Raw genomic sequence first — 57,671 nt, forward strand, 5'->3', positions numbered from 1 at the left:
TGTAACTCTACATTTGCCTTTAAAATAGCTGCGATAGGGTCTGGTAAGTACGGTGAGTTATCATTTGTGCTTAAACCTAACCATTTATTTAAGAGGCTAATGGTACAAAACATAAAAACACCGGACCAGCTTGCCGTAATTGCTTTTTGTTTAATTTTTGTTTCACGTTCATCATCTGTAATCCAAGGATTAGCAGTTTTATCACTACTAAAGAAGCCGTTTATATATCCCCATACAATCATTCCAATAAAGACAATTATCCATTTCATATATGTAATTCTCCTTCCGGTGTAAAAAGTATTTTACATGTAATATTGTAATATTTTACAAACCTTTTTTACATATCGGTTTTTATACAGCAGGAATAAAGAATGCAATAGGGAAGAAATATGTGTGAGGATTTTATAGTAAGAGGAGACTGAATATGAAAATCGTTTTTGTTCGGCATGGTGAAGGTAAACATACAACGGATTTACCAGAAAGTTTACAAGTGTTTGACACACCATTGACGAGAGTAGGAAAGGCTCAAGCTAAATTACTTCAACGTGATGTATCATTACAAGAAGCGGATATATTAATTGTTAGTCCTACACTTAGAACTTTACAAACGGCGACAATATGGAGTGCGAAAGTAGCTTGTCAAAAAATAGTCCATCCATATGTATCTCCACGTATTTTTCCTTATCGAGAAGGAGCGAAAACATTACCGTGCGATTATATAGTAGATCAGGGAATGATAACAAAGTTATTTCCGCATTTTTCGATAGAGAAAAGCTCAAATAATCAGTTATGGAAGGAAGGTATAAACACTATTTCAGAGAATAGTTTTCAGCAAATAGTAGATGAATTTCTTCTTTGGTGTTATGAACTGAGTGTTGAAAGAATTTGCATTGTATCTCACGATGGAACAATTACAGCATATAGGCAATATTTACAGAAAGTCGTTTTAAATAGATCAGACTTTTTGAAAGAAACGGGCATATATGAAATGGATATATCCCATAAAAGTCTGATTAATAAGGGCTGATTATAGGATGGGGTTGTATGTTGAATATTGCATTAGTAGTTGGTTTTAATTCGGATTTAGAGGCGCAATCAATCCGAGCATCTCTTGAGTATTTTGGTGCAAGAGTTGTGATATATTGGATTGGTAGACCGAAAGATTTTGTGGAAGTTCTTTCTGGAAAGAACTTATTTAACGATATTAATTATATTATTTTTTGCTTTCATGGTGAAGAAGGAAAGTTTGTCATGGAAGAATTAGACGAAGAAGTATATGAACAAGATGAACCGAGAGGATATTTTGGTACAGCAGAAATTTATAAATATGCAAAATTGCATAATACACATATTGTAAATAGCGGGTGCACGTTAGGGGAGAAAAATATTGCAAAATCTTTTTACATAGTGGTGCAAAATCATATATTGGATCGATTGATTATGTAGATGGAAATGCAGCACTTATGTTTACTATACGCTTATTTTATGGGGTTATTAACCATGGGAAAACGTTAGAAGAAGCGTTTCAAGAAGCGAGTTTAATTGATGAGGAGACACATACATTTCGATTCTATAATTAGTGTGAAACACGTTTATTCTATATTCGAATAAACGTGTTTCACATTTAACTCACAATTATTTTACATTTTTTTCAATGAAAATGATTATCACCTGTGGTATGATATGTTCAAGTTTTTACAGGTAATAAAAGTTACTATATAAACGTTAGTTTTTAATGTTTCATACACATTTCATGAATTATTCATAATTAACATTTGAAAAATAAGTAACTAATGTTATTATATTAACTGTAACTAACTTAATTACAACTTTAGGAGGAAGATATGGTTATTCAATTTTTAAGAGAAAACAAAGCAGTTTCTTTTGTATTAGCAGTAATTCGAGTATATCTTGGTTACACATGGTTAATGGCTGGAATCGGTAAACTACAAGGAAAAGGATTCGATGCAACAGGTTATTTGCAAGGCGCAATTGAAAAATCTAAAGGTGCACAACCGGCTGTTCAATCTTGGTGGGCATCATTCTTACAAGAATTTGCAATTCCAAATGTAGATTTGTTTAATACGCTTGTAACATGGGGAGAAATTTTAGTCGGAATTGGTTTAATTGTAGGCTGTTTAACAAAAACAGCAGTCTTTTTTGGTCTTGTAATGAACTTTTCCTATATGTTTAGTGGGTCAATTGGTGTGAACCCTGAGATGGTTATCTTATCTATGTTTGTTCTTGTTGCCGGTATGAACGCTGGGAAATTTGGAATGGATGGCTTTGTTATCCCGAAAGTATTAGGATCAAAAACTCAAAAACGCCAAAAGCAAGCTGCTTAATATATGAAAACGGGTATCTCAAAATGAGATACCCGTTTATGTTATTTTTCAACTTTGATCGGATTGTTCTTAAAGAAGTCTTGTACATACCCGACAAATTCTTGTGGTTCTTGGCGAAATGGTGCATGATAACCTTTTTCAATAATATGTAAAGTGCTATTTTTTAAGAATTGATGATACGTTTCTCCTTCTTTCCAAGAAACGCTACTATCATTTCTGCCCCATATAATTAAAGTAGGCTGTTTCATTTCATTCGCATTAATTTTAAGACGTCTAGGCCATAGTTTCATTTTGTTATAATGCTCTTCATCGTTACGTTTGAATTTCACTTTGCTCTCATCATAATCAGTAATAGAAGAAACGGCATTTAAATCAGTCGACAATTGTGGTTTTGGTGAGCCTTGTTTAGTAACGAATGTATGAGGACCACCTGTAGCATCAGTTAAAATAAGGTGAGTAACTGCTTCAGGATATAAATATGTTAAATTTAGAGAAATTTCTCCCCCCATGGAATGCCCCAGTATTGCGAATGAATCATACCCTAGTTTTTTCATTAATTTATAATACAAATTTGCATGAGTTGGAAAAGAATAATAAAAATCCATTGGCTTAGATGAGCGCCCGAATCCTAAAGCATCTACAGAAATAATTGTATGATCTTTTGCTAAATCGGAGTAAATCTTTTGAAAACCATCTGATGACCCTCCAAAGCCATGAATCATAAGTAAAGGTGGTTTTTCATTACCAATCTTTTTAAAGTAAATGGTTTGACCATCTATTTCTACCATTTTTTCCTCGGTAGCTAGTTTAGCTGTAATTGTATTTTTCACTTGCTTTACTTGTTCTACTGGCTTTTCTGCTGCACTACATCCTACTAATAGTGTAAGAGTAAGACAACCTACCATAAAATAGCTAAATCGCTTCAATTAGGTGTCTCCTTTCTAACATAACGCTGTATCTATCATAGCAAATAGCATATTACGATTTCCAGGAAGTTGGCTACCATTTTTTATCATAAGAGGTGAAAGGAGCGTTTCTTGGAAATTTTCTGTTTGAAGAAATTTACGAAATGTAAATTGTGAGTGTGGGACATCAATTCGTACTATACCATTCCAACATTCACATATCTTTTTTAATATTTGAATAGCATCTTCTTCTTGCTTGGCGATAAGTGGATTGATACATAATATATTGCCCTTTCGTATGCATAATGAAAAAGCTTCTATACGGTTATTTCTTTCAATTTTAAAAGCGTGTATGGCCCTTGGTAATAGCAAAGAGTAAAGTAGAGAACGATTCACACCAGTTGCAATTTGATCAAGAGAAGTAAGAGATATAAGGTCTTCTTCTCGTACTTGTTGTAAGTGAGAAGGATACGTCTTAGTAGTTTGCTTTTCAAAACGATGAATTGTTGTTGCTGTTTGAAATCCACATGATGTGTATAGAGGTTCGCCAGCTTTTGTCGCAATAAGTGCAATTGGTTGTTTTGGATGAATTTGTTCCAAGCAATGATTTAGCAACATGCGCCCTATTCCTCGTCCTTGAAAATTAGGGTGAACGATTAACATACCAATGGAAGTGAAGTTACTTGTAAAGGGAAATACTCCTCCAGTCGCAATGAGTTTGTTTTCATGAATATAACCTACAAGTGTGCCGATAGAAAGATACATTTCGAATTGCTTTTTCATAAAAATTTCATCGTGTAACCATCCAACAGATTTGCAAAGATTAAGTAATTCAAAAATAAAAGACTCATTTAGCTTTACTATTTTCATAAAGGCTCACCGCATTTCTATTTAATTTCATAAAAATAGAGTCAAAATGTAAAAAAAAGAGATTTACGTTAAATGAAATCCAACCTGTTTATATTTAAATTGTAAAGGGCAGGATGGCTGATACGAAGAGACAAAGTTATACAAATTATAACTGATATTTACATAAGTTAACAAAAAATTTACATACAGCTAATTTTCTCTTAATAGTCTTCCGTTAAATTTGATAGTGGGAAATGAATAACCTAATTAGGGGGACAAGACAGTGAAAAAGTTTGTGAAAAAAGCATGGCCATTTGCAGTTGTGGCATCATTAGCAGTTACTTCGGTAGCAACATGGAATTTTACTCGTTCTAGTGAGGTTAATGCAGATGAGAACGGAAGCAATGCAAAGATTAAAAATGTTATCGTATTAATTGGGGATGGTATGGGCCCTTCATATATGACGGCTCACCGTTATATGAAAGATAATCCAAAAACCTTTGAAATGGAATCTACAGAATTTGATAAGCATCTTGTAGGAACACAAAAAACATACCCAGAAGATGAGCATGAAAATATTACAGACTCTGCATCAGCAGCAACAGCTATGTCAGCAGGGATTAAAACATATAATGCTGCAATTGCAGTTGATAATGATAAAGCGGAAGTGAAAACGGTTCTTGAGCAAGCGAAAGAAAAAGGGAAATCAACGGGACTTGTTGCAACTTCTGAAATTACACATGCAACACCAGCTGCTTTCGGTGCGCATGACATTAGCCGTAAAAATATGGACGCAATTGCAAATGATTATTTTGATGAGAAAATTAAAGGGAAGCATAAAGTAGATGTTATGCTTGGCGGCGGTGTAAAGAACTTTGTTAGAAAAGATCGTAATCTTACAGAAGAGTTTAAGAAATCTGGTTATAGCTATGTAACGGATCGAGATCAATTGTTAAATGATAAAAATGATCAAATTCTTGGTTTATTTGCACCAGGTGGATTAGATAAAATGATTGATCGTAATGATAAAACACCTTCATTAGAAGAAATGACTAATGCAGCAATTGAGCGTTTGAACAAAAATAAAAATGGTTTCTTCTTAATGGTGGAAGGAAGTCAAATCGACTGGGCTGGACATGATAATGATATCGTTGGTGCAATGAGTGAAATGGAAGACTTCGAAAAAGCTTTCAAAGCAGCGATTGAGTTTGCGAAAAAAGATAAAAATACGTTAGTTGTTGCAACGGCAGACCACGCTACAGGTGGATTATCTTTAGGTGCCAATGGCGAGTATAACTTTAAAGTAGATCCAATTAAAGCTGCAAAACGCACACCAGACTTTATGGCAAATGAGATTGCAAAAGGTGCAAATGTAGAAGAAACATTGAAAAAGTATATTGATTTACAATTAACTCCAGAAGAAATTCAAGCTGTAAATGATATAGCTCCGTCAAAAGATGTAACAAAGATTGATAATGCAATTGAAGATATTTTCAATAAGCGCTCGGTTACAGGCTGGACAACTGGTGGGCATACAGGGGAAGATGTGAACGTGTATGCATTTGGTCCAGGTAAATACTTATTCTCAGGCGTTCAAGAGAATACAAATATAGCGAAACGTGTCTTTGATATCGTTGGCGGTGGCGATCCGAATAAAGGAAGACGTTAATTAAGAGCGAAAGTGAGGCGAAATGCCTCACTTTTCTTTTTAGGAGTTGGGAATATGGAAAAAATATTTAGGAAATTAAGATTCCTTCTAGTATTTGTAGTATTACTAGTTGGATGTCAACAAGAAGAGAATAACGTAGAACAAAAATCTACTACTAAAAAAACTGAGGAAAAGGTACAAATAACAAAAGAAGAAGAGAAATCTATTCAAGATGTTATTACTACATTTGTGCGAACGACGAATGAAAAAAATTTTGCAGAACATATGGAGTTATTTTCAAAGAAGATGCCTAGTGCTGAAGACTTAAAAACACAAAAAGAAGCCGCATTTCAAAAGGGAAATAAGAAGATTGAATTGGAACATATAGATATGAAAGCTAGTAAAGTAGGGTATGTTATTGTTGAAACGAAAGAAAAGGAAGTAGACGATAGTGTCACTCTTCAAAAGAAAGTACAGTACGCTCTTGGAAAAGAAGATGAGAAATGGAAGATTGAAGAGGTTCGCACGATAGAGAAAAAATAACGTGAAACTTTAATAAGTGTGGGAGTCGCACTTCTAAAAAATGGTACAAAAAAGGTTCTCATTGGCGAGAACCTTTTTTTATAGTGGTAGCATAATTTGATTTGAGCATGCCTCAATATCATCAATATCTTGACGAATTGTGGCCATTTTATTATCAAGATCTTCAGCTTTCATTGCTGCATCATGTAGTTCATCTTTTAAATACTCCGGTATTTTCCCTTCATATTTATAATAAAGTTTGTGTTCTAAACTTGCCCAAAAGTCCATTGCCAGTGTACGTAACTGAATTTCTGCAAATACATCTTTTGTACCAGAATTCAGTGATAAAGGATATTTAATAATCATGTGTAAACTTTTATAACCGTTTCCCTTTGGATTAGCGATATAATCTTTTACCTCTATGATTTCCATATCTTCACGCTTTTGAATGACTTCTTTTAAATGATAAATATCTTCTACGAAGCAACATGTAATACGAATACCAATAATATCTTGTAAATGCCTTTGGGCATTTTCAACTGTCGGTAATAAATTTTTACGTTCAAGCTTTTTAATAATACTTTCAGGTTGTTTTAGTCTTGTTTTTATATGTTCAAACGGGTTGTAATCCTCTAAAAATTGAGCTTCCCGGTTCATAATTTCAAATTTAGTTTTTAACTCTTCTAAAGCAAATGTATATGGTAATACAAAAGCTTTCCAGTAGTTAACTGTTGATTGATTATATTCCATTTTATATACACACCTTTTCCTATTTACAAGTGAGGTTGTTATTATACTAAATACCAAATCATATAAGCACAAGCGGCAAATGATGAGATCATAAAGCGATATTTAGTTTTCATACTTTCAACTCCTTTCGAGTAAGATTCTATATAAATAAACGTGATTGTTAATAAGTTCACTATGTACAATTTCTATAGTAATAGATTCGTGTGAATTTCGTATGAACTAATTGTTTCAGCTTTTTGTCTTTTTTGCTGTTAATCATAATTATTATTCGGATTTAAAGTGTTTTTATTTAATTTATCCATTTGTATAAATTAATGTATATTTAAATTTATAGTTATTAAGGAGGATATACGGTGAACTTTGAAGAATTAGCAATTGCTAGACGTTCTGCAATGAAATTTATACAAGGTATAGAAATCCCTGATGAGGATTTTAAAAAAATATTTGAGTTAACTAAGCTTTCTCCATCTTGCTATAATTTGCAGCACACACATTATGTTGTAATTCGTGATCAAGAGCGAAAAGAAAGATTAAAAGAATTAGCGTTCGGTCAATATAAAGTATCGAGTGCATCAGCGGTAGTGCTCGTTTGTGGTGATAAAAGAGCATACCAAAATGTTGAAAATATTTACTTCGGTATGAAAGTTTTAAAAATGATTGATGAATGCGAATATGAAGATACCATTAGGCAAACGAAAGGTTTATATGAAGGAAAAGGAGAGCGTTTCATGGAGGATGAAGCGATTAGAAATGCTTCGTTAAGTGCGATGACTTTTATGTACGCAGCTAAATATTATGGCTATGATACATGTCCAATGATTGGTTTCGATGAAAAAGCAGTACAAAGTGAATTAAATATGCCAGAGCATGTAATACCTGTTTTAATGATTACGATAGGGAAAAGTGATACGACTAAAGTTCGTCCAAGAGGATATCGAAAGCCAATTAGTGAGTTTGTTACATACGAATCGTTTTAATAAAATTTATTTAACTATAAAAACAAGGGGATTCTAAATAGAATCTTCTTGTTTTTGCAATTGACAAATAGAATGAAGTTTTATAATATATAAATCGTAATCATTACGTTTTAGTTTGCGATCTTTGAAAGAAAGGAGAATTACCTATGCGTGTAAATATTACATTAGCTTGTACGGAGTGCGGTGATCGTAATTATATTTCTAAAAAAAATAAACGAAACAATCCAGAACGCATCGAACTAAAAAAATATTGTCCACGATTAAAGCGAGTAACGTTACATCGTGAGACGAAGTAGAAGACTAGAGATATCTCTAGTCTTTTTTTGTTAATAAGTTTTGGTTTTCTTTGTTATAATTACCTTAAATTGTAACGAAGGAGAGGGTATGGTGAATCAAAAAGATAAAGAAAGAAAAGAGCACGTAGCTCATATTATTGAAATTCCAGATGAATATAGGCTTGTTGTAGATGATCAAGAAGGGGTTGATGACCCGTATCATCTATTATGGTGGGGACATAAAGATGATGAGGAGAAACAGATACAAATTACATTAAATAGACATACTGGTAATTTAATTGAATTTAGGATAGATGATGGAAATTCTTTTTCGAGTGATAAGGGAGCGATAGAGGAGAATAAAGCAAGAGAGGTTGCAAATACATTCTTAAAAAAATATACAAAAGAAGGATATGAATTCTATACATATGTAACGGTTAAGGACGACAGGCGCGGTTGGAAAGAAGTAAATTATATGCAAGAAGTGAATAGCTATCCATTGCCGAATACTGGGTGTGTTGTGCAAGTGCACCCTTCAGGTAATGTTGTGCATTTTCATTACAATGGACAAAAAGCCATAGAGAAAAAACCGTTATGGCCAAGTGAAATTGTTGGGGAGAATATCGTTTTAGAAAATTTGAAAGCTAGACAAGATATGAGACTTGTATTTGTAGATTTAACATACTCTTCATGTGAGTATGAAAACGGGGAAGAAGTAAAAGGGTACCATCTTGTATATGAACCAGAGCCTAGTCATGCGTTTATTGATGCAAGTACAGGTAAAGATTTATATGGGCCAGAACACTATAAATTACCTTCTACAGTACTTGTTGATAAACCGCTAAAGAGTAGTCAAAAAAAAGATGTGTTTGATTTATTTGATTGGGACAAGGGGAAGTTTGTCAAAATAGATGAAAAAGTAGATGAGGATGAAGTCCGGATAAAATTTGTATTAAAAGAAGAATTACAAAAAGAAATAGAAGAGAAGGATTCATATTCAATGGATGAGTTTTATAAAAAACATTTTCCAATGTTGAAACATGATGAATTCGTTGTAATTACTCTAGATAAAGAAACAAATCAATTGCTTTCTTTTTTTATGTGGAAGGATGAGAAAAAAAGGAAAACAATCTTATCAAGAGAGCAATGTTTAAGCAAGGCACTTCAATTTTTAGAGCATATTATCCCAGATGCGACAAAGTATGTTCAACTTTGGGATAATTATGAGGAGGAAGAGGGGATAGAGAGGTTTTCCTTTTCAATCTATGTAAATGACATTCATGTAGAGCGGAAATATATTATGATCAACATCAATGCAGAAAATGGTGCTGTGATGCACTACTCTGGAGAGTCTGGCAACTTTATAAAAGAATTACTTACATATGAAACAACACCAAAAGTAACAAAAGAAAAAGCGTTAGAAATATACAGAGAGGCTATCCGAGTTAAATTAGAATGGTTTGTAGATCATGATGCAGAGGAAACGAAATACAAACTACTGTACAAACAAACGACAGATGAAAAACATAAAGAACCTTTTGATTGTAGTCGGGAAATTCGTTATATTGATGCCCAAACTGGGAGAAAGATTTGGAGTAAGTAAAGTAAAAAGAGTTATTTTTCAAAGAAAATAACTCTTTTTATTTTTATAATTTGTCTGTTCGTTTTTCAAAATTAAATGTGATAGGAAGATTGGAAGAAGAATTATCACTTTTAAATGTTACTTTCCATTCTTTAGTATGGGCTTTAATTTCAAAATTAAGAAGATTCATCGCTCTACGTTTATCTATTTCTAAAAACATATTATGAATTTCTGGTTCTTGCTGTAAATTAAGAGCCTTTAGTGTGACTGTTAATGTGAAAAAATTTTGCCCTTCATATACTATTTTTGATATTTTTGTTTTTTGTGTATTTAACAGTATATAAAAACGGTCTGATGGAGTTAATTGTACAGAGTCATCAGTAATTTCATTCTCGCTATTATAAAGTTCAACTAAGAAAGATGTACTATGGGAAGAATGTTTTTTGCTTGTAATCTGTAATTCAGTAGGAATCATCGGTATTTCATAAAAATCATTCCTTATTATGTTATTGTAATCCTCTGAAAATTTACGGACTTCTTTTGGAAAAGAGTCTTCTTGTGTACTTAAAAAAGTTTTATGTTGCTTTGGAGTTTTTTTACTAAAATTTAATGTTTCTTTAAAGTAATAATTGGATCCAGTTAAAAATAAAAAACTACAAATTAATAAAAAAATTCGATACGGATTTTGAAAGTTAAAGAACAGTAGTATACATGTAATAAATCCAATTACATAGAAAATAAAGATAAGTAGTTCTAGTTTTGAGTGAAAGGAGAAACCATAATTATGAAAAAATTTCATTCCAATTATAATTTGAGCTCCAAAAAACAAAGAAATTCCAAATTGAAAAAATAATAAATCAGGCCCTCTCTTAATAACAAAAGTAATGAACGAAATGAAAAGTAAAAATACCCCTAAATAAATTGTTACATTTAATAATCGATCTAATGTAAGCATGAATAGTTTCCCCTTTAATAGCATATTCATATATAAATAACAATTTTATATAATTATAATATAACAATAAAATATTTTAAATGTTGGAAGTGTTGAGTTTTATAAATAAACTGTACAGACACAAACAACCTCAAGCCCACATACACATAATAAAGACCACTATTTTGGCGGAGGTGAAAGGTTTGAGTCTATTCGCCGCAATTGGATATATGGTTCGAGAAGTGTTTGTCTTTGTTTCTTATGTGAAAAATAATGCGTTTCCGCAGCCGTTATCATCAGATGATGAGAGAAAGTACTTAGAGTTAATGGAGCAAGGTGATGCTCAAGCGAGAAATCTTTTAATTGAACATAATTTACGGCTTGTAGCTCATATCGTTAAAAAATTTGAGAACACAGGAGAAGATGCAGAAGATTTAATTTCAATTGGTACGATCGGGCTCATTAAAGCGATCGAGAGCTATTCTGCAGGAAAGGGAACGAAGCTTGCGACGTATGCAGCACGCTGTATTGAAAATGAAATTTTGATGCATTTACGTGTACTAAAGAAAACGAAAAAAGATGTTTCACTTCATGATCCGATCGGGCAAGATAAAGAGGGCAATGAAATATCGCTTATTGATATATTAAAATCAGAGTCTGAAGATGTAATTGATATGATTCAGCTTAGTATGGAGTTAGAAAAAATTAAAGAGTATATCGATATTTTAGACGAAAGAGAAAAAGAAGTGATTGTGAAACGTTTTGGACTTGGGCTAGATAAGGAGAAAACACAGCGGGAAATAGCTAAGGCGCTTGGCATTTCTAGAAGTTACGTATCACGGATCGAAAAGCGTGCTTTAATGAAAATGTTCCACGAGTTTGTAAGGGCAGAGAAAGAGAAAAAAGCGAAAGAGTAAAGTGTATTAGAAGCAGCCATATTTTAAAATAGGCTGCTTTTCTTATTGTAAATAAGAAAAGAAAACGCGTTATGCTAAGAAGAAATACATGTTCACTGTTGAAAATGACGGATTCTATCTGTAATATTAGAAGGTGCTAAATAATTTAAGAATAATACCATACTTAGTTTTCTGTATGTATAATAAGGCTGCTTTATATGATATGTGGGAATAAGAACCAATTTTACGTATGATATAGAAAGAAAATAAGGGAAAACTAAAGTTATAGACTGATTAGGGGGTTTCGCAATTTGCGACGTACATTATATCGACTTATGATAGAACTTACAAATGGTCGCTTTACTTCTTATATATTACGTAAATTTGCACAATCTCGTTTGAGCTCTATCATTATTCCATCGTATGCGAAAGTTTTTCAAATTAATCAAGATGAGATGGAAAAGGGTTTGAAGGAATATAGAACATTGCATGAATTATTTACGCGTAAGCTAAAAGAAGGAAAGCGTAGTATTGATACAGATGCATCGAGTATCGTTAGTCCTGTTGATGGTGTTTTTGCAGATCATGGTCCTATTGAGGATACAAAAACATTTGATATTAAAGGAAAGCGCTATTCAATTGTGGATATGCTAGGTAATGAAGAACGTGCAACGCGATATGCAGGCGGTACATATATGGTAATTTATTTGAGTCCAAGTCACTATCATCGCATTCATAGTCCGCTTTCTGGTTCTGTGACTGAAAGATTTGTACTCGGTAGAAAATCGTATCCGGTAAATGCAGCTGGTATGGAATACGGGAAAGAACCGCTGTCAAAAAATTATCGTTCTGTTACAGAAGTAAGCAGTGATGGCGAACATATGGCTCTTGTAAAAGTAGGGGCCATGTTTGTTAATAGTATTGAGCTTTTGCATGAGAGAGACACTGTTCAAAAAGGTGAAGAAATGGCATACTTTACATTTGGTTCAACAGTTGTGTTATTGTTTGAAAAAGATATGATAGAAGTAGTGCAGGAATTAAAGAGTGGACAAGAGCTGCGTCTTGGTGAAAAAATAGCTACTCGATTAGCTCATAAATAAAGAAAAGCTTTTATAACCGTAAGTAAGAGTTATGGGCAAAGATACTTAATGATGAAATCCCCTAGATGGGAGTACTTGTTTATTCGAGAGCCATCGTAGGATGGCTCTTTTTACAGGGCATTCAATAATGTATCCTGTAACTGTTTGATTGGTACGGGCTGATTAAACTTTCACTTTATATGTAATCAAGAAGATTTGACAAGCTTGTCCTCTAATGAGCGTCTAATGATTTCTTGTTTTATAAGTAAAATGAAGTCGGGATTTAATTTTAGTTCTTTTGCTTTATAATAAGACTCAGTGAGTAACTCAGTGGATAACTGTTCCATATGTTTTGTTTTCAAGGTGAGTCACCTCCTAATAATATAAGGATTGATTCGTTGATGCATTTAATGTACCAAAAAAGTATGACAGTCACAAACGAGTGGTTATCCACATACCTAGGTGGATAAAGTGTGTATAGTTTGTTAGTAAATTCCAAATTAGCTGAAAGATTAATGTGGAAAATGTGTACAATTTTATCCACAGGTTATATATCGAAAAATGTTGTCGAAAAATTTTATGAAAAATCCTCAAAGAGGTGAAAGAAATTGAAGCTATTTTTACCAAATGAATACGTGAAAAATGTATATCATGTTCAACCAGAAGATTTAAAAAAACGTGGGATTAAAGGTGTTATTACTGATTTAGATAACACTTTAATTGAATGGGATCGTCCAAATGCAACCCCGCAACTTGAAGAATGGTTCTTAAAAATGAAAGAGCAAGGCATCCAAGTAACGGTTGTTTCAAATAATAATGAGCAACGTGTAAAAGATTTTGCTGACCCATTAGGTATTCCATTTATTCATAGTGCACGTAAACCATTTGTTCGAGCGTTTAAGCGTGCGATACAAGAGATGCATCTGCAGGCAGAGGAAGTTGTAGTAATTGGAGATCAGTTACTGACTGATGTGCTTGGTGGAAACCGAGTAGGGCTTCATACAATTTTAGTTGTACCGGTAGCACAAACGGACGGATTAGTGACGCGCTTTAATCGAAAAATTGAACGAAGAATCATGAAAAATATGAAGAAAAAAGGTTTAATTAACTGGGAGGAATAAAGTTTGACTGAAACAATTAAATGTATTGGTTGCGGTGTAGAAATTCAAACAGAAAATAAAAACGAAGTGGGGTATGCTCCTACCTCATCTTTAGAGAAAGAACAAGTCATTTGTCAACGTTGTTTTCGCTTGAAGCATTACAATGAAATTCAAGATGTATCGTTAACAGATGATGACTTCCTACGCATTTTAAATGGAATTGGAAAATCAGATGCATTAGTAGTCAAAATTGTAGATATTTTTGATTTTAATGGTAGCTGGTTACCTGGCTTACATCGTTTCGTAGGAAATAATAAAGTATTACTTGTTGGAAATAAAGCTGATTTAATTCCAAAGTCAGTAAAACATGATAAAGTAAAGCATTGGATGCGCTATAGTGCAAAGCAGCTAGGATTAAAACCAGAAGATGTCTTTTTAATTAGTGCAGCGAAGGGACAAGGAATTGCTGAACTAGCAGATGCTATTGAGTATTATCGCGGCGGCAAAGATGTTTACGTTGTTGGATGTACGAATGTAGGGAAATCGACATTTATTAATCGTATGATTAAAGAATTTAGTGATGAGACTGAAAATGTAATTACAACATCTCATTTCCCAGGAACAACACTGGATTTAATTGATATTCCATTAGACGAAGAATCTTCTTTATATGATACGCCAGGTATTATTAACCACCACCAAATGGCTCATTATGTTGGGAAGCAAAGCTTAAAGCTTATTACACCAACAAAAGAAATTAAGCCGATGGTATTCCAATTAAATGAAGAACAAACGTTATTCTTTAGTGGATTGGCACGTTTTGATTATGTAAGTGGTGGTCGTCGTGCGTTTACTTGTCACTTCTCGAATCGTTTAACAATCCATCGTACAAAGCTTGAGAAAGCAGATGAATTATATAAAAATCATGCTGGAGATTTACTAAGCCCGCCAACACCAGAAGAATTAGCAAATATGCCTGAGTTAGTGAAATACGAATTTAATATTCGTGAACCAAAGACGGATGTTGTATTCTCTGGATTAGGATGGGTTACTGTGAACGAACCAGGCGCAAAAATTGTTGCACACGTACCAAAAGGAGTAAGTGTTTCACTACGTAAATCTTTAATTTAATATGGAGAGGGATTTATGAAACAATTATATGGTGTAATCGGAAATCCAATTGGACATTCATTATCACCCGTTATGCATAACGATGCATTTGAACACTTGAATATGGATGCCCATTATCATGCATTCCTTGTTGAAGAGGAAGCGCTAGGGGAAGCAGTAAGAGGTTTAAAAGCATTAGGTATTTCAGGATTTAATGTAACAACTCCGCACAAGGTTGCTATCATGGAGTATTTGGATGAGATTGATCCATTGGCAAGGAAAATCGGTGCAGTAAATACAGTGGTTCATAAGAATGGAAGGTTAATTGGCTACAACACAGATGGAATTGGTTTTGTTCGAGCGCTGCAGTCAATTAGTAATGAACCACTTCAAGGGAAACGTATTTTGTTACTTGGTGCAGGTGGTGCTAGCCGAGCTATTTATTTTTCTCTTGCTGATGTAGGTGTAAAAGAGATTGATGTAGCCAATCGTACAGTAGATAAGGCGAAAGAACTTATTGCTGCACGTACGGCCGATGTTAATTCTGTTGCTTTGTCGTTAGAAAAAGCGACAGAAGAACAAGGAAATTATGATATTATCATTCAGACGACAACGATAGGTATGCATCCACACGTCGAACATACGCCATTACAAATGTGTTCGTTAAAAAAAGGAACGATTGTATCAGATATAATTTATAATCCATTTGAAACGAAAATTTTATGTGAGGCAAAAGAGCAAGGTGCAATCATTCAAAATGGTATTGATATGTTTGTTTATCAAGGAGCACTTGCATTTGAAATGTGGACAGGACGTGTACCAAATATTGATCGAATGAAACAATTAGTTATAGAAAAGCTTGGAGGCTAACATATATGTTAACAGGAAAACAAAAAAGATTTTTACGTGCACAAGCACATCATTTAACACCAATTTTTCAAGTAGGAAAAGGCGGAGTAAATGAAAATATGGTAAAACAAATTGGAGAAGCGTTAGAAGTTCGTGAACTATTTAAAGTGAGTGTATTACAAAACTGTGAATTTGATCGCCGTGAGGTTGCGGAAGAACTTGCAAAAGGTGCACGTGCTGAAATCGTTCAAGTAATTGGAAGTACAATCGTTTTATACAAAGAATCAAGAGAAAATAAACAAATTAAGCTTCCTCGATAAAAAGATTAGCATGCGCTATTTTTTATCGCTGATGCGTAATGATGTAGAGAGCGAAACCAATTGAACTTTTATTAATAGCAACTCTCTTCGTTCCTAACCAAGGAGAGTTGCTGTATGTAAAAGGAAGGGGCGTTTCTTTTGAGGAAAATTGGCATCATTGGCGGTACATTTGATCCGCCTCACTATGGACATTTGCTAATTGCAAATGAAGTATATCACGCTTTGGAATTGGAAGAAGTATGGTTCTTGCCAAACCAGATTCCGCCACATAAACAAGGACGTAATATTACAAGTATAGAAAGTCGTTTACATATGTTAGAGCTTGCGACTGAGGCAGAAGAACACTTTTCTATTTGTTTAGAAGAGCTAAGCAGGAAGGGCCCATCTTATACGTATGACACTATGTTACAATTGACGAAGAAGTATCCGGATGTGCAGTTTCACTTTATTATCGGTGGGGATATGGTTGAGTATTTACCGAAGTGGTATAACATTGAAGCTTTACTTAATCTTGTAACATTTGTTGGAGTTGCAAGACCTGGGTATACATTGCATACACCATATAAGATTACTACAGTGGAAATTCCGGAATTTGCAGTTTCTTCATCCTTATTACGTGAGAGATATAAGGAGAAGAAAACGTGTAAATATTTACTTCCTGAAAAAGTACAGGTATATATCGAGAGGAATGGGTTGTATGAATCGTGAGAATGCACTTCATATTGTCAAACAACAAATGCATGAAAAACGTTATATACACACAATTGGTGTAATGGAGACAGCGATTGAGCTTGCTAAGTTATACGGTGTGGACGAGAAAAAAGCAGAGATGGCAGCTATATTCCATGATTATGCGAAATGTAGAGCAATTTCAGAGATGGAAGAGATTATTAAACGTGAAGATTTGCCGAAAGATTTACTTTGCTATAATAAAGAGTTGTGGCATGCGCCTGTTGGGGCATACTTAGTAGAAAAAGAGGTAGGCATTACGGATTCTGAAATATTGCAAGCTATTACATATCATACAAGTGGTCATGAGAACATGACGATGTTAGATAAAGTGATTTATGTAGCTGATTACATTGAGCCAGGGCGAAAGTTTCCAGGTGTGGAAGAGGCTCGTAAACTCGCATATACGGATATAAATCAAGCTTTATTATTTGCCTTAAAGAGAACAATTCAATTTTTAATGGAAAAAAATCAGACGATTTATCCATTAACATTCCAAACATACAATGCAGTTATCAAGGAGGAAATGAGTAAATGAACGATAAAGATTTATTAGTGTTAGCGGCAAAAGCAGCTGATGATAAAAGAGCAGAAGATATGGTTGTCCTAAATATGCAAGGTATTTCACCAATTGCAGATTATTTCATTATTTGTCACGGTAATTCAGATAAACAAGTGCAAGCAATTGCACGTGAAATTAAATCAAAAGCACATGAGTTCCAAATCGACGTACAACGTATGGAAGGTTTTGACGAAGCGCGTTGGGTATTAGTTGATCTTGGAGATGTAGTTGCCCATGTATTCCATAAAGATGAGCGTAATCACTATAATTTAGAGCGTCTATGGGGCGATGTGCCACGTGAAGATATAACAGAAGAGCTAGGCCAATGAAATACGAACAATTTGCATTGTTGTACGACGAACTGATGAATGATGTCCCTTATGATAAATGGGTAGAATTCACAGAGGAAAGCCTGCAGCAGGCAGATATGAAAGAGGCAAAAATTCTTGATGTAGCATGCGGTACGGGTAATGTAACCCTTCCGCTTGTGCAAAAGGGTTACGATTTAATAGGTGTCGATCTTTCAGAAGAAATGTTAACAGTCGCTCAGCAAAAACTAGGAGGAGAGGGATACTTTATTCCTTTTTACCAACAAGACATGCGAGAGCTTGATGTTCCAGGTGAGTTTGACTGCGTCACTATCTTTTGTGATTCATTAAATTATGTATTGCAAGAAGATGGAGTACAAGAAACATTTAGAAGAGTGTTTCACCATTTGCGTCAAGATGGTTTGTTTTTATTTGATGTACATTCTTTATATAAAATACATCATGTATTTCAAAATGAAACGTATACAGTGAATGGAGAAGAAATATCTCTTATTTGGAATTGCTTCCCTGGTGAAGAATCAAATAGTGTAGAGCATGATTTGACATTCTTTGTTCAAGATCCGGAAGAAGATGTGTACCATCGGTTTGACGAATGTCACGTGCAACGTGCATATCAAGTGGAAGAGTTAACGAAATGGCTTGAAGAAGCAGGTTTTACAGTTCTTCGTGTAACAGGTGATTTTGAGCGACTTGAAGTTACAGAACAAACAGAACGTATTTTCTTCATGGCGAAGAAAAACGGATAAAACAAATAAAACAAAAGCAACCGAGAAGGTTGCTTTTGTTTTATAAAGAAGATGTATTTTTAGTTCTAGCATAATCTGAAGATCGTATGCGTAAAGTGTGGGAATAGTAGTTGAAGTGAAAATGTATTGTAAAAAAGTAAGTATTTATAAAAAGGATTTGGAATGAAAATGACGTATTTATTATGTGTGTTTATTGAATTGCTGATCAACGCATTCTAAATCTTCATCAAATTTTTCATGTGTTCGCTCGATTAACTTATGGAACATATCTCCAACGTGTTCTTCTAAAACCCGAATGCCTTCCCCGGTAACGCCGCCTTTCACGCAAACCTTTTCTTGTAAGGTAGGTAATGTGAAGATTTCTTTTTCAAGTAATTTCCCCATCCCCACGACCATTTCACTTACTAAAGTAGTAGCCTCTTCGTGTGTAATATTTGTTTTATCTACAGCAGCGTTAATGAAGCATTGTAGCAAATAACTAAAGAAAGCAGGACCGCAACTTGCTATATCAGATGAAACACGTGTTATATCTTCTTCTATTACAAGAGGTGTAGAAATATTTTTGAATAGACGAAGTAGTTTTTGTTGCCATTCTTCAGAGCAATTATCTCCAAATGTAAATAGTGAGGCGCCAGAGAGGGCGCGATTTGTGATACTTGGAATGATACGTGCGACGTGGCACGGTACGAGAGTCTCTAATTGTGATGGAGATATTGGACTTGTAATAGAAACTAAGCACGTTTCATCAGAAAAATGTTCAGCGTATTTTTTTAGGATAGGGTATATATCTATCGGCTTAACGCAAATAAAAATAAGTTGTGATTGTTCGATTACTTCCGGGATTGTTTTTGCTATATGAACAGAAGGGTATTTTTCTTTTATATGATATGCTTTGGCAGGCGTCCGATTAATGATTGTAAGGCACGAAGGTTTGACAGCACGGGTTTCTAAAAATGCATCGATTAGTATATTCCCCATGTTTCCTGTCCCTATAATTCCTATGTTCAAAGTTTCATCCCTCCTTCGTAACAGCTTTCTCCTAAACAATATGAATGATGTTATAAATTTATGATTAGAGGTGTAAAATGATGTGGGATTTTCCGAAAAAGTGGTTAGGTTTAGTAGCTATTATTGGAACTTTACTTTTTCTTGTTTTTTGGAAAACGAATCAGAGTGTAGAACGAACGCCTATTACAATGAATGTGCAAGAGAAGGAGATAGAAAAAAAGGGTAAACCGAAAATATCGGATACAAAGGAACAGAAAAGAACAATTATAATTGATGTGAAAGGAGCGGTTAATAAAGAAGGGGTATATGAAATGAAGGAAGGAGATCGCGTAAAGGATGCGGTTCAAAAGGCTGGTGGTTTTTTATCAGAAGTAGATATGAAAAAAGTGAATTTAGCACAAATTGTACAAGATCAAATGCTTCTTTATATACCGAGTAAAAATGAGTCAGAACAAGGGATGTTTACTTCTTCTAAGGAAGATGGCAAGATTCGAATAAATACAGCAGCGAAAGAGCAATTGGAAAAAATTACAGGGATTGGCTCTCGAAAGGCAGAAAGTATTTTGAAATATCGAGAAGAGCATGGTCCGTTTCAGAAAATAGAAGATTTATTAGAGATTGATGGGATTGGTGCGAAGTCTCTTGAAAAGATAAAAGATCAAATTATTATTCCGTAAAAGATTGACGAAGTTTTTCTTCTTTCGCTACACTACAAGTAGACAAAAAAGTAGGTGAAAAATATGGAACGAATTTCATGGGATCAATATTTTATGACGCAAAGCCATCTACTATCGTTACGTAGTACATGTACAAGGCTTGCGGTAGGAGCGACAATCGTTCGCGATAAACGAATTATTGCTGGTGGATATAATGGTTCGATTAAAGGTGGCGTACATTGTATAGATGATGGTTGTTACGTAATCGATAATCATTGTGTTCGGACAATTCATGCCGAAATGAATGCTTTATTACAATGTGCCAAGTTTGGTGCGAAAACAGAGGAAGCAGAAATTTACGTTACGCATTTCCCTTGTTTACAATGTTGTAAGGCAATTATTCAAAGTGGTATTACAGCGGTTTATTATGCGCAGGATTATAAAAATCATCCATACGCCATAGAGTTATTTGAACAAGCGAATGTAACAGTGAAGCACGTTCCGCTAGAATATGATATCGCTGCATTAGAGGAGCAAAAACGTTATACGGAGTTAAAAGAATTATTTGCGTCTTTAGAAAAAGATAATTTATCAATGGAAGAATTACAGCATGTATTCACGAAAACAAAAATGATGCTATAAGGAGTGAGTATAAGTTGCAGGAACAATGGGGGTATGTTGCAATCTCGTTTATAATAGGGATTGCAATTGCCTTTTCCTCGTCACTTTTATTGATAGTTTTTTGCCTCTTTTTAAATGTTTTCTTCTGTTTATATCGCACTTCGCGTAAAACCTTCTTTTTTTGCATTGTAGCGTGCTTTAGTGGCGCTATATACACTTCCTATGTTCAAGGGTGGAATAAGTCTCTAGGAGAGTCCTATGGAGTTACAAGAGGGGTTATACAAAATACACCGCTTGTTAATGGAGATCGCCTATCTTTTCAGTTTGAAGATCACAATAAAAATATAGTGCAGTTAAGTTATAGAATAAAATCAGCCTTGGAAAAGGAAAAAATGCAACAATTATACGCAGGGATATCATGTGTATTCGAGGGTGAGAGGAAAGAACCGCAAACAGCTCGGAATTTTCATGGTTTTAATTACCGTGATTATTTATACAAGCAACATATTCATTTCACATTTGAGGCTACATATATTTCTGAATGCTATAAAACATCACTGTCGCTCATACAACGGATTCTCCTTTTGAGGCAACAAGTAATCTCGAAAGTTACAGAGATGTTTCCAGAGCAATCAGGTGCTTTTATGAATGCGTTACTATTTGGTGATAGACAACAAATGACGTTTGAAGTGGAAGAGCAATATCAACAGTTTGGTCTTGTACATTTGTTAGCAATTTCAGGTTCGCACATTGTATTGTTAATGGTGATAGTATATTTTATTTTGCTAAGAAGTGGTGCGACGAGGGAGGTAGCAATAATTTGCCTTATCATTTGTATTCCTTTGTATATGGTTTTAGCAGGAGCGTCACCCTCTGTTATAAGGGCTTCTATAACAGGAGTTTTGACGTTGATTGCTTTTATGTGCTCGATTCGTTTATCTAGTTTAGATGCTTTAAGTGTAACAGCTATATGTATGCTTATATATGACCCTTATCTTGTTTTTAATATTGGATTTCAGTTTTCTTTTGTAGGTAGCTTCGCTTTACTTTTGTCTGCTCCGTTATTGTTAGTGAGTAGCAACGGAGTAATCCGAAATTCTATTTATATTTCTATCATTTCACAGCTCGTTAGTACTCCGATTTTGTTATATCACTTTGGTTATTTTTCTCCATATAGCATTTTCCTCAATCTTTTATACGTTCCGTTTTTATCTACCATTGTATTACCATGTAGCATTATTATTTTACTGTGTATGCCAATTGTCCCGTTTCTCGCAAAAGGATTTGCGGATGTGTTATCAATAGGCTTGAGTATGTCTAATGTTTTTCTAAGTTATTGTGAAAGTTTACCATTTAACCAGCTTATTTTCGGGAAAACGTCCTTCAATCTTGTAGCTGTATATTGCGCGAGTATTGTCAGTATATTGATGGTTTGGGAAAGGAGAGCGCCGAAAAAAATGGTTTGTATAGTTGTGAGTATATTTCTTTTTATTAGCACGTGTCATTATGTATATCCATATTTTAGAGGAAGTGGAAGTGTAACATTTATTGATGTTGGACAAGGTGATGCAATATTAATTCGCCTTCCGTATGATAAAGGGGTTTATCTTATTGATACAGGTGGAACGCTTCGTGTCAATAAGGAAGAGTGGCAACAAAAAAAGCATGAATTTTCTGTTGGAAATGATGTTTTAATACCCTATTTACAAAAAGAAGGTATTAAAACAATTGATAAATTAATCGTAACGCATGGAGATGCAGATCATATAGGTGCTGCGCAAGAATTATTATCATATATACCTGTAAAAGAAGTTGTGTTTGGCCGGAAGGGAAAAGATGCAGTATTAGAAAAAGTAGTAAAGAAACAGGCATTAGAAAAGGAAATGAAAATAACTGAAGTGGGGGAAGGGGAAAATTGGAGTGTAAATGAAGCTGAATTTTTCGTTTTAGCTCCAAAAGGAAAAGAAAAAAGTGAAAATAATGCTTCAATTGTAATATGGGCAAAATTTGGAGGATTGACGTGGCTATTTACAGGCGATTTAGAAGAAGAAGGAGAGCAGTTTTTAGTATCTGCGTATCCAGATTTGCGAGTAGATGTTTTAAAAGTTGCTCATCATGGAAGTAACACGTCATCTATAGAGTCTTTTTTGAACGTTATACAGCCCCGTGTAGCGATTATATCTGTTGGTAAGCAGAATAGATATGGACACCCGCATAAAGAAGTGATAGAGCGTTTGGAGAAGATGGGGAGTGCGATATGGCGCACGGACAAGCAAGGTGCTATTTCCTATGTTTTTAAAGGGGAAAATGGAACCTTTCAAAGTAAAATCACATACGATAAGACATATAATAGGTGAAAAAGAGAAGACTGCCATGAAGTGGCAGCCTTTAAGAACCGATAAATTTAATAACAGTTGCAATGATGAAAAGTGTTGCGAAAAAACCAAATGAGACGATAAATCCTACCCCTGAATCAATAGCGTCATTGCGTTTACTTTGAACGTTTTGTTCAAAATCATTCATTTAGAATCCCTCCCCAACATTCCACTTTAGTATAGAATATTGTCAGAAAAAAATCTACAATTTCCATATGAAGAGAAAATGAGCTTTTTTGCTACTTTTAGATCATGAAGTAACGTGAGTTTTTTGTTTCCAAGCATGTTAACAGTTGGCACTTATACTCGAATTTTTATTGTGAATAATAAAGGGAAGGTGATTACCGCACACCAATAAGAAACCCGGGGCTTATTGCGTGGCGTTTAATATAAATAAAGGGACGGGTTATAAAGCCTGTTCCTTTGTACTTGTAAAACAAAAGCTAGGGCATTAGTATAAATATATATTGCCAAGTTAGGGAGTAGGAAAAAGTATGAGTGATATACATAAAAAAATTAAAAAGAAACAGTTTGCTTCGTTATATTTACTATATGGAACGGAAGCTTTTTTTATAAATGAAACGATAAAGCTTATTACGACAGAAGCACTTGAAGAAGAAGATCGAGAGTTTAATGTTGTGACATACGATTTGGAAGAAGCATATTTAGAAGATGTGGTTGAGGATGCGCGTACGCTTCCTTTCTTTGGAGAACGGAAAGTACTGTTAATAAAATCACCGCTATTTCTGACTTCGCAAAAAGAAAAGTTAGAGCAAAATATAAAAATTTTAGAAGAATACATTGGTGAACCTTCTCCATTTTCTATTCTTGTTTTTGTTGCGCCTTACGAAAAACTTGATGAGCGAAAAAAAATTACAAAACTATTAAAGAAAACAGCAGATGTAGTAGAAGCGAATGCGATGCAAGTGCAGGATGTTCAGAAGTGGATTATTGCTCGTGCAGATGAAGTGCATGTGCACATTGATAACGCGGCTGTTAGTTTGTTGCTAGAGCTTGTGGGAAGTAATGTAACGATGTTGGCGAAGGAAATGGACAAGTTAACGTTATACGTTGGTATGGGCGGAGAGATTACGACGAAACTTGTTGCAGAGCTTGTGCCAAAATCAGTTGAGCAAAATGTATTTGCTTTGACAGAAAAAGTGGTGAAAAAAGATATTGCAGGTGCAATGCGAATTTTGGATGGATTATTTACGCAGCAGGAAGAGCCGATTAAATTGCTTGCGTTATTAGTGAGTCAATTCCGTTTGTTGTATCAAGTGAAAGAGTTACAGCAACGTGGTTATGGGCAAAATCAAATTGCATCTCATATTGGTGTACATCCGTATCGTGTAAAATTGGCGATGAATCAAACGAAATTTTTCTCTTTTGAAGAATTAAAAAAAGTGATTATAGAATTAGCAGAAGCTGATTATAGTATGAAGACGGGAAAGATGGATAAGAAACTTGTGCTCGAGTTTTTCTTAATGCGATTAAATCATATGTGATGACACAAAAAAGTTCATGTACCTAGTGCATGAACTTTTTTTGTATATAAAAAAACGATCCAAATGGATCGTTTTTTAAACGCCTTACGCGTTTACTTGTTTCGCTAAGCGAGATTTTTGACGAGATGCAGCGTTTTGGTGGATAAGACCTTTACGAGCTGCTTTGTCAAGTTTTTTAGAAGCAGTTTTGAAAGCTTCTTTAGCATTTTCAAGATCGTTATTAGTAACTAAAGCTTCTACAGTTTTAACAGCAGAACGCATGTCAGACTTGATAGAAGCGTTATGTGCACGACGCTCTTCGCTAAGTTTAGCGCGTTTGATAGCAGATTTGATGTTTGCCATACTTTTCACCTCCCTGGTGCAATCGAATGACTCGATTCTTACATAGAACAAGTGATATTCTATCAAACGGTGAAGAGAATTGCAATAGTATATCCATGAAATTTCACGTAAAGGAAAGAATGACCTTATATAACTTTGGGAAATCTAACGATATTTACTATGAATTACGGAGGAGATACGATGAAAGAACCATTGGATTTAAGTAAATATAGCGTTAGAACTGACCTTGCTGTAGAAGCTCATCAAATGTTGCAAGAAAGCCAAGAAGAACAAAAAGGGATACAGGGGGTAATTGTAAAAGAGAGGGAAGAAGAAGGTACTATAATTACAAAAGTAACAATTGATGAAGCTGCCTCTGAAGCGATGGGTAAAAAACCTGGAAATTATTTAACGCTTGAAGTACAAGGTATACGTCAGCAAGATACAGAACTTCAACAAAAAGTGGAGCGTATTTTTGCAAAAGAATTTTCTTATTTCTTAGAAGAGGTTGGTGTTACAAAAGAAGCGAGCTGTTTAATTGTAGGCCTTGGGAATTGGAATGTAACACCGGATGCTCTTGGGCCAATAGTTGTAGAAAATGTATTAGTAACGAGACATTTGTTTCAATTGCAGCCTGAAAGTGTAGAAGAAGGATTCAGGCCTGTTAGTGCAATTCGGCCGGGGGTAATGGGGATTACAGGCATCGAAACGAGCGATGTTATTTATGGGATTATTGAGAAGACAAATCCAGACTTTGTAATTGCGATTGACGCATTAGCTGCTCGTTCTATTGAACGAGTAAATAGCACGATACAAATTTCTGATACTGGAATCCATCCTGGATCAGGGGTTGGGAATAAACGTAAGGAACTAAGTAACGAGACATTAGGTATCCCTGTTATCGCAATTGGTGTTCCGACTGTGGTCGATGCCGTTTCGATTACAAGTGATACAATTGATTTTATTTTGAAACATTTTGGTCGAGAGATGAAAGAAGGAAACAAACCTTCAAGATCTTTGTTACCAGCGGGATTTTCATTTGGAGAAAAGAAAAAATTAACAGAAGAAGATATGCCAGATGAAAAGAGCCGAAATATGTTTTTAGGTGCTGTTGGTACGTTAGAAGAAGAAGAAAAAAGAAGGTTGATTTATGAAGTGCTATCGCCCCTTGGTCATAACTTAATGGTGACCCCAAAAGAAGTAGATACTTTTATTGAGGATATGGCGAATGTAATAGCGAGTGGTTTAAATGCAGCGCTGCATCATCAAATTGATCAAGATAATACGGGAGCGTATACACATTGAGGGAGAAAGATGATAATAGTTTGAGTCGTTTTGCGCTTTTGTGTATATGTAGTGTAGCTTTATGTTTACTTATGATGATAGCAGGAGTGTCACTTGCTAATCATGGTTTGAAAAGTATGAAAGGTTATCGGCAATTGTCGTATGAACAAATAGCTCATATGACAGGGACAGAGAGTACAGGTGTTGAATCAGAAATTTTGGGTAGTTCGTTTTCAGCTTCAGAAAAACAACAACAATTAGAACGTTTAAGAAGTTTTAATGTTGTAGAAGGAATTGGGATGGCGGTAGCAAGTGTAGCTTATGAAATGACGAAGTTCGGAACGGATATAGTTGTTGGGAAAATAAAGGGGATTTTTAGCTAAGAGTAGCATGGGAGATGGTTGTTTTACTGATTTGTAAGACAACCGTTTTAAAATTTGAAAAGGGTTTGTCTCTTATGGTTTATTCGCATAAGATATAGATAGAATGATTTGTATCGTAAGCAGCACGAGTTTTCATTGAATCTTTGTTGCTCTATTGATATAATCAGTGCTAGTGTATATTGGCGAGACTATTAGGAGTTGAGAACATAGATGAACAAAGAAGAAAGAGCAAAAAGACAGTCCAAAATTCGTAATTTCTCTATTATTGCTCATATTGACCACGGAAAATCAACGTTAGCAGACCGTATTTTAGAGAAAACAAATGCGTTAACACAACGCGAAATGAAAGCTCAGTTGCTTGACTCTATGGATTTAGAGCGTGAGCGTGGTATTACAATCAAATTAAACGCAGTTCAATTAAACTATAAAGCAAAAGATGGTGAAGAATATATTCTTCATTTAATTGATACACCAGGACACGTCGACTTTACGTACGAAGTATCTCGTAGTTTAGCGGCTTGTGAAGGCGCGATTCTTGTAGTAGATGCAGCGCAAGGTATTGAAGCTCAAACGTTAGCGAACGTATACTTAGCGCTCGATAACAACTTAGAAATTTTACCAGTTATCAATAAAATCGACTTACCAAGTGCGGATCCAGAACGTGTACGTCAAGAGGTAGAAGATGTAATTGGTTTAGATGCATCAGAAGCGGTACTTGCTTCTGCGAAAGCTGGAATTGGTATTGAAGAAATTTTAGAACAAATTGTTGAAAAAGTACCAGCTCCGGCAGGTGATTCAGAAGAGCCGTTACAATGTATGATTTTCGACTCTTTATATGATCCGTACCGTGGTGTAATTGCTTATATCCGTGTTGTAAATGGAACGGTAAAAGTTGGCGATAAAGTACGTATGATGGCAACGGGTAAAGAATTTGAAGTAACAGAAGTAGGTGTATTTACACCGAAAACTACGCAACGTGACGAGTTAACAGTAGGTGATGTAGGTTTCTTAGCAGCATCTATTAAAAACGTAGGTGATACACGTGTTGGTGATACGATTACACATGCGAAACGTCCAGCTGCAGAGGCGTTACCAGGTTACCGTAAATTAAACCCGATGGTATTCTGTGGGCTGTATCCAATTGATTCTGCTCGTTATAACGATTTACGTGATGCGTTAGAAAAATTAGAGTTAAACGATTCTGCTCTTGAGTTTGAACCAGAAACATCTCAAGCGTTAGGATTTGGTTTCCGTTGTGGATTCTTAGGACTTCTTCACATGGAAATCATTCAAGAACGTATTGAACGTGAATTTAAGATTGACTTAATTACAACAGCGCCAAGCGTTATTTATAAAGTTTATTTAACAAACGGTGAAGATGTTATTGTTGATAATCCATCTAATATGCCAGATCCACAGTCTATCGATCGTGTAGAAGAGCCGTTTGTGAAGGCTTCAATTATGGTTCCGAATGACTATGTTGGAGCTGTAATGGAAATTTGCCAAGGTAAACGTGGAACGTTTATTGATATGCAATATTTAGATGAAACGCGTGTTACATTAACATATGAAATCCCGTTATCAGAAATCGTATATGACTTCTTCGATCAATTGAAATCAAATACGAAAGGGTATGCATCATTTGACTACGAGTTAATTGGTTATAAACCATCTAAACTTGTGAAAATGGATATTCTTTTAAATAATGAACAAGTGGATGCTTTATCATTTATCGTACACCGTGATTCAGCGTATGACCGTGGTAAAGTAATTGTAGAGAAATTAAAAGAATTAATTCCGAGACAACAGTTCGAAGTACCAATTCAGGCGACTATCGGAAATAAAGTTGTAGCACGTTCTACAATTAAGGCGATGCGTAAAAACGTACTTGCAAAATGTTACGGCGGTGACATTTCTCGTAAGCGTAAACTTCTTGATAAGCAAAAAGAAGGTAAAAAACGTATGAAGTCTGTTGGTTCTGTAGAAGTGCCACAAGAGGCATTCATGGCTGTACTGAAAATGGATGACAACTAATATTTGAAATAAAAAAGAAGTCGTTTATGCGGCTTCTTTTTTCTGTATAATTACTTTTTAGACATCTGAGCAGCTCTCATTTACAATAATGAGAGAGCTTTTTAGTTCATATAGAGTTAGGAGATTGTTAATGTCCGAAAATATTCGAAAAGATATTCAAGATAAAATACAAAATGGCAATTTTAATTGTGAAAAGGAATTGACGCTTTCTATTATTAGTGGAAAGTGGAAAGTTGTGATACTGTGGCATCTTGGTGTGGAAGGGCCTCATCGTTTTAGTGAATTACAACGGTTATTCCCAAGCATTTCTCATAAAGTTTTGTCGAACCAATTAAAAGAGTTAATGGAAGATGGGATTGTTGATCGAACAGTATATCCCGAAATTCCTCCTCGTGTTGAGTATTATATGACGGAACTAGGCATGTCACTTTTACCGATCGTTGAAATGATGTATGATTGGGGAAAAATGCGAATGGAACAAATTCGTAATACGTTAGAGAAGTAGAGAATCCTCCGGAGTGCGGAGGTTTTCTTTTTAGAAAGGTAGGAGTTATATTTGGTACAAGCTGCATATATTCATATTCCGTTTTGTCAGCACATTTGTCACTATTGTGATTTTAATAAAGTGTTTATTGAACGCCAACCGGTTGATCAATATTTAGATTATTTAGAGAAGGAAATAATAAATACGGTTCAAAAAGTTCCGTTTGATAGTATGAAAACGATTTTTGTGGGCGGTGGAACTCCGACAGCGTTAAATATGGAACAGACAAAAAAATTACTCGAGATTATTAATCGTCATTTGCGTCCGTTTGCTCCGAATTGTGAATTGACATTTGAAGCGAATCCAGGAGATCTACCGAAAGAGAAGTTGAATGTACTACTAGAAGGTGGAGTGAATCGAATTAGTTTTGGTGTGCAAACATTCCGTGATGAACTGCTTGAGAAAATCGGGCGCAAGCATACGAGGGAAGATGCATTCCTAGCAATTCGAGAAGCTCAGGAAGTAGGCTTTAAAAATATTAATGTAGATATTATTTATGCTTTGCCAGGACAAACGATAGAAGATGTGAAGGAAACATTAGACATTGCTTTTACGCTTGGTGTACAACATTTCTCGGCATATTCATTAATTGTGGAACCTAAAACAGTGTTTTATAACTTAATGAATAAAGGGAAATTGCGTCTTCCGGGTGAAGACCATGAAGCTAAAATGTATGAAATGGTAATGGATGAAATGGAGAAACACGGTTATAACCAGTATGAAATTAGTAATTTCTCAAAAGGTGACAATAAAAGTAGACATAATCTCACATACTGGAATAATGAAGAGTATTATGGCTTTGGAGCTGGAGCTCATAGTTATGTGAATGGGGAACGTATTCAAAATGTAGGTCCGCTGAAGCAATATTTTAATAAAATTGATGAAACAGGATTTCCGTATTTAGATGTTCATAAGGTGACGGAGAAAGAAAGAATGGAAGAAGAACTGTTCTTAGGACTTCGAAAAACAAAAGGTGTTTCTAAAACGGCATTCCGCAATAAATTTAATGTGGAGATGGATCAAGTTTTCGCGAAGCAGTTACAAAGCAATCAAGAACAAGGATTACTTGAAGAGGAAAATGGACATGTGCGTTTAACGCGAAAAGGAAAATTATTAGGGAATGAAGTATTCCAATCATTTTTGATTGACTAATTAAATGTTCCATAGGCGTGAAAAAGTTTCATTATTTCGTGACGTTTCCGTTGACAATTGAATGTCAATTTTGGTAAGTTATTAATAGATTTAGCACTCAAAGACAAAGAGTGCTAACAGAGGTGATGATGAGATGCTTACGGAACGTCAGCTCTTAATTTTACAAACAATTATTGATGACTTTATTGGATCAGCGCAGCCTGTTGGGTCTAGAACGTTGGCTAAAAAAGATGAAATCACATTTAGTTCAGCTACTATTCGAAATGAAATGGCGGACTTAGAAGAATTAGGTTTTATTGAAAAAACGCACAGTTCTTCTGGACGTGTTCCTTCTGAGAAAGGCTACCGATTTTATGTAGACCATCTTTTAGCGCCGCAAAACTTACCGAACGCTGAAATTGTACAAATTAAAGATTTATTTGCTGAAAGAATTTTTGAAGCGGAAAAAATTGCACAGCAATCTGCTCAAATTTTATCAGAACTTACGAATTATACGGCCATTGTTCTTGGACCGAAGTTAAGTACAAATAAACTTAAAAATGTACAAATTGTGCCGCTTGATCGTCAAACTGCAGTCGCTATTATTGTAACTGATACAGGGCATGTACAAAGTAAAACGATTACCGTTCCGGAATCTGTTGATTTATCAGATTTAGAAAAAATGGTTAATGTTTTAAATGAAAAGCTATCTGGCGTACCGATGGAAGAACTTCATAATAAAATCTTTAAGGAAATTGTTACAGTTTTACGTGGGTATGTTCATAATTACGATAGTGCAATAAAAATGTTAGATGGTACATTTCAAGTTCCGTTATCGGAAAAGATATACTTTGGAGGAAAAGCAAATATGCTTTCGCAGCCAGAGTTCCATGACATTCAAAAGGTTAGATCTTTGCTTACCATGATTGATAATGAAGCCGAATTTTATGACATTTTGCGTCATAAACAAGTCGGGATTCAAGTGAAAATTGGTAGGGAAAACACTTCGACGGCTATGGAGGATTGCAGTTTAATTTCTGCAACATATTCGATCGGCGAAGAGCAACTTGGAACAATTGCTATTTTAGGTCCTACGAGAATGCAATATTCTCGTGTAATTAGTTTGTTACAGTTATTTACGAGACAATTTACTGATGGACTTAAAAAGTAAATGAGAGTAATACATTCGCTCAAGTGATGAAATTTTCATTGCTGTGTGTAATATATAATGCTTAGGTAATCATGCTATGCATGATACCTAATACCTTTTAAGGAGGTGAATATTGTGGAAGAGCGTAACGAACAAGTGGTAGAAGAAGTAAAAGAAGCGCAAGTTGAAGAAGCTGTCACGCCAGAAAACAGTGAAGAAACTGTAGAAGAAAAAAGTGAGGCTGCTCTTTTACAAGAAAAAGTAGATGAGTTACAAGCGAAACTAACGGAAACGGAAGGTCGCACATTACGTCTACAAGCTGATTTTGAAAATTATAAGCGCCGTGTCCAAATGGATAAACAGGCTGCTGAAAAATATAGAGCACAAAGTCTAGTTTCAGACATCTTGCCAGCTCTTGATAATTTTGAAAGAGCAATGCAAGTGGAAGCGACTGATGAGCAAACGAAATCCTTGTTACAAGGTATGGAAATGGTGCATCGTCAATTGTTAGAAGCGCTGACTAAAGAAGGTGTGGAAGTGATTGAAGCTGTTGGTAAACAGTTTGATCCTAATGAACACCAAGCTATTATGCAAGTGGAAGATAGTGAATTTGAATCAAACGCGGTTGTGGAAGAATTCCAAAAAGGTTATAAATTAAAAGACCGTGTGATTCGCCCATCAATGGTAAAAGTAAATCAATAATTTACATAAAACTAGGAGGATTCGCCATGAGTAAAATTATCGGTATTGACTTAGGTACAACAAACTCTTGTGTAGCTGTTATGGAAGGTGGAGAACCAAAGGTTATCCCAAATCCAGAAGGAAACCGTACAACACCTTCTGTTGTAGCTTTCAAAAATGAAGAACGTCAAGTTGGGGAAGTTGCAAAGCGCCAAGCAATTACAAACCCAAATACAATCATGTCTGTTAAACGTCATATGGGTACAGACTACAAAGTAGAAGTTGAAGGTAAAGATTATACACCTCAAGAAATTTCTGCAATCATTTTACAAAACTTAAAAGCTTCTGCTGAAGCATACTTAGGTGAAACAGTAACGAAAGCTGTTATTACAGTACCTGCATACTTCAACGATGCAGAGCGTCAAGCAACGAAAGATGCTGGTCGTATCGCTGGTTTAGAAGTTGAGCGTATCATTAACGAGCCAACAGCAGCAGCACTTGCTTACGGTTTAGAAAAACAAGACGAAGAACAAAAAATCTTAGTATATGACTTAGGTGGCGGTACATTTGACGTATCTATCCTTGAGTTAGCAGACGGCACATTCGAAGTTATTTCAACTGCTGGTGACAACCGTCTTGGTGGCGATGACTTTGACCAAGTTATCATCGATCACTTAGTAGCTGAGTTCAAAAAAGAAAATAACATTGATTTAAGCCAAGATAAAATGGCGCTTCAACGCTTGAAAGATGCAGCTGAAAAAGCGAAAAAAGATCTTTCTGGTGTAACACAAACTCAAATTTCATTACCATTCATTAGTGCTGGAGCTGCTGGTCCATTACACTTAGAATTAACGTTAACAAGAGCGAAATTCGAAGAGCTTTCAGCAGGTCTTGTTGAAAGAACATTAGAGCCAACTCGTCGTGCATTAAAAGACGCTGGTTTTGCTCCAAGCGAATTAGATAAAGTTATTCTTGTTGGTGGATCTACTCGTATCCCAGCTGTACAAGAAGCTATTAAACGTGAAACTGGTAAAGAGCCATATAAAGGTGTAAACCCTGATGAAGTTGTAGCATTAGGTGCTGCAGTTCAAGGTGGCGTACTTACTGGTGATGTAGAAGGCGTTCTATTATTAGACGTAACTCCACTTTCTTTAGGTATTGAAACTATGGGTGGCGTGTTCACGAAATTAATCGAGCGTAACACTACAATTCCAACAAGTAAGTCACAAGTATTCTCGACAGCTGCTGATAATCAACCAGCAGTAGACATTCACGTATTACAAGGTGAGCGTCCAATGTCAGCTGACAACAAAACGTTAGGTCGTTTCCAATTAACTGACCTTCCACCAGCACCACGTGGTATTCCACAAATCGAAGTAACATTCGATATTGATGCGAACGGTATCGTTAACGTACGTGCGAAAGACTTAGGAACAAGCAAAGAGCAAGCTATTACAATCCAATCTTCTTCAGGTCTTTCTGATGAAGAAGTAGAACGTATGGTACAAGAAGCGGAAGCAAATGCTGACGCTGATCAAAAACGTAAGGAAGAAGTTGAACTTCGTAACGAAGCTGACCAACTTGTATTCCAAACAGACAAAGTTGTAAAAGATTTAGAAGGTAAAGTAGATGCAGCTGAAGTTGCAAAAGCAACAGAAGCGAAAGAAGCATTACAAGCTGCAATTGAGAAAAACGAGCTTGAAGAAATTCGTGCGAAAAAAGATGCTTTACAAGAAATCGTACAACAATTAACTGTTAAATTATACGAGCAAGCTCAAGCAGCTGCTGGTCAAGCAGAAGGTGCGCAAGGTGCACAAGACGCTGGCACGAAGAAAGACAATGTAGTTGACGCTGAGTTTGAAGAAGTAAAAGAAGACAAGTAATTCAACTGTAAACATAATAAGTAAGATGACAAAAAGTCAAAGTCAAGCGTGCCTTGACTTTGGCTTTTTTCACGAATGAGAAGCGATGTGTGAGGATCTTAAGTTTTTCGCTTTGCATACTGTAAGTGAGGAAACTTTGTTGCAAAGCACTTTCTTTCGGTGTTAAAATTACGTTTATGTGAAAGATTCGGGGGTTGTAAATTTATGAGTAAACGAGACTATTATGAGGTCCTTGGACTTAGCAAGGGCGCTTCAACAGATGAAATAAAAAAAGCGTATCGTCGTTTGGCTAAAAAATACCATCCAGACGTAAGCAAAGAAGAAAATGCAATTGAAAAGTTTAAAGAAGTACAAGAAGCATACGAAGTGTTAAGTGATGATCAAAAGCGTGCGCAGTACGATCAATTTGGTCATGCTGGTGCAAATCAAGGATTCGGTGGATTTGGCGGCGGAGGAGACTTCGGCGGTGGCTTCGGTTTTGAAGATATATTTAGTTCTTTCTTTGGCGGTGGCGGCGGCAGACGTCGTGATCCAAATGCTCCGCGCCAAGGTGCTGACTTACAATATCAAGTCACTTTAGATTTTGAAGAAGCTATTTTTGGTAAGGAATTAAATGTGGAAATTCCAGTAGAAGATCCATGTGATACTTGTAAAGGTAGTGGAGCGAAACCAGGAACTTCAAAAGAAACATGTAAACATTGTTCAGGCTCTGGTCAAGTGAGTGTAGAACAAAACACACCGTTTGGTCGTATCGTAAACCGTCAAGCTTGTGGTCATTGTTCAGGAACTGGACAAATTATTAAAGAAAAATGTACGACATGTCACGGTTCAGGTAAAGTTCGTAAGCGTAAAAAAATCAATGTTAAAATTCCAGCGGGTATCGATAATGGTCAACAAATTCGTGTGTCTGGAAAAGGTGAAGCCGGCGTAAATGGCGGACCAGCAGGAGACTTATATGTTGTCGTTCATGTAAGAAATCATGAATTCTTCGAGCGTGAAGGAGATCACATTATTTGCGAAATGCCATTAACATTTGCGCAAATGGCGCTTGGTGATGAAGTGGAAGTTCCTACTGTTCATGGTAAAGTGAAGCTGAAAATTCCAGCAGGAACACAAACTGGAACAGAATTCCGCTTAAAAGGAAAAGGTGCTCCGAACGTACGTGGATACGGCCAAGGAGATCAATATGTAGTCGTTCGTGTTGTTGTACCGACGAAATTGACTTCGCAGCAAAAAGATTTATTACGTGAATTTGCAGGACAAGAAGAGCAGGATGATAGTTTATTCGGAAAGCTTAAACGTGCTTTCAAAGGGGAATAATGGAAATAAAAAATGGAGTTGGTAAATTGTGAAATGGTCAGAAATTAGTATTCATACAACAGAAGAAGCAGTAGAAGCTGTCTCTCATATTTTACATGAAGCTGGTGCTAGCGGAGTTGCGATTGAGGATCCAGCGGAGTTAACGAAAGAGCGCGAGCAACAATATGGTGAAATTTATGCATTGAATCCAGATGAATATCCGGCGGAAGGTGTATTAATAAAAGCATATTTCCCGCAAACGGATTCTTTACATGAAACGATTGCAGGTGTAAAATCATCTATTGATGTGCTTCCATCTTACGACATTGAAATTGGTACTGGAAATATTACCGTTAACGAAGTCAATGAAGAAGATTGGGCTACTGCTTGGAAAAAATATTACCATCCAGTACAAATTTCTGATACATTCACAATCGTACCGACGTGGGAAGAATATACACCATCTTCTCCTGATGAAAAAATCATTGAATTAGACCCAGGTATGGCGTTTGGTACAGGAACTCATCCAACAACAACGATGTGTATTCGTGCTTTAGAAAAAACAGTACAGCCAGGTGACACTATCATTGATGTAGGAACAGGTTCTGGTGTGCTTAGTATTGCAGCGGCAAAATTAGGTGCGTCTTCTGTTCAAGCATATGATTTAGATCCGGTTGCAGTTGAAAGTGCAGAAATGAATGTGCGTTTAAATAAAACAGATGATATCGTGTCTGTTGGGCAAAATAGTCTTTTAGAAGGTATTGAAGGTCCTGTTGATTTAATCGTAGCTAACTTATTAGCAGAAATTATTCTTTTATTCCCTGAAGATGCAGCGAGAGTTGTGAAGTCAGGTGGATTATTTATTACATCGGGCATTATTGCTGCGAAGGAAAAAGTAATTTCTGAGGCGTTAGAACAAGCTGGATTTACAATTGAAGAAGTGTTACGAATGGAAGATTGGGTAGCAATTATTGCACGAAATGCGTAATATAGATTTTAGTCTATAATGAAAAGGGGAGTCTCTCACTATAAGGTGAGGGACTTGCCGTTTGTTATATGAAAAATGATAATGTTTCGTTCTTTTCGTAAGTGTTGACTTACGAAAGGAACGAAACTCTACTAAGGTGATTATATGCAACGTTATTTTGTAGAAGAAAAACATGTAAGTGAAGCAAAAATTCGCATTGTAGGTGATGATGTACATCACATTGCGAGAGTAATGCGTATGACAGCTGGCGATCAAATTTATTGCTGTGTAAACGGAAAAACAGCAGTATGTTCAATTGATGAAATTACCAGTGAATTTATTAATACGGCTATTGTAGAATGGGTAGAGGCGTCAAGTGAACTTCCTGTTTTCGTGACGATTGCAAGTGGACTGCCAAAAGGAGACAAGCTAGAGTTGATTTTTCAAAAAGGAACTGAGCTTGGGGCAGCTGCATTCTTACCATTTCAAGCATCTCGCTCTATCGTAAAATGGGATGCGAAAAAAGCTGATAAAAAGGTTGAGCGTTTAAGAAAAATTGTGAAAGAAGCTGCGGAACAATCACATAGAAGTGAAATTCCGGAAGTACATGCTCCGGCATCATTTAAGCAACTGCTTACAATGAGTGGTGAGTATGATGTTTGTCTTGTTGCTTACGAAGAGGAAGCGAAACAAGGCGAGAAATCTAATTTTGCGAAAGCTTTAACGACAATGAAACCAGGTCAAAAGCTATTGATTGTATTTGGCCCAGAAGGCGGTTTAGCTGAGGAAGAGATTACAGCGCTTCGTGAACATAAATTTGTACCATGTAGTTTAGGACCAAGAATTTTAAGAACAGAAACGGCGCCGTTATACGCGTTAAGTGCTGCTTCGTATCATTTTGAATTGATGGGGTGATGATCAATGTCAACTGTTGCGTTCCATACGTTAGGTTGTAAAGTAAACCACTATGAAACAGAAGCCATTTGGCAATTGTTTAAACAAGGTGGTTATGAAAGAACAGAATATGAAAAGAAAGCTGATGTATATGTTATTAACACATGTACAGTAACGAATACTGGGGACAAAAAAAGCCGTCAAGTAATCAGACGTGCTGTGCGTCAAAATCCAGATGCAGTTATTTGCGTAACGGGATGTTATGCACAAACATCTCCAGCTGAAATTATGGCGATTCCAGGTGTAGATATTGTAGTTGGTACACAGGATCGTGAAAAGATGTTAGGTTACATCGAAGAATTCCGTAAAGAGCGTCAACCAATTAATGCTGTCCGCAATATTATGAAAACACGTGTGTACGAAGAACTTGATGTACCTTATTTCACGGATCGTACACGTGCGTCTTTAAAAATACAAGAGGGTTGCAATAACTTCTGTACATTCTGTATCATTCCTTGGGCGCGTGGTTTAATGCGTTCTCGTGATGGAAAAGAGGTTATTAAACAAGCACAACAATTAGTGGATGCAGGCTATAAAGAAATCGTATTAACGGGTATTCATACAGGTGGATACGGCGAAGATATAAAAGATTATAACTTAGCTGGATTACTTCGTGATATGGAAGCGGAAGTAGGCGGATTAAAACGTCTTCGTATTTCTTCTATTGAAGCGAGTCAAATTTCAGATGAAGTAATTGAAGTGTTAGATAAATCTGAAGTAGTTGTACGTCACTTGCATATTCCGTTGCAATCTGGTTCTAATACTGTATTAAAACGTATGCGTCGTAAATATACGATGGAATTCTTCCAAGAGCGTTTAGATCGTTTGAAAGAAGCGTTACCAGGCCTTGCGATTACATCTGACGTAATCGTTGGTTTCCCAGGTGAAACAGAAGAAGAATTCATGGAAACATACAATTTCATTAAAGAGAACCGCTTCTCTGAGTTACACGTGTTCCCTTATTCAAAACGTACAGGAACACCTGCAGCACGCATGGAAGATCAAGTTCCTGAAGATGTGAAGAACGATCGTGTTCATCGTTTAATTGAGCTATCTAATCAATTAGCGAAAGAATATGCATCAGCGTTTGAAGGTGAAGTGCTTGAAATCATTCCAGAAGAGCAATTTAAAGACGGCGACCGTGAAGGGTTATATGTAGGGTATACAGATAACTACTTGAAAATTGTATTTGAAGGATCAGAAGAATTAATTGGTAAGCTAGTGAAAGTGAAAATTACGAAAGCTGGCTATCCATATAACGAAGCGCAATTTGTTCGTGTTATTGAAGATGATGTGAAAAAAGAATCAGCAAGCGCATAAAAAAGAGCGTGCAACCGGAAACGGTTTGCATGCTTTCTTTATTTGAAGCGGTTAAGTACTAGAAGGTGGAGAGGCGTTTCGTGCATCCCTGTATGAAAAAAGTTGAAATGATAAAAATATAGTTGTCTTCATGAAAGAAGGATACTAGCTATTTGTATAACTTTTGAAAAGGAAATGCTTCTATTCTTCTTTTATTCTGCCAAATAGTTGACCTGAAGTGATAAAATGTATTATAATCGTAAAAGACATGCTGAAGAAGTGTTTCTTTTTGCATGCTGAAGTTAGTATGTAAGTGTGATGTTTCGGAGGGAGGGAAAGAGAATGTCAAAAACAGTCGTTCGTAAAAACGAGTCTTTGGAGGATGCACTTCGCCGTTTTAAAAGATCGGTTTCTAAAACTGGTACACTTGCTGAAGCAAGAAAGCGCGAGTTTTATGAAAAACCAAGTGTAAAACGTAAGAAGAAATCTGAAGCGGCAAGAAAGCGTAAATTCTAAGAGAGGGTGTAAGTTATGAGTCTTCTCGGTCGTTTAAACGATGATATGAAACAAGCGATGAAGAATAAACAAAAAGAAAAATTAACCGTTATTCGTATGGTTAAGGCTGCTTTACAAAATGAAGGTATTAAACTGCAACATACTCTTACTGAAGAAGAGGAAGTAACAGTTTTAGCTCGTGAAGTAAAACAGTATAAGGACTCCCTCCTTGAATTTAAAAAAGCTGGTCGTGAAGACCTTGTTAATAAACTGCAAAGTGAAATTCAGATTTTAAGCGCATATTTGCCAGAGCAATTAACTGAAGAAGAACTAGTTGATGTAATCAAGCAAGTTATTTCTGAAGTTGGTGCGACTTCTAAAGCAGATATGGGTAAGGTGATGACTGCTGTTATGCCGAAAGTAAAAGGTAAAACAGACGGATCACTTGTGAATAAGTTGGTTATCCAGCTATTAGCATAAAAAAACGTCTCATTTCGTATGAGACGTTTTTTTATTGTTCTTATTAAGGAAAAACGCTATATTGCTTAAAAAGCGTTTCTGTAAGTGATAGAAACGCCTCTGGTATGTAAAAAAAGTAACGGCCTTAGTTATGATTAATCCCACCATAAAAAAAGCTTTTTCGTTTTCTTAATTTCTTCGACTAACTCCTCAATGCTTTCTGTTCCTTGTTCCACTATATCTGGACAAAATTCATACATTTCTTGCGCGAAAGATTGCATTTCTTCGTCTGTAGGTAACGCGCTAAAAATGGCATCAACCCAGTCATGATCTGCACCGATTATGATAAAAGGATAGCGATCATTCCATTTTCTTAGTTTAAAAATAACATCTATATTGCTAACTTCGTAATTAACGCCATTTGTTTGTTGGATTGTAAGGATATCAAATTGGCCATTTCCTTGTGTAATTGCAATTCTACACTCACTCTTACTTCCTTGACTAAAACTTCTTTCGCAAATAAAAGCTAAGTATCCAAGCTTCTGAACCTCAGATTGAAGTTTTATAACTTGCTGTTCAGCATAATCCTCAAAGGTAACGAAAGAGACTCCGGCTATTTTAGATTTTGAATCAGTTGCATAAAAGGGCTGGATGCTGCTGTTAGTAGCTTGTTTTATAACATTCAAAATTTCTTGACTAAATCCAATTTCCTTTCGTATTTCTTCGCTTATTAATTCATTTTTTTGTTTTTTAATGAATCCTAATATTTTTTTGAAATTCATATAACAACCACCTATAAAATATTCTTACTTACACCGCAAAATTCAGAGTGGAGCAATTTCCTTTTTCGGATTTTATCTCATTTGTCTAATGAATGACAACTACTTATTTTATGGTCAGTATGTCACGTCCAGAACGAATTGTAACAGGTTTTTTCAAGTTTCCAACTTCTTGCTAGGCTCAATTTCTTAATTTAACTTGTACTGATATCCCCTGAGGGTGCATATTCTTGTATTAATACTTCTATTATTATGGGTAACATTCTCTGATCCATCATTGTCCTGATAAATATGATTTCATATAGCGACTGTTTTAATTAACATGAGATGAACTCTTACAGAATATAGTTATGTTAGTGAAGTCGTTATAACACGATAGGCACTTGTGAAGAAATACATATATATGGGATGAGGAGGGGGTCTTTCGAGATGAAGAAATTAGAACAAATGAAAAATTGGTTAACAAAACAAGTAGACCTACCAGTGGATGTATTAATGGATCTGCCTCGGATTACTCTTGTTGGGCAAATACATATTTATATAGAAAATCATCGGGGGCTATTAGTGTTTTCAGATAAAGAAGTGCGATTGCTTTTAAAACATGGTCAATTACTAATTAAAGGACAATCCTTTGTTATTAAAACGATTCTTCCAGAAGAGCTTTTACTCGAAGGGATAATTGAGCAAGTAACATTTTTAGAAAATGAAAAAAAAGGTGATTGAAGTGAAACTTCCATTTGTGAAGTTTTTCTTCTTTATCCTGTAAAAGTTTTGTTGATAGAGACCGATTACAGTTTTAATTTGTTTCATTTTAGTACGAGCTATTTTAATGCTTCAAATAAAAAGTAGTATATCTACTTTTAGAAAGGCAGTGAAGGTGGTAAATGAAAAATAAATGGTTTATAAAGTGGCTTGGATATGTAAAAGTGCGGATTGAAGGTAGAGGAGCGGAACGGTTTGTTAATGAATGTGTACGGAGGAATTTGTTAGTTTGGGATGTTAAGAAAATAGCTGATGAAACGTTAGTTTTTTGTATGTTGTTACGCGATGTGAAAAAAATAAAACCAATTTATAGAAAAAATGAATGTAAATTATATTTTATTGGACGTTATGGTTTTCCTTTTTGGAATAAGCGTTTAATTAAAAATAGTGGATTTTTAATTGGGTTTTTAATTTTCTTTTTTGGCGTGATTGCAATGTCAAATATGGTTTGGAAAATTGAAATTACAGGAGCAAAACCCGAAACAGAATATATATTGATGAAAGAATTGGATAAAATGGGTATTAAAAAAGGGAAACTACAATTTCAAATGCCGAATGTAGAAGATGTACAACGCCATTTGACAGATAATATTAATGCCATTACTTGGGCGGGACTAGAAGTAAGAGGAACGACGTATCATTTTAAAATTGTTGAAAAAAACGAACCAAAAAAAGAAAAGGAACAAAGGCCGCAAAATTTAGTAGCAAAAAAAGAAGCGATTATTACAAAAACGTTTGTAGAAGTTGGAAAGCCGGTTGTACTGAAGAATGATCATGTAGAAAAAGGGCAGATTCTCGTATCGGGAATATATGGTAATGAGGAAAGTCCGACGATTGTTTCAGCGAAAGGTATTGTGTATGGCGAAACGTGGTATACATCTAAGGTAGATGTTCCGCTAAAGACGCAATTCCAAGTGTATACTGGTAATGTATACAATGAACATTTTCTTAAATTCGGGGATACGAAAATAAAAATATGGGGATTTCAGCATGATAAGTATAAACGCTCTCGTACTGAAAGTGTAAAGCATGATGTGAAATTATTTGGTTTTACACTGCCGATTGCATATGAAAAAGATGTTGTGAGAGAAGAGGAAGAAGCGAATCGAGAATATACAGAAAAGCAAGCGCTGAAAGTAGCGAAGGAGATGGCCGAAAAAGAACTAAAGAAAAAATTGGATGAACATGCTATGATTGTAAGTGATAAGATTTTGAGTAAAGAGGTTGAGGCGGATCAACTAAAAGTCACATTGCATTATACTGTGGTTGAAAATATTGCAGAGCCACAACCAATATCCGAATCCGATATTCAAGGAGACTGAGTAATGGCAGAACAATTAGTAGAAATGAACCAACAATTGGAAAATACTAACGAAGCAATCGCTCTTTTTGGAGTCAATGATGCACATTTAAAAGTAATTGAACGAGAACTGAATGTATCGATCGTAACTAGAGGAGAAACTGTTCATGTATCTGGAGCAGTTGAAACGGTGACACTCGTAGAAAAAATCTTACAGCAATTACTTGTTGTAATTCGTAAAAGTATATCAATTTCAGAGAGAGATGTTGCGTATGCAATTCAGCTCGCGCAACAAGGGAAAATTGCTCAATTTGAAGAGTTATATGAAGAAGAAATTTTCAAGACTGCAAAAGGTAAATCCATTCGTGTAAAAACAATGGGGCAAAGAAGATATATTCATGCGATGAAGAAGAATGATATTGTCTTTGGGATAGGGCCTGCAGGAACTGGAAAAACATACTTAGCTGTAGTAATGGCTGTGAGAGCTTTAAAACAAGGATATGTAAAGAAAATTATTTTAACAAGACCTGCTGTAGAAGCTGGAGAAAATTTAGGTTTTTTACCAGGGGATTTGAAAGAGAAGGTAGATCCATACTTACGTCCATTATATGATGCCTTACATGATATTCTTGGACAAGAATATACGCAGCGTATGATGGAGCGAGGAGTAATTGAAATAGCTCCGCTTGCTTATATGAGGGGGCGTACGCTTGATGATTCATTTGTTATTTTAGATGAGGCTCAAAATACAACGGGTGCTCAAATAAAAATGTTTTTAACAAGATTAGGTTTTAGCTCTAAAATGGTTATTACAGGGGACCCTTCACAAGTAGACTTGCCAAAAGGGGTAAAATCAGGGCTATCTATAGCTGCTAATATTTTATCTGGTGTATCAGGTCTGTCATTTATTACATTAGAACAAACGGACGTTGTGAGACATCCATTGGTGCAACGTATTATTGAGGCATATGATAAAATGGAATGATCCTATTTGTCAGGATCATTTCTTTTTGTATGATAAGGTTGGCGAACGTCATATTTTTTACTATCATGAAAGATAAGGAAAATAAACTATAGGTACTGGTGTGTAAAATGTTGCCTCAAAGTATCGTTGGGTAGAAGAAATGAAAGCTATAAATAGTTTCACTTTATTTCTGGAGAGGAGAAGGTATTGAAATCATGTCAAGATCTCAAGAAATTTCTAAGTGGTTTCGTAATTTACAACATTCGAAAAAACTAAGTTGGATTTCTTACGTTGTGTTAGGAGCAGTGCTGTTTTTTGCGCTTATGAATAATGTAAAACCAGAACAATTAGATGTTAATATGTATTCTATTGCGAAAAAGACAATCCATTCTCCTATAAAAATTGAAGATAAAGTTACAACGGATAAAAAGAAAAAAGAAGCCGCTACAAAAGTTGAAGATCAATATACATATAAAAGTGAGTATAAACAAAACAAAGTTGATATTGTGAATGACGTCTTTGCTAAAGTGGATGAAGTGGTGCAAGAGATTAAAGCTGTTGGACCGGATGATCAAAAAAAGATGACTGATGCTGAGAAAGTGGATAAGTTAAAAAAGAAACTACCCGCTGACTTAACGAAAGAATTATCTGATTCAAACTTACTAAATTTGATTAATGCAGATTCGAGCCAATTAGTATTAGCGAAAGATGCTGCGGTCACAGCGATTAATAGTATCATGACTGAGCATATTAAAATGGACGAATTGAAAGATGCGAAAGAACGATATGTAAGTGAGATGAATAGTGTTAATGTTGATAATGGTTTAAAAGAGTCAATTAAGGCGCTAGGAAGATATGCAATTTCAGCGAACTATTTTTATGACCCGATCTTAACGAAAGAGAAGAGAAAAGCAGAGGAAGATTTAGTTCCACCTGTTTATATTCTTCAAGGACAAGTTCTTGTTAGAGAAGGTGAAACGATTTCAAGTGATGTGTATAATCAGTTGAAATTAGTTGGTTTGTTAGAAAAAGGGAACGGCTTTCAACCTTATGTTGGATTAGCGGTACTCATTGGTGTATTACTATACTTTATGCATAAACAATTTGAATTATTTTTAAAGAGAAAAAGAGAAGATAGACCGTATGTTTTAGCGTATATTACAATTTTGTCTATCACAATCGTCTTAATGAAAATCATTAGTTTGTTTCAAAAACTTGAATACGCAGGGATTGCATATGTTGTCCCAGTTGCGATGGGAACAATACTTGTAAAACTAATGATTGGTGATCGATTTGTCTTTTTAACGAGTATGATTTTTTCTGTATGCGGAAGTATTATGTTTAATGAAGGAGTAACGAGTACATTAAATTATAGTGTAGGGATTTACGTATTGTTAAGTTCATTATCGGTTAGTATTTTCTTGCGAGAAAAAAATCGTCGTACAATGATTTTACAAGCTGGTATACTCGTTTCTGTATTAAATGTAGTCGTATTAGCGGCGCTCTTATTATTACGTAATGGGAATTTTTCGCCTCTTGAAATTGGTACGCAATTATTAATGGCTTCACTTTCAGGGATTATATCATCCGTTTTGGCTATGGGGATTTTACCATATTTAGAAAGTGGACTTGGAATCGTATCAAGTATGAAGCTTATGGAACTATCAAGTCCAAATCATCCGCTTTTACGCAGAATTTTGTTAGAAGCGCCAGGGACATATCATCATAGTGTAATGGTAGCGAATCTTTCTGAGGCTGCTTGTGAAGCAGTTGGGGCAAATGGTGTATTAGCGCGTGTAGGGGCATATTATCATGATGTAGGAAAAACAGTACAACCGCAATTCTTTATTGAAAACCAAATGGGAATTGAAAATCCGCATGATAAATTAGATCCTGTAACGAGTAAAGATATTATAATTGCTCACGTAACGGATGGAGTAAGAATGCTCGAAGAATATCATATTCCACAAGAAATTATTGATATCGCTGGGCAACATCACGGTACAACGTTACTGAAATATTTTTATTATAAAGCTATTAAAGAGGATAAAGAAAAATATACAGAAGAGATGTTCCGTTATCCAGGTTCAAAAGCAACTTCGAAAGAATCGGCAATTGTTGGTATTGCTGATAGTGTAGAAGCTGCGGTACGTTCTATGAATCACCCAACGCCAGAACAAATTAATAATTTGGTGCAAAGTATTATTAAAGATCGACTGCAAGACGGTCAATTTAGTGAATGTGATTTGACGTTTAAGGAACTACAAATCGTTGGGAAAACGTTGTGTGAAACGTTAAATGGTATTTTCCATTCGCGTATTACATATCCGGAACCTCCGGAAGAAAAGGAGAAAGAATGAGTTTGTTAATTGATTTTATTGATGAAACAGAAGAAGTAAAAGAAGAGTATATGAGTTTAATTCGTGAAGTGTTAGAAAAAGCAGCTCAAATGGAAAATATCGAGGATGGTGCGGAGGTATCGGTGACATTTGTAGATAATGAGCGCATTAGAGAAATTAATCGTGATTACCGAGATAAAGATCAACCTACAGATGTAATATCCTTTGCCATGGAAGAGATGGGAGAAGGAGAAATGGAGATTGTTGGTGCAGAGATGCCGCGCATGTTAGGGGATCTTATTATCTCTATTCCAAGGGCGAAAGAGCAAGCTGAAGAGTACGGACATTCTTTCGATCGTGAACTTGGATTTTTGGCGTTACATGGCTTTTTACATTTACTTGGTTATGATCACATGACAGAAGAAGATGAAAATGAAATGTTCGGAAGACAAAAAGAAATTTTAGAAGCTTTTGGATTAGGACGATGAAAAAAGGAAAACTTATAGATAGTTTTGGATATGCTATAGCTGGTATATTCTTTTGTTTTCGTCATGAACGAAATATGAAAATCCATTATTTAGCCGCAGTCATTGTTATATGCTGCGGCTTTTATTTCCATATTACGAAAATAGAGTGGATGATATTACTTATTGTAATAGGGAGTGTAATGAGTTTAGAGATGGTAAATACGGCTGTGGAAAAAACGGTAGATTTAGCGACTGCCGATATTCATCCGTTTGCAAAAATTGCAAAGGATGTTGCGGCAGGAGCGGTTTTATTGTTTGCAATTATAGCTTTTATAATTGGTGCTATTATCTTTTTACCGTATATGGTATAGTTGCATTCCGAAGCTTTTATTAAGCTTTGGAAGTGCTGTAAGGGCCTTTAATGAGAGAGTGTATCTCTTCATAGCTGTGAACAGGAAGGATGCGGGAATATGAATAGTAAACAATTAATTCTAGAAGCAATCGAAGCGCGTAAACAAGCGTACGTACCATATTCTAAATTTCAAGTAGGTGCAGCATTATTAACGCGCGGTGGAAAAGTATATCGTGGGTGTAATGTTGAGAATGCATCATATGGCTTATGTAATTGTGCTGAAAGAACAGCTTTATTTAAGGCGGTTTCTGAAGGAGATAAAGAATTTGTAGCCATTGCGGTTGTAGCAGATACAAAGCGCCCAGTACCTCCTTGTGGAGCATGTCGACAAGTTATGGTAGAATTATGTAAACAGGATACGAAAGTATACTTATCAAACTTACATGGTGACGTTCAAGAGACGACAGTCGGAGAATTGTTACCAGGAGCATTTTTAGCGGAGGATTTACATGAATAGAAAAGGTTATAAATCAGGTTTTGTCTCTATTATTGGCAGACCGAATGTTGGAAAATCTACATTTTTAAACCGTATTATCGGCCAGAAAATTGCTATTATGAGTGATAAGCCACAAACGACTCGTAATAAAATTCAAGGTGTATATACAGAAAATGATGCACAAGTTATTTTCATTGATACACCAGGAATACATAAACCTAAACATAAATTAGGCGACTTCATGGTAAAGATGGCGCAAACGACATTAAAAGAAGTTGATATTGTTCTGTTTATGGTTAATGCAGTTGAAGGATTTGGTCGTGGTGAGGAATTCATCATTGAGAAATTAAAAGAAACGAAACAACCAGTATTTTTAGTCATTAATAAAATTGACCAACTTCATCCAGAGCAATTACTAGAGTTAATTGATCAATATCGTAAACTACATGAATTTGCAGAGATTGTACCAATTTCTGCGTTAGACGGTAATAATGTGGACGCTTTAATTGGAACAATTAAAAAGTATTTACCAGAAGGACCACAATACTATCCAGAGAATCAAGTAACGGATCATCCGGAGAGATTTATTATTGCAGAGCTTATTCGTGAGAAAGTACTACATTTAACACGTGAAGAAGTGCCGCATTCTGTGGCTGTTGTTATCGATGCGATTCAAAAGCGTGAGGGCGGGGCAGTTTATATAAATGCAACGATTGTTGTTGAACGTGCATCACAAAAAGGAATCATCATCGGAAAACAAGGGAAAATGTTAAAAGAAGTTGGTAAGCGAGCTCGTTTTGATATTGAAGCGCTACTTGGTTCTAAAGTATTTTTAGAAGTATGGGTAAAAGTGCAAAAAGATTGGCGTAATAAAATGTCTCAGCTTCGTGACCTAGGTTTCCGCGAGGATGAGTACTAAAATAGAGTAAAGTTGTAATCAGTGGATGGTTGGTTCATCCACTGATTATTGGTTTTTATGAACTTTGATAAATTAGGAAAAATTTTTCTCACATGAAAATGGACAAAATGGGTCAATTTAATAACAACAAAGGAAATTGGTTTATAGGCTACGCTTATTGAGAAAGGTGGATTCTTATGCTAGATTTTACCTGGAAGTTTTTCTCCAAAACAGGAAGCATTGAAACGTACTTGCTTTTGAAAGAAATGGAAAAAGACGTAAACGATGAGATGGATCAACATGAAGAGGAGCTAGCGCATCTAGACTCTCCAATTTCTTGACCCGTTTTGTTCAAACCTTGGATGGTGACGAACATGTTTCAAAAAGTTGAGGGCATCGTTATCCGTACGACAGATTACGGAGAAACGAACAAGATTGTTACAATATTCTCAAGAGAACTTGGTAAGGTAAGTGCAATGGCAAGAGGGGCAAAAAAACCGAAAAGCCGATTAGCATCTGTGTCGCAATTAATGACACATGGCCATTTTCTTATTCAAATGGGATCTGGGCTTGGAACATTGCAACAAGGCGAGATTATTTCAACTATGAAAGAAATTCGCGAGGATATATTTTTAACTGCTTATGCATCATTTATTGTTGAGTTAACTGATAAAGCAACAGAAGATAAAAAACATAATCCGTATTTATTTGAAATGTTATATCAAACGTTGCATTATATGTGTGAGGGTGTTGATCCAGAAGTATTATCATTAATTTATCAAACGAAAATGCTTCCGGTATTAGGGATGCGCCCGTACTTTGATACATGTGCGATTTGTCATCAAGAAACAGACTTTGTCGCCTTCTCCGTAAGGGAAGGCGGTTTTCTGTGCTCACGTCATGCAGAGCAAGACCCATATCGTATACCGGTAGGAGAAGCTGTTCATAAATTATTACGTCTTTTCTTCCATTTCGATTTACATAGGCTCGGAAATGTATCGGTAAAGGATAGCACAAAAAAACAAATGCGTTTAGTATTGAATACATATTATGATGAATATTGCGGAATTTATTTGAAATCAAGACGTTTTTTAGAACAACTTGATAAGTTTCAAATATAATTTTGGGCCGTATACGGTCCTTTTTACATACTTTCTTTTTCGAATAGCATATTTAGTATATAATATTTAAGAGATAGTATAACTTTTTTCGTTGTGCATTAAAGGTGGTGATTATCATAGAGCTGAATAAACGGCAAGAACATATCATTCAGATTGTAAAAGATCACGGTCCTATTACAGGGGAATCAATTGCAGCGCAATTGGGTCTAACACGTGCGACGCTAAGACCAGACTTAGCAATTTTAACGATGGCTGGTTATTTAGAAGCACGTCCACGCGTAGGTTATTTTTATACGGGTAAAACTGGGGGGCAGCTATTATCTGAAGCTGTTAAGAAAATTAAAGTACAAGATTATCAATCTAGACCGGTTGTAATTGATAAAAATGTTTCCGTATACGATGCAATTTGTACGATGTTTTTAGAGGATGTTGGTACATTGTTCGTTGTAGATCAGATGACTCTATTAGTTGGTGTTGTGTCTCGTAAAGATTTATTAAGAGCGAGCTTAGGAAAGCAGGATTTAACCTCTCTTCCGGTTAATATTATCATGACAAGGATGCCAAACATTGCGATGTGTCGTAGAGAGGATTCTTTATATGATATTGCGATGGAATTAATAGAAAGACAGATTGATGCAATGCCAGTTGTAAAAGATACGAAACAAGGTTTAGAAGTGATTGGGCGAATTACAAAGACAAATATTACACGTGCGTTTGTAAATTTAGTAAATAACGAATAAGTGTAATTTGTTTAAAGTGAGGTAATGTAATGGATAATAAAATCGTATATGTCGTATCTGACTCTGTAGGGGAAACGGCTGATTTGGTTGTTCGAGCAGCAATGGGGCAATTCCCGTTTGCTCCTGATATTAGACGTGTACCGTATGTAGAAGATACAGGGACATTAAAAGAAGTGATTTCGATTGCTAAGAGTAATCAAGCACTTATATGTTTTACGTTAGTTAAGCCTGATATGCGCCAGTATTTAGTAACAGAGGCTGCAAAAGAAGGGGTAGAGGCATACGATATTATCGGCCCTCTTATTGATCAAATTGAAGAAATTACGGGGCAAGTGCCGAGATATGAGCCAGGTGTTGTCCGTAGGTTAGATGAAGAATACTTTAAAAAGATTGAAGCGATTGAGTTTGCTGTGAAGTATGATGACGGCAGAGATGCACGAGGTATTTTAAAAGCAGATATCGTGTTGATTGGTGTTTCGCGTACATCAAAAACACCACTTTCCCAATATTTAGCTCATAACAAACGCTTGAAAGTTGCGAATGTACCACTCGTGCCAGAAGTTGACCCACCTGAAGAACTATATCAAGTGGCAAAAGAAAAATGTTTCGGTTTGAAAATTACGCCAGATAAGTTAAATCATATTCGAAAAGAACGATTAAAATCACTTGGATTAAGTGATGGAGCAACATATGCAAATATTAATCGTATTCAAGAAGAAATTGATCACTTTGAGGAAGTAATTAGTAAAATAAATTGCCAAGTAATCGATGTATCGAATAAAGCGATTGAAGAAACAGCAAATATTATTGTGAATGCAGTGCAAAACCAAAAAATGTTTTAGCACATTTACCAAAGGTGAATGTGCTTTTTTCGCTCGTGTGAAATATGATACCTATGGATTTTGTAATAGATTGTAGTGTAATGGTTATACTTATACTCCTTTGTCTTTTAGTATATTCAAGGTGTGAGTTTGTCATCCTGAAATGTAAGCTGAAAAAATAAAGGGATATGTAGCGTAGTTGAAGAAAATATATTATAATAAAAAATTGTGATAAAAACCTATATTTTACGTTTAGACTTTAATTTTTCAGAATAAACTAGGGATAGGATTTACGAAAAAGACATGTAATTACGTTAAATCGACAAAATCTATACAAGAAAACGCACATTATGGAAGGATTCACAGAAGGGATGTAGAATACAGAAATATGCAAAACATCAACAACATATTAGTTGGTGTAGATGTATATCCCGTGAAGGCTGAAATTGTGCAAGTTGGAGCGGAATTTCATGTCGGAATTTTGTTTGTCGCATCATATGCTCATCCTTTAAGGAAATAGCAAGGCAATTGGATCATTGTAGATACTGAACAAAATGGAGTTGATTGTTATATGGATCAACATGAAAAAGTTACAGATCTCAAGATCAAACAGTATATGTGGCTTGCTACTCTTCTTGTAAAAAGGTGTATATGTATTGTTTCTAAGAGATACATTTGTAACAGATGAGCAAATGTATACAATTTTATATAGCAAGTATGTATATGCGATTTATGCAGATAAAGGACCAATAGGGAAGGTTCAAAATCGTTTATACAATGTAATCGGCAACACTTTCTAACAAGTTTAGAAAAATATTGTCGAATTATAAAGGAATTTTTTAATTTATATCGAATACAAAATACGACACGGAGATGGAGTTATGGGGAACAGAATTCCCGAAGAAGTTGTTGAACAGATTCGGACATCATCCGATATTGTAGAAGTCATTGGTGAATACGTTCAACTTAGAAAACAGGGGCGTAACTATTTCGGCCTTTGTCCATTTCATGGTGAGAATTCTCCTTCATTCTCTGTTTCATCTGATAAGCAAATTTTTCATTGCTTCGGATGTGGAGAAGGTGGAAATGTATTTTCCTTTCTAATGAAAATGGAAGGACTGGCTTTTACCGAGGCTGTTCAAAAGCTAGGCGAAAGAAATGGAATTGCGGTTGCAGAGTACACATCAGGACAAGGACAACAAGAAGACATATCTGATGACACTGTCATCATGCAACAAGCTCATGAATTATTGAAAAAGTATTATCATCATTTATTAGTAAATACGGAAGAGGGAAATGAAGCACTTTCATATTTATTAAACCGTGGTATTACGAAAGAGATGATTGAGAAGTTTGAAATTGGTTATGCATCACCTGCTTGGGATGCAGCGACGAAAATTTTACAAAAAAGAGGTTTATCGCTGTCTAGTATGGAACAAGCTGGCCTTCTAATAAGAAGTGAGAAGGATGGTAGTCATTACGATCGCTTCCGTGGAAGAGTTATGTTCCCGATCTATACGTTACAAGGTAAGGTGATAGCGTTTAGTGGAAGGGCGTTAGGGGATGACACTCCGAAATATTTAAATAGCCCTGAAACACCGATTTTTCACAAAAGTAAATTGTTGTATAACTTCCACCAAGCAAGACCGTTTATTAGAAAGCGTGGGCAAGTGGTTCTTTTTGAAGGATATGCCGATGTACTAGCTGCGGTAAAAAGTGGTGTGGAAGAAGCTGTTGCGACAATGGGAACAGCTTTAACTGAAGAACAAGCAAAACTTCTGCGACGTAACGTTGAAACTGTTGTTCTTTGCTATGATGGTGATAAAGCAGGGCGAGAAGCGACGATGAAAGCAGGGCAATTATTGCTAAAAGTTGGTTGCCAAGTGAAAGTCACATCCTTGCCAGATAAGCTTGATCCTGATGAATATGTGCAACAATATGGGACTACCGCTTTTGAAAATCTTGTGAAATCAAGTGTGAGTTTTGTTGGTTTTAAAATAAATTATTTGCGTTTAGGGAAAAATTTGCAAGATGAGTCTGGCAAAGAAGAATATGTGAAAAGTGTTTTAAAAGAGTTATCGTTGTTACAAGATGCGATGCAGGCAGAGTCATATTTGAAGTCATTATCGCAAGAATTTTCGTATTCAATGGAAACACTTTTGAATCAATTGCACCAATATCGCAAAGAACAAAAGGTACAGCAAAAACAAATAAAGCAGGTTGCTAAACCGTCTCAAGTCGTTCAAACAAAACCGAAGTTAACAGGTTTTGAAAGAGCGGAAAGAGAAATTATTTACCATATGTTGCAAAGTGCAGAAGTAGCTGTTCGTATGGAATCCCATATAGAAGATTTTCATACAGAAGAACATAAAGGGATTTTATATGAACTATACGCATATTATGAAAAGGGAAATGAACCTTCAGTCGGAACATTTTTAAGTTGGCTCTCTGATGAAAAGTTGAAAAATATTATCACTGATATTTCGACGGATGAATTTATTAATCCAGAATACACAGAAGAAGTGTTGCAAGGCCATTTGGAGACGCTTAGACGGCATCAGGAAAAACTTGAAAAGATGGAGATCATCTTTAAAGTGAAACAAATGGAAAAAACAGATCCTGTAGAGGCTGCTAAATATTATGTAGCATATTTACAAAATCAAAAAGCGAGAAAATAGCTTTTTTGATAAAGTTTTAGTATAATGAATGTTTGTATCTCGCGTAAGGAGGGGAACAGATGGCTGACAAACCAGCTCGTTCTAAACAAATTGAAACTGAAATGACCCTTGAGCAAGTGAAAGAACAACTCACTGAGCTCGGAAAAAAACGTGGCGTTCTTACATATGAAGAGATTGCAGAACGCATGAATGGATTTGAAATTGAATCCGATCAAATGGATGAATACTATGAATATTTAGGTGAACAAGGCATTGACTTAGTTGGTGATAATGACAACGAAGAAGGCCCTAATAATCGCCAAATTACAAAAACAGAAGAAGAGTTTGACCTCAATGATTTAAGTGTACCACCTGGGGTTAAAATCAACGATCCTGTTCGTATGTATTTAAAAGAAATTGGTCGTGTAGACTTACTATCTGCAGAAGAAGAAATTCGACTTGCAACGCGTATTGAAGAAGGCGATGAAGAAGCGAAACGTCGTCTTGCAGAAGCAAACTTACGTCTTGTAGTAAGTATTGCAAAGCGCTACGTAGGCCGTGGTATGCTTTTCTTAGACTTAATTCAAGAAGGTAATATGGGTCTAATTAAAGCTGTTGAAAAGTTCGATTATCGTAAAGGTTTCAAATTTAGTACGTATGCAACTTGGTGGATTCGCCAAGCTATTACACGTGCGATTGCGGACCAAGCGCGAACAATTCGTATTCCAGTTCATATGGTTGAAACGATTAATAAGTTAATTCGTGTACAACGTCAATTATTACAAGATTTAGGTCGCGAACCGTCTCCTGAAGAGATTGGTGAAGAAATGGATCTTGCTCCAGAAAAAGTACGTGAAATCTTAAAAATTGCACAGGAGCCAGTTTCTCTTGAAACACCAATTGGTGAAGAAGATGACTCCCATTTAGGTGACTTTATTGAAGACCAAGAAGCAACATCGCCTGCGGACCATGCAGCCTATGAATTGCTAAAAGAACAATTAGAAGATGTGTTAGATACACTAACAGATCGTGAAGAAAATGTTCTGCGTCTTCGTTTCGGTTTAGATGATGGACGAACTCGTACGCTTGAAGAAGTTGGGAAAGTATTCGGCGTAACGAGAGAGCGTATCCGTCAAATTGAAGCAAAAGCACTTCGCAAATTAAGACATCCAAGTCGTAGTAAGCGTCTTAAGGATTTCTTAGAATAGGTTATTTTTTAAGTTTACTTCACCTTTGTGAAGTAAACTTTTTTATTTTGTTAATTTTTGTTAAAATTTAGCTATCGGCAACGATTACAATTTCTTGTAATTTATTTTACAGAATTGTCTTTTGATTTGCAAATGCTCATTTTTCGATTTTTCGATTAATTTTGTTTATTCTATACAAAAATATATGTAGAAAAGCGAAAAATATGATGAGAAACGTTAATAATTATCGAAATAATAAGCTATATGACAATAAAAAACAATAAACTGAATTTATGGAATATTTTTAACAAGTAGTAGTTTTCTCTTTTCTGATAGAGCGTTTTCAAGTACAATGGAAATGACTGAATCATCTAACTATTTAGGGGTATAGAGGGGGGAGAAGAGATATGAAACGTAATCCGCTGATTCCGTTCGCTCTTATTGCAGCATTGGGTATTATCGTTATGTTTGTATTTTCATTTCAGGGGCTAAATAAATCTAAAGAGTTAGCTGATGCAAAAAATGGCGGGAAGCCAGCACAAACAGCATCAAAACCAGAGGATATTGTGAAGCAAAGCTGTACGAGCTGCCACGGTGATCAGTTACAAGGGGCAGTAGGACCTAACTTACAAAAAATTGGTGGGAAACTTTCAAAGGATGAAATTAAAGAAATTCTTTCGAAAGGAAAGGGCAATATGCCTGCTAATATAGTTCCAGCTGATCAAGCCACTAAAGTAGCTGATTGGTTATCGAAGAAAAAATAAAGTTCCGTATGACAAGTCTTTTGCTTATGCAAAGGGCTTGTTTTTCTATATTTTCTAAAATACGATGAATGATAGAGAAGTGAATTGTTGTTATAGGCTTGCAACAACTACTATAAATTCATTATCATGGAGACAGACTGACAAGAGAAGGAGTAATGGAAATACATGAATGAAGTAAAGCTTTCAAAACGATTAGAAGAAGTTGTGCGTGAAATACCGGTAGGATCTACAGTTGCTGATATTGGATCGGATCATGCGTATTTACCGTGTTATACAATTATAAATAATATTGCTACAAAAGCAGTTGCTGGAGAGGTTGTAGATGGACCGTTTCGCTCTGCACAAGCAACTGTAGCTGAAAGTGGCTTGCAAGATAAAGTAGATGTGCGTAAAGGGAATGGATTAGCTGTTATAGCGCCAGGAGAAGTAGATGTAATTACGGTTGCTGGAATGGGCGGAGCGTTAATTCGTGACATTTTAGAAAGTGGTAAAGAAAAATTAGAAGGTGTAACACGTTTAATTTTACAGCCGAATATTGCAGCACATCATATTCGTGAATGGTTTGTTGAAAATGGTTGGGAGCTTATCCATGAAAAAATCGTAAAAGAAGATGGGAAAATTTATGAGATTTTAGTAGGAGAGCGAGGAAATGTCGAAGCACCTTACTCGGAAAATAAACAAGCGGGATTGTTTATGGGGCCATTTTTAATAAAAGAAAAAAGTGAAGCTTTCGTTGAAAAATGGGAAGGGGAATTGAAAAACTTCCAAAATATTTTAAAACAGTTAGAACGTGCGGCTAATTCTGAAGAAACAAAAGCGAAACGTGCAGAAGTAGAAGCGAAAATGAAAATGATAGGGGAGATTTTATCATGAGTAAAATTCCAAACGGCCATGAAATTATTTCTTTATTTGAAAGTATGTATCCGAAGCATCTGGCGATGGAAGGAGATAAAATTGGTCTGCAGATTGGAGCGCTTAATAAATCTGTACAACACGTATTAATTGCATTAGATGTAACGGAGGAAGTTGTGGAGGAAGCGATTCAATTAGGGGCGAATGTCATTATCGCGCATCATCCTTTAATTTTTAATCCGTTAAAAGCGATTCATACAGATAAAGCGTACGGAAGAATTATTGAAACGTGTATTAAAAATGATATTGCCATTTATGCAGCGCATACAAATGTGGATGTTGCCAAGGGCGGGGTAAATGATTTACTTGCTGAGGCGTTAGGGTTGCAAAATACAGAAGTTTTGGCACCGACATATGCAGAAGAAATGAAAAAAGTTGTTGTGTTTGTGCCAGTAACTCATGCAGAGGAAGTACGAAAAGCATTAGGAGACGCAGGTGCTGGTCATATCGGCAATTATAGCCACTGTACGTTTAGTAGCGAGGGTACAGGTACGTTTGTACCTCAAGAGGGGACAAATCCTTATGTAGGGGAAACTGGACAGTTAGAGCGCGTAGAAGAAGTGCGGATCGAAACGATTATTCCAGTTTCACTACAACGAAAAGTGATTAAAGCAATGGTAACGGCACATCCATATGAAGAAGTAGCGTATGATGTGTATCCACTTGATAACAAAGGCGAAACATTAGGGCTTGGGAAAATAGGATACTTAAAAGAAGAAATGACACTTGGACAGTTTGCAGAACATGTAAAGCAATCATTAGATGTAAAGGGTGCACGAGTTGTTGGGAAATTAGATGATAAAGTGCGCAAAGTAGCTGTACTTGGTGGTGATGGTAACAAATACATCAATCAAGCTAAATTTAAAGGAGCAGATGTATATGTAACAGGTGACATGTATTATCATGTTGCTCATGATGCGATGATGCTCGGTTTAAATATAGTTGACCCAGGACATAACGTTGAAAAAGTAATGAAGCAAGGTGTGCAAAAGCAATTACAAGAAAAAGTGGATGCAAAGAAACTCAATGTACACATTCATGCTTCGCAATTACATACAGATCCATTTACATTTGTATAAGAAAAATAAAAACCGTTGCTCATATAGGCAACGGTTTTTATTATTGTTCTTTTTTCACTTTTACACGAGGTAATATTTTTTGTAACGGTACTTTTCGAACTCTCTCCCATGTAGCGGGATTCATTGGGTCATATTGATCTAAGAAAGCGATAACTTCTTTTGTAATTGGAGTTGGAGTAGAAGCACCTGCTGTAACAGCTACGTTTTCTACACCTTGTAGCCACTCTAATTTAATCTCACTTACGTCTGCAACGCGGTATGCTTTCGTACCAGCAATTTCTTGTGACACTTGTGCTAAACGGTTTGAGTTGTTACTTTTCGGATCACCGACAACAATTGTTAAGTCTGCAACATCAGCTTGTTTAGCGACAGCTTCTTGGCGAACTTGAGTTGCTAAACAAATTTCTTTATGGAATTCTGCTGTTGGGAATTTTTTTTGAATGTCCTCCATTAAATGTTGAACATCCCATTGACTCA

General features: G+C 35.6%; 64 protein-coding genes and 1 pseudogene (2 of these 65 cut by a window edge). 54 read left to right on the forward strand and 11 right to left on the reverse strand.

Features of this window, described 5'->3' with window-relative positions; genetic code table 11:
* Positions 1-269: the 5' portion of a hypothetical protein gene (locus CQ064_RS06650; protein ID WP_000871151.1), read on the reverse strand. 70 nt of this gene lie to the left of the window's left edge; only the first 269 of its 339 coding nucleotides appear in the window; the start codon lies at positions 267-269; its stop codon lies off the left edge, out of view.
* A gap of 155 nt (positions 270-424) precedes the next feature.
* Here CQ064_RS06650 and CQ064_RS06655 point away from each other — a divergent pair, with 155 nt between their 5' ends.
* The 3 genes and pseudogenes from CQ064_RS06655 to CQ064_RS06665 all read left to right on the forward strand — a co-directional run bounded on the left by CQ064_RS06655 (position 425) and on the right by CQ064_RS06665 (position 2,345).
* Positions 425-1,027 (forward strand): histidine phosphatase family protein, encoded by a 603-nt coding sequence (locus CQ064_RS06655; protein WP_000706251.1) that lies wholly within the window; start codon positions 425-427, stop codon positions 1,025-1,027.
* Positions 1,028-1,044: 17 nt separating this feature from the next.
* A pseudogene (locus CQ064_RS06660) lies at positions 1,045-1,580 on the forward strand (delta-aminolevulinic acid dehydratase).
* A 264-nt stretch (positions 1,581-1,844) separates the two neighbouring features.
* Positions 1,845-2,345: a DoxX family protein gene (locus CQ064_RS06665; protein WP_000236608.1), complete on the forward strand. Its 501-nt coding sequence runs from the start codon at positions 1,845-1,847 to the stop codon at positions 2,343-2,345.
* Positions 2,346-2,386: 41 nt separating this feature from the next.
* Here the strand turns inward: CQ064_RS06665 and CQ064_RS06670 are convergent, their stop codons facing one another.
* Complete coding sequence (locus CQ064_RS06670; protein WP_000819815.1) at positions 2,387-3,271, reverse strand: alpha/beta fold hydrolase; 885 nt, start codon at positions 3,269-3,271, stop codon at positions 2,387-2,389.
* Between the two features lie 15 nt (positions 3,272-3,286).
* Positions 3,287-4,120 (reverse strand): GNAT family N-acetyltransferase, encoded by an 834-nt coding sequence (locus tag CQ064_RS06675; RefSeq protein WP_000706703.1) that lies wholly within the window; start codon positions 4,118-4,120, stop codon positions 3,287-3,289.
* Between the two features lie 262 nt (positions 4,121-4,382).
* On the opposite strand from CQ064_RS06675, the gene CQ064_RS06680 reads away from it, so the two are divergent.
* Together CQ064_RS06680 and CQ064_RS06685 are read left to right on the forward strand one after the other, a co-directional pair.
* Positions 4,383-5,768 (forward strand): alkaline phosphatase, encoded by a 1,386-nt coding sequence (locus tag CQ064_RS06680; RefSeq protein ID WP_000714908.1) that lies wholly within the window; start codon positions 4,383-4,385, stop codon positions 5,766-5,768.
* A 54-nt stretch (positions 5,769-5,822) separates the two neighbouring features.
* The gene (locus CQ064_RS06685) at positions 5,823-6,290 is read left to right on the forward strand and encodes a hypothetical protein (protein WP_000411095.1); all 468 of its coding nucleotides are present in this window, start codon (positions 5,823-5,825) and stop codon (positions 6,288-6,290) included.
* Between the two features lie 78 nt (positions 6,291-6,368).
* Here CQ064_RS06685 and CQ064_RS06690 read toward each other — a convergent pair whose 3' ends face one another.
* On the reverse strand, positions 6,369-7,019 hold the full coding sequence (locus CQ064_RS06690; protein ID WP_000456210.1) for a GTP pyrophosphokinase: 651 nt from the start codon (positions 7,017-7,019) through the stop codon (positions 6,369-6,371).
* A 353-nt stretch (positions 7,020-7,372) separates the two neighbouring features.
* On the opposite strand from CQ064_RS06690, the gene CQ064_RS06695 reads away from it, so the two are divergent.
* From CQ064_RS06695 to CQ064_RS06705, 3 genes are all read left to right on the forward strand, one after another.
* The gene (locus tag CQ064_RS06695; protein ID WP_001008498.1) at positions 7,373-7,996 is read left to right on the forward strand and encodes a nitroreductase family protein; all 624 of its coding nucleotides are present in this window, start codon (positions 7,373-7,375) and stop codon (positions 7,994-7,996) included.
* A 146-nt stretch (positions 7,997-8,142) separates the two neighbouring features.
* A complete protein-coding gene (rpmG, locus tag CQ064_RS06700; protein ID WP_001265617.1) occupies positions 8,143-8,292 on the forward strand; it encodes a 50S ribosomal protein L33 in 150 nt (49 codons plus the stop codon).
* Positions 8,293-8,380: 88 nt separating this feature from the next.
* Complete coding sequence (locus CQ064_RS06705; protein ID WP_000248008.1) at positions 8,381-9,874, forward strand: YcdB/YcdC domain-containing protein; 1,494 nt, start codon at positions 8,381-8,383, stop codon at positions 9,872-9,874.
* A gap of 43 nt (positions 9,875-9,917) precedes the next feature.
* On the opposite strand, the gene CQ064_RS06710 is transcribed toward CQ064_RS06705, so the two are convergent.
* Positions 9,918-10,838, reverse strand: a complete 921-nt coding sequence (locus CQ064_RS06710) for a hypothetical protein (protein WP_003271732.1) — start codon at positions 10,836-10,838, stop codon at positions 9,918-9,920.
* Between the two features lie 152 nt (positions 10,839-10,990).
* Here CQ064_RS06710 and sigK point away from each other — a divergent pair, with 152 nt between their 5' ends.
* On the forward strand, positions 10,991-11,704 hold the full coding sequence (sigK, locus tag CQ064_RS06715; RefSeq protein ID WP_000051382.1) for an RNA polymerase sporulation sigma factor SigK: 714 nt from the start codon (positions 10,991-10,993) through the stop codon (positions 11,702-11,704).
* A gap of 290 nt (positions 11,705-11,994) precedes the next feature.
* Positions 11,995-12,783 (forward strand): phosphatidylserine decarboxylase, encoded by a 789-nt coding sequence (locus CQ064_RS06720; protein ID WP_001255000.1) that lies wholly within the window; start codon positions 11,995-11,997, stop codon positions 12,781-12,783.
* 185 nt (positions 12,784-12,968) lie between these two features.
* Here the strand turns inward: CQ064_RS06720 and sda are convergent, their stop codons facing one another.
* Complete coding sequence (sda, locus tag CQ064_RS06725) at positions 12,969-13,124, reverse strand: sporulation histidine kinase inhibitor Sda (RefSeq protein WP_000850094.1); 156 nt, start codon at positions 13,122-13,124, stop codon at positions 12,969-12,971.
* Between the two features lie 246 nt (positions 13,125-13,370).
* On the opposite strand from sda, the gene CQ064_RS06730 reads away from it, so the two are divergent.
* The 8 genes from CQ064_RS06730 to CQ064_RS06765 all read left to right on the forward strand — a co-directional run bounded on the left by CQ064_RS06730 (position 13,371) and on the right by CQ064_RS06765 (position 18,507).
* Positions 13,371-13,883, forward strand: a complete 513-nt coding sequence (locus CQ064_RS06730) for a YqeG family HAD IIIA-type phosphatase (RefSeq protein WP_000765307.1) — start codon at positions 13,371-13,373, stop codon at positions 13,881-13,883.
* A gap of 3 nt (positions 13,884-13,886) precedes the next feature.
* Complete coding sequence (yqeH, locus tag CQ064_RS06735) at positions 13,887-14,993, forward strand: ribosome biogenesis GTPase YqeH (RefSeq protein WP_000140807.1); 1,107 nt, start codon at positions 13,887-13,889, stop codon at positions 14,991-14,993.
* Positions 14,994-15,008: 15 nt separating this feature from the next.
* Entirely contained in the window at positions 15,009-15,842 is an 834-nt protein-coding gene (gene aroE, locus CQ064_RS06740) for a shikimate dehydrogenase (protein WP_000812072.1), read from the forward strand.
* 5 nt (positions 15,843-15,847) lie between these two features.
* Complete coding sequence (gene yhbY, locus CQ064_RS06745) at positions 15,848-16,141, forward strand: ribosome assembly RNA-binding protein YhbY (RefSeq protein ID WP_000955227.1); 294 nt, start codon at positions 15,848-15,850, stop codon at positions 16,139-16,141.
* 138 nt (positions 16,142-16,279) lie between these two features.
* Entirely contained in the window at positions 16,280-16,849 is a 570-nt protein-coding gene (nadD, locus tag CQ064_RS06750; protein WP_001226037.1) for a nicotinate-nucleotide adenylyltransferase, read from the forward strand.
* Positions 16,839-17,408: a bis(5'-nucleosyl)-tetraphosphatase (symmetrical) YqeK gene (gene yqeK / locus CQ064_RS06755; RefSeq protein ID WP_001078478.1), complete on the forward strand. Its 570-nt coding sequence runs from the start codon at positions 16,839-16,841 to the stop codon at positions 17,406-17,408. Before nadD ends, yqeK begins: the two co-directional genes overlap by 11 nt.
* On the forward strand, positions 17,405-17,761 hold the full coding sequence (gene rsfS / locus CQ064_RS06760; RefSeq protein ID WP_000998173.1) for a ribosome silencing factor: 357 nt from the start codon (positions 17,405-17,407) through the stop codon (positions 17,759-17,761). Before yqeK ends, rsfS begins: the two co-directional genes overlap by 4 nt.
* Positions 17,758-18,507, forward strand: a complete 750-nt coding sequence (locus CQ064_RS06765; RefSeq protein ID WP_000873069.1) for a class I SAM-dependent methyltransferase — start codon at positions 17,758-17,760, stop codon at positions 18,505-18,507. Before rsfS ends, CQ064_RS06765 begins: the two co-directional genes overlap by 4 nt.
* A gap of 180 nt (positions 18,508-18,687) precedes the next feature.
* On the opposite strand, the gene comER is transcribed toward CQ064_RS06765, so the two are convergent.
* Entirely contained in the window at positions 18,688-19,515 is an 828-nt protein-coding gene (comER, locus tag CQ064_RS06770; RefSeq protein WP_001020554.1) for a late competence protein ComER, read from the reverse strand.
* A gap of 77 nt (positions 19,516-19,592) precedes the next feature.
* Here comER and CQ064_RS06775 point away from each other — a divergent pair, with 77 nt between their 5' ends.
* The 3 genes from CQ064_RS06775 to CQ064_RS06785 all read left to right on the forward strand — a co-directional run bounded on the left by CQ064_RS06775 (position 19,593) and on the right by CQ064_RS06785 (position 23,149).
* Positions 19,593-20,192 carry a helix-hairpin-helix domain-containing protein gene (locus CQ064_RS06775; RefSeq protein WP_000989936.1) on the forward strand — a complete coding sequence of 200 codons (600 nt, stop codon included), beginning with the start codon at positions 19,593-19,595 and terminating at the stop codon, positions 20,190-20,192.
* Positions 20,193-20,255: 63 nt separating this feature from the next.
* Entirely contained in the window at positions 20,256-20,813 is a 558-nt protein-coding gene (locus tag CQ064_RS06780; protein ID WP_000439774.1) for a ComE operon protein 2, read from the forward strand.
* 14 nt (positions 20,814-20,827) lie between these two features.
* Positions 20,828-23,149 (forward strand): DNA internalization-related competence protein ComEC/Rec2, encoded by a 2,322-nt coding sequence (locus CQ064_RS06785; RefSeq protein WP_014482143.1) that lies wholly within the window; start codon positions 20,828-20,830, stop codon positions 23,147-23,149.
* A 31-nt stretch (positions 23,150-23,180) separates the two neighbouring features.
* Here CQ064_RS06785 and CQ064_RS06790 read toward each other — a convergent pair whose 3' ends face one another.
* Positions 23,181-23,315, reverse strand: coding sequence for a YqzM family protein (locus CQ064_RS06790; RefSeq protein ID WP_000997609.1), 135 nt, complete (start codon positions 23,313-23,315; stop codon positions 23,181-23,183).
* Between the two features lie 346 nt (positions 23,316-23,661).
* Here CQ064_RS06790 and holA point away from each other — a divergent pair, with 346 nt between their 5' ends.
* Complete coding sequence (gene holA / locus CQ064_RS06795) at positions 23,662-24,672, forward strand: DNA polymerase III subunit delta (protein ID WP_001279934.1); 1,011 nt, start codon at positions 23,662-23,664, stop codon at positions 24,670-24,672.
* An 84-nt stretch (positions 24,673-24,756) separates the two neighbouring features.
* On the opposite strand, the gene rpsT is transcribed toward holA, so the two are convergent.
* Positions 24,757-25,014, reverse strand: a complete 258-nt coding sequence (gene rpsT, locus CQ064_RS06800) for a 30S ribosomal protein S20 (RefSeq protein ID WP_001274012.1) — start codon at positions 25,012-25,014, stop codon at positions 24,757-24,759.
* A 180-nt stretch (positions 25,015-25,194) separates the two neighbouring features.
* On the opposite strand from rpsT, the gene gpr reads away from it, so the two are divergent.
* From gpr to CQ064_RS06875, 14 genes are all read left to right on the forward strand, one after another.
* Complete coding sequence (gpr, locus tag CQ064_RS06805; RefSeq protein WP_000662646.1) at positions 25,195-26,298, forward strand: GPR endopeptidase; 1,104 nt, start codon at positions 25,195-25,197, stop codon at positions 26,296-26,298.
* Complete coding sequence (locus CQ064_RS06810; protein WP_001207095.1) at positions 26,295-26,660, forward strand: YqxA family protein; 366 nt, start codon at positions 26,295-26,297, stop codon at positions 26,658-26,660. The genes gpr and CQ064_RS06810 overlap by 4 nt, the downstream gene beginning before the upstream one ends.
* Before the next feature lie 210 nt (positions 26,661-26,870).
* On the forward strand, positions 26,871-28,694 hold the full coding sequence (lepA, locus tag CQ064_RS06815) for an elongation factor 4 (protein ID WP_001030948.1): 1,824 nt from the start codon (positions 26,871-26,873) through the stop codon (positions 28,692-28,694).
* A gap of 130 nt (positions 28,695-28,824) precedes the next feature.
* A complete protein-coding gene (locus CQ064_RS06820; RefSeq protein ID WP_001293539.1) occupies positions 28,825-29,199 on the forward strand; it encodes a winged helix-turn-helix transcriptional regulator in 375 nt (124 codons plus the stop codon).
* 51 nt (positions 29,200-29,250) lie between these two features.
* Positions 29,251-30,390, forward strand: coding sequence for a radical SAM family heme chaperone HemW (gene hemW, locus CQ064_RS06825; RefSeq protein WP_000249436.1), 1,140 nt, complete (start codon positions 29,251-29,253; stop codon positions 30,388-30,390).
* Positions 30,391-30,523: 133 nt separating this feature from the next.
* Positions 30,524-31,540: a heat-inducible transcriptional repressor HrcA gene (hrcA, locus tag CQ064_RS06830; protein ID WP_000954942.1), complete on the forward strand. Its 1,017-nt coding sequence runs from the start codon at positions 30,524-30,526 to the stop codon at positions 31,538-31,540.
* 114 nt (positions 31,541-31,654) lie between these two features.
* Positions 31,655-32,221: a nucleotide exchange factor GrpE gene (gene grpE / locus CQ064_RS06835; RefSeq protein WP_000392711.1), complete on the forward strand. Its 567-nt coding sequence runs from the start codon at positions 31,655-31,657 to the stop codon at positions 32,219-32,221.
* Between the two features lie 26 nt (positions 32,222-32,247).
* Positions 32,248-34,083, forward strand: coding sequence for a chaperone protein DnaK (gene dnaK / locus CQ064_RS06840; RefSeq protein WP_000034701.1), 1,836 nt, complete (start codon positions 32,248-32,250; stop codon positions 34,081-34,083).
* Positions 34,084-34,287: 204 nt separating this feature from the next.
* Complete coding sequence (gene dnaJ, locus CQ064_RS06845; protein ID WP_000043947.1) at positions 34,288-35,403, forward strand: chaperone protein DnaJ; 1,116 nt, start codon at positions 34,288-34,290, stop codon at positions 35,401-35,403.
* A gap of 28 nt (positions 35,404-35,431) precedes the next feature.
* The gene (gene prmA, locus CQ064_RS06850; RefSeq protein ID WP_000872103.1) at positions 35,432-36,370 is read left to right on the forward strand and encodes a 50S ribosomal protein L11 methyltransferase; all 939 of its coding nucleotides are present in this window, start codon (positions 35,432-35,434) and stop codon (positions 36,368-36,370) included.
* A 144-nt stretch (positions 36,371-36,514) separates the two neighbouring features.
* Positions 36,515-37,264, forward strand: coding sequence for a 16S rRNA (uracil(1498)-N(3))-methyltransferase (locus CQ064_RS06855; protein ID WP_001190142.1), 750 nt, complete (start codon positions 36,515-36,517; stop codon positions 37,262-37,264).
* 6 nt (positions 37,265-37,270) lie between these two features.
* Positions 37,271-38,623 (forward strand): tRNA (N(6)-L-threonylcarbamoyladenosine(37)-C(2))-methylthiotransferase MtaB, encoded by a 1,353-nt coding sequence (gene mtaB, locus CQ064_RS06860; protein ID WP_000108678.1) that lies wholly within the window; start codon positions 37,271-37,273, stop codon positions 38,621-38,623.
* Positions 38,624-38,944: 321 nt separating this feature from the next.
* A complete protein-coding gene (gene rpsU / locus CQ064_RS06870; protein ID WP_000048061.1) occupies positions 38,945-39,118 on the forward strand; it encodes a 30S ribosomal protein S21 in 174 nt (57 codons plus the stop codon).
* A gap of 15 nt (positions 39,119-39,133) precedes the next feature.
* Positions 39,134-39,577 carry a GatB/YqeY domain-containing protein gene (locus CQ064_RS06875; RefSeq protein WP_000054582.1) on the forward strand — a complete coding sequence of 148 codons (444 nt, stop codon included), beginning with the start codon at positions 39,134-39,136 and terminating at the stop codon, positions 39,575-39,577.
* A 134-nt stretch (positions 39,578-39,711) separates the two neighbouring features.
* Here the strand turns inward: CQ064_RS06875 and CQ064_RS06880 are convergent, their stop codons facing one another.
* On the reverse strand, positions 39,712-40,338 hold the full coding sequence (locus CQ064_RS06880) for a DUF4253 domain-containing protein (protein WP_001009613.1): 627 nt from the start codon (positions 40,336-40,338) through the stop codon (positions 39,712-39,714).
* Between the two features lie 426 nt (positions 40,339-40,764).
* Between CQ064_RS06880 and yqfC the strand changes: the two genes are divergently transcribed.
* From yqfC to CQ064_RS06975, 18 genes are all read left to right on the forward strand, one after another.
* Positions 40,765-41,058, forward strand: a complete 294-nt coding sequence (gene yqfC / locus CQ064_RS06885) for a sporulation protein YqfC (protein WP_000732269.1) — start codon at positions 40,765-40,767, stop codon at positions 41,056-41,058.
* Between the two features lie 161 nt (positions 41,059-41,219).
* A complete protein-coding gene (yqfD, locus tag CQ064_RS06890; protein ID WP_000792498.1) occupies positions 41,220-42,419 on the forward strand; it encodes a sporulation protein YqfD in 1,200 nt (399 codons plus the stop codon).
* A gap of 3 nt (positions 42,420-42,422) precedes the next feature.
* A complete protein-coding gene (locus CQ064_RS06895) occupies positions 42,423-43,382 on the forward strand; it encodes a PhoH family protein (protein WP_000840520.1) in 960 nt (319 codons plus the stop codon).
* Positions 43,383-43,576: 194 nt separating this feature from the next.
* Entirely contained in the window at positions 43,577-45,721 is a 2,145-nt protein-coding gene (locus CQ064_RS06900; RefSeq protein ID WP_000091512.1) for an HD family phosphohydrolase, read from the forward strand.
* Complete coding sequence (ybeY, locus tag CQ064_RS06905) at positions 45,718-46,188, forward strand: rRNA maturation RNase YbeY (RefSeq protein WP_000054685.1); 471 nt, start codon at positions 45,718-45,720, stop codon at positions 46,186-46,188. Before CQ064_RS06900 ends, ybeY begins: the two co-directional genes overlap by 4 nt.
* Positions 46,185-46,538 carry a diacylglycerol kinase family protein gene (locus CQ064_RS06910; RefSeq protein ID WP_000715463.1) on the forward strand — a complete coding sequence of 118 codons (354 nt, stop codon included), beginning with the start codon at positions 46,185-46,187 and terminating at the stop codon, positions 46,536-46,538. Before ybeY ends, CQ064_RS06910 begins: the two co-directional genes overlap by 4 nt.
* 99 nt (positions 46,539-46,637) lie before the next feature.
* Entirely contained in the window at positions 46,638-47,036 is a 399-nt protein-coding gene (locus CQ064_RS06915; protein WP_001086285.1) for a cytidine deaminase, read from the forward strand.
* Positions 47,029-47,934: a GTPase Era gene (era, locus tag CQ064_RS06920; RefSeq protein ID WP_001080230.1), complete on the forward strand. Its 906-nt coding sequence runs from the start codon at positions 47,029-47,031 to the stop codon at positions 47,932-47,934. The genes CQ064_RS06915 and era overlap by 8 nt, the downstream gene beginning before the upstream one ends.
* Before the next feature lie 176 nt (positions 47,935-48,110).
* Entirely contained in the window at positions 48,111-48,254 is a 144-nt protein-coding gene (locus CQ064_RS06925) for a YqzL family protein (protein ID WP_000883924.1), read from the forward strand.
* A 33-nt stretch (positions 48,255-48,287) separates the two neighbouring features.
* Complete coding sequence (gene recO / locus CQ064_RS06930) at positions 48,288-49,034, forward strand: DNA repair protein RecO (protein WP_000487009.1); 747 nt, start codon at positions 48,288-48,290, stop codon at positions 49,032-49,034.
* A 107-nt stretch (positions 49,035-49,141) separates the two neighbouring features.
* Complete coding sequence (gene ccpN, locus CQ064_RS06935; RefSeq protein WP_000583756.1) at positions 49,142-49,774, forward strand: transcriptional regulator CcpN; 633 nt, start codon at positions 49,142-49,144, stop codon at positions 49,772-49,774.
* Between the two features lie 29 nt (positions 49,775-49,803).
* Positions 49,804-50,616, forward strand: coding sequence for a pyruvate, water dikinase regulatory protein (locus CQ064_RS06940; RefSeq protein WP_000368944.1), 813 nt, complete (start codon positions 49,804-49,806; stop codon positions 50,614-50,616).
* Between the two features lie 635 nt (positions 50,617-51,251).
* Complete coding sequence (locus CQ064_RS33375) at positions 51,252-51,395, forward strand: hypothetical protein (RefSeq protein ID WP_000479733.1); 144 nt, start codon at positions 51,252-51,254, stop codon at positions 51,393-51,395.
* 81 nt (positions 51,396-51,476) lie between these two features.
* Entirely contained in the window at positions 51,477-53,273 is a 1,797-nt protein-coding gene (gene dnaG, locus CQ064_RS06955) for a DNA primase (RefSeq protein ID WP_000528221.1), read from the forward strand.
* A 59-nt stretch (positions 53,274-53,332) separates the two neighbouring features.
* A complete protein-coding gene (rpoD, locus tag CQ064_RS06960; protein WP_000764066.1) occupies positions 53,333-54,460 on the forward strand; it encodes an RNA polymerase sigma factor RpoD in 1,128 nt (375 codons plus the stop codon).
* Between the two features lie 386 nt (positions 54,461-54,846).
* On the forward strand, positions 54,847-55,203 hold the full coding sequence (gene cccA, locus CQ064_RS06965; protein WP_000828142.1) for a cytochrome c550: 357 nt from the start codon (positions 54,847-54,849) through the stop codon (positions 55,201-55,203).
* Positions 55,204-55,368: 165 nt separating this feature from the next.
* Entirely contained in the window at positions 55,369-56,076 is a 708-nt protein-coding gene (locus CQ064_RS06970; RefSeq protein ID WP_001006547.1) for a tRNA (adenine(22)-N(1))-methyltransferase, read from the forward strand.
* Positions 56,073-57,194, forward strand: coding sequence for a Nif3-like dinuclear metal center hexameric protein (locus tag CQ064_RS06975; RefSeq protein ID WP_000036248.1), 1,122 nt, complete (start codon positions 56,073-56,075; stop codon positions 57,192-57,194). The genes CQ064_RS06970 and CQ064_RS06975 overlap by 4 nt, the downstream gene beginning before the upstream one ends.
* 40 nt (positions 57,195-57,234) lie before the next feature.
* Here the strand turns inward: CQ064_RS06975 and CQ064_RS06980 are convergent, their stop codons facing one another.
* Positions 57,235-57,671 carry the final stretch of a 4-hydroxy-3-methylbut-2-enyl diphosphate reductase gene (locus CQ064_RS06980; RefSeq protein ID WP_000706657.1) on the reverse strand. The gene runs 514 nt beyond the window's last position, so the window shows 437 of its 951 coding nt (coding positions 515-951); the start codon falls outside the window, past its right edge; it ends in the stop codon at positions 57,235-57,237.

Source organism: Bacillus sp. MYb78, assembly GCF_002975115.1.
Taxonomy (GTDB): domain Bacteria; phylum Bacillota; class Bacilli; order Bacillales; family Bacillaceae_G; genus Bacillus_A; species Bacillus_A cereus.

Coding starts and splice junctions, on each gene's coding strand:
- CQ064_RS06655 (WP_000706251.1), top strand. CDS start 425: ATGAAAATCGTTTTTGTTCGGCATGGTGAAGGTAAACATACAACGGAT.
- CQ064_RS06665 (WP_000236608.1), top strand. CDS start 1,845: ATGGTTATTCAATTTTTAAGAGAAAACAAAGCAGTTTCTTTTGTATTA.
- CQ064_RS06675 (WP_000706703.1), bottom strand. CDS start 4,120: ATGAAAATAGTAAAGCTAAATGAGTCTTTTATTTTTGAATTACTTAAT.
- CQ064_RS06685 (WP_000411095.1), top strand. CDS start 5,823: ATGGAAAAAATATTTAGGAAATTAAGATTCCTTCTAGTATTTGTAGTA.
- CQ064_RS06690 (WP_000456210.1), bottom strand. CDS start 7,019: ATGGAATATAATCAATCAACAGTTAACTACTGGAAAGCTTTTGTATTA.
- rpmG (WP_001265617.1), top strand. CDS start 8,143: ATGCGTGTAAATATTACATTAGCTTGTACGGAGTGCGGTGATCGTAAT.
- CQ064_RS06705 (WP_000248008.1), top strand. CDS start 8,381: ATGGTGAATCAAAAAGATAAAGAAAGAAAAGAGCACGTAGCTCATATT.
- CQ064_RS06710 (WP_003271732.1), bottom strand. CDS start 10,838: ATGAATATGCTATTAAAGGGGAAACTATTCATGCTTACATTAGATCGA.
- aroE (WP_000812072.1), top strand. CDS start 15,009: ATGAAACAATTATATGGTGTAATCGGAAATCCAATTGGACATTCATTA.
- yhbY (WP_000955227.1), top strand. CDS start 15,848: ATGTTAACAGGAAAACAAAAAAGATTTTTACGTGCACAAGCACATCAT.
- yqeK (WP_001078478.1), top strand. CDS start 16,839: ATGAATCGTGAGAATGCACTTCATATTGTCAAACAACAAATGCATGAA.
- rsfS (WP_000998173.1), top strand. CDS start 17,405: ATGAACGATAAAGATTTATTAGTGTTAGCGGCAAAAGCAGCTGATGAT.
- CQ064_RS06765 (WP_000873069.1), top strand. CDS start 17,758: ATGAAATACGAACAATTTGCATTGTTGTACGACGAACTGATGAATGAT.
- CQ064_RS06775 (WP_000989936.1), top strand. CDS start 19,593: ATGATGTGGGATTTTCCGAAAAAGTGGTTAGGTTTAGTAGCTATTATT.
- CQ064_RS06780 (WP_000439774.1), top strand. CDS start 20,256: ATGGAACGAATTTCATGGGATCAATATTTTATGACGCAAAGCCATCTA.
- CQ064_RS06790 (WP_000997609.1), bottom strand. CDS start 23,315: ATGAATGATTTTGAACAAAACGTTCAAAGTAAACGCAATGACGCTATT.
- holA (WP_001279934.1), top strand. CDS start 23,662: ATGAGTGATATACATAAAAAAATTAAAAAGAAACAGTTTGCTTCGTTA.
- rpsT (WP_001274012.1), bottom strand. CDS start 25,014: ATGGCAAACATCAAATCTGCTATCAAACGCGCTAAACTTAGCGAAGAG.
- gpr (WP_000662646.1), top strand. CDS start 25,195: ATGAAAGAACCATTGGATTTAAGTAAATATAGCGTTAGAACTGACCTT.
- lepA (WP_001030948.1), top strand. CDS start 26,871: ATGAACAAAGAAGAAAGAGCAAAAAGACAGTCCAAAATTCGTAATTTC.
- CQ064_RS06820 (WP_001293539.1), top strand. CDS start 28,825: ATGTCCGAAAATATTCGAAAAGATATTCAAGATAAAATACAAAATGGC.
- hrcA (WP_000954942.1), top strand. CDS start 30,524: ATGCTTACGGAACGTCAGCTCTTAATTTTACAAACAATTATTGATGAC.
- dnaK (WP_000034701.1), top strand. CDS start 32,248: ATGAGTAAAATTATCGGTATTGACTTAGGTACAACAAACTCTTGTGTA.
- dnaJ (WP_000043947.1), top strand. CDS start 34,288: ATGAGTAAACGAGACTATTATGAGGTCCTTGGACTTAGCAAGGGCGCT.
- CQ064_RS06855 (WP_001190142.1), top strand. CDS start 36,515: ATGCAACGTTATTTTGTAGAAGAAAAACATGTAAGTGAAGCAAAAATT.
- mtaB (WP_000108678.1), top strand. CDS start 37,271: ATGTCAACTGTTGCGTTCCATACGTTAGGTTGTAAAGTAAACCACTAT.
- rpsU (WP_000048061.1), top strand. CDS start 38,945: ATGTCAAAAACAGTCGTTCGTAAAAACGAGTCTTTGGAGGATGCACTT.
- CQ064_RS06875 (WP_000054582.1), top strand. CDS start 39,134: ATGAGTCTTCTCGGTCGTTTAAACGATGATATGAAACAAGCGATGAAG.
- CQ064_RS06880 (WP_001009613.1), bottom strand. CDS start 40,338: ATGAATTTCAAAAAAATATTAGGATTCATTAAAAAACAAAAAAATGAA.
- yqfC (WP_000732269.1), top strand. CDS start 40,765: ATGAAGAAATTAGAACAAATGAAAAATTGGTTAACAAAACAAGTAGAC.
- yqfD (WP_000792498.1), top strand. CDS start 41,220: ATGAAAAATAAATGGTTTATAAAGTGGCTTGGATATGTAAAAGTGCGG.
- CQ064_RS06895 (WP_000840520.1), top strand. CDS start 42,423: ATGGCAGAACAATTAGTAGAAATGAACCAACAATTGGAAAATACTAAC.
- CQ064_RS06900 (WP_000091512.1), top strand. CDS start 43,577: ATGTCAAGATCTCAAGAAATTTCTAAGTGGTTTCGTAATTTACAACAT.
- ybeY (WP_000054685.1), top strand. CDS start 45,718: ATGAGTTTGTTAATTGATTTTATTGATGAAACAGAAGAAGTAAAAGAA.
- CQ064_RS06910 (WP_000715463.1), top strand. CDS start 46,185: ATGAAAAAAGGAAAACTTATAGATAGTTTTGGATATGCTATAGCTGGT.
- CQ064_RS06915 (WP_001086285.1), top strand. CDS start 46,638: ATGAATAGTAAACAATTAATTCTAGAAGCAATCGAAGCGCGTAAACAA.
- era (WP_001080230.1), top strand. CDS start 47,029: ATGAATAGAAAAGGTTATAAATCAGGTTTTGTCTCTATTATTGGCAGA.
- CQ064_RS06925 (WP_000883924.1), top strand. CDS start 48,111: ATGCTAGATTTTACCTGGAAGTTTTTCTCCAAAACAGGAAGCATTGAA.
- recO (WP_000487009.1), top strand. CDS start 48,288: ATGTTTCAAAAAGTTGAGGGCATCGTTATCCGTACGACAGATTACGGA.
- CQ064_RS06940 (WP_000368944.1), top strand. CDS start 49,804: ATGGATAATAAAATCGTATATGTCGTATCTGACTCTGTAGGGGAAACG.
- dnaG (WP_000528221.1), top strand. CDS start 51,477: ATGGGGAACAGAATTCCCGAAGAAGTTGTTGAACAGATTCGGACATCA.
- rpoD (WP_000764066.1), top strand. CDS start 53,333: ATGGCTGACAAACCAGCTCGTTCTAAACAAATTGAAACTGAAATGACC.
- cccA (WP_000828142.1), top strand. CDS start 54,847: ATGAAACGTAATCCGCTGATTCCGTTCGCTCTTATTGCAGCATTGGGT.
- CQ064_RS06970 (WP_001006547.1), top strand. CDS start 55,369: ATGAATGAAGTAAAGCTTTCAAAACGATTAGAAGAAGTTGTGCGTGAA.
- CQ064_RS06975 (WP_000036248.1), top strand. CDS start 56,073: ATGAGTAAAATTCCAAACGGCCATGAAATTATTTCTTTATTTGAAAGT.